Below are 46828 nucleotides of genomic sequence, written 5' to 3' on the forward strand. Positions count from 1 at the left end.
GGGGATGCGCTGATGGAACTCTCCCGCCGCGTGGGGTTCCGCGTGATTCCGGGCCTTTCGGAACGTGTCATCTTCCGCGAGCTGTTTCCTTCGGGCCTCACCCTGCTCGACAAGGGGCATCTGGGCGAACTGGGCGTCAGCCACATCGCGGCCCGGCAGGAACTGCGCGAAATGGTGTCGGGCCTTGCGCTGCCGACCCTTGAGGGGACCGGCGCGTTGGACCTGCTCGGCGCCGCCTGATGGGTGGGCTGACGCTCCTGATCGCCGCGGTTGCGATCTGGCTGATCTGGACGGGAAAGCTGCAACGCATGACGGCAAAGGATGGCATGGCGTTGGGCGCGGCGCTGGTGGGTGCGGTCCTGGCGGCCAAGGGCAAGCCGGTGATCGGCGCCCCGCTGCTGATCGGGGCCGCGCTCTTCTTCGCCAGGCAGGGCAATATCAAGGCCAGGGCGAAAGCCCGCAAAACCGCCGTTCCGCCATCCCCGCCGCGCGCTGATGACGTGGCGAAGGCCCGTGCTTTGCTGGGCCTGTCGCCCGATGCCGATGCAAAGGCGATCCGCGCCGCCCATCGCCGCCTGATCGCGTCGGTCCATCCCGACAAGGGCGGCACCGAAGCGCTGGCGGCGCAGATCAACGCCGCCCGCGACCTGCTGCTCGCAGACCAGAAGCAGCGGTGAGCCACCATTTCCACCCGACCCTGCTGCGCGACTATGATCTGCGCGGCCGGGTCGGGGACACGCTGCATGCGGCCGATGCCTGGGCGCTGGGGCGCAGCTTCGGCACGGTGATCGCGCGCTCGGGCGGCCAGCGAATCGCGGTCGGCTATGATGGCCGGCTGAGTTCGCCAATGCTGGAATCCGCGCTGATCGAGGGGCTGACGCACAGCGGAATCGACGTGCTGCGCATCGGCCTTGGCCCGACGCCGATGCTATATCATGCCGAATCGACGAGCCAGGTGGACGGCGGCGTCCAGATAACCGGCAGCCATAATCCCGGCGACCAGAATGGCTTCAAGCTGGTGAAGGGTCATGCGCCCTTTTTCGGCGCGGATATCCAGGCCCTGGGCGTCATGGCGGCGTCGGGCGACTGGGACTCTGGCGTGGGGCAGGTCGAAACGGTCGCCATCATGGACGCCTATGCCGCGCGGCTGGTGCAGGGATTCGACGGCCCGGCCTGCCGCATCGGCTGGGACGCGGGCAATGGCGCCGCCGGCCCGGTGGTGGAGAGACTGGCGCAATTGCTCCCCGGTGAGCATCATCTGCTCTTCACCGATATAGACGGTCATTTCCCCCACCATCATCCCGATCCTTCCGATGATCGGAATCTGGCCGATCTGCGCGCGCTCGTCCGGGACAAACAGCTCGATTTCGGTGTGGCTTTCGATGGCGATGGCGACCGGATCGGCGTGATCGACAGCCTTGGCCGCACCTTGCCGGGCGACCAGCTTCTCGGCCTGTTCGCGCAAGTCGTGCTGAAAAACCGCCCCGGTGGCAGAATCGTCGGCGATGTGAAGGCCAGCCAGACCGTCTTCGACCGCATCGCCGCGCTGGGTGGCCAGCCCGACATGTGGAAGACCGGGCACAGCCATATCAAATCCAGAATGAAGCAGATTGGCAGCCCGCTCGGCGGGGAGACCAGCGGCCATCTCTTTTTTGCCGACGATTATCCCGGCTATGACGATGGCCTTTACGCCGCCGTCCGCCTGATCCGCGCCGTCGGGTCGCTGGGGCGGAGCGTCACCGCGCTGCATGACGCCATGCCTGCGACCGTCATCACACCGGAATGGCGGTTCCCGATCGCGGACTCCCGCAAGTTCGCCGTGGTCGCGGAGATTCTCGCCCGGCTGGAGCAGGACGGCGCCGATATCTGCACCATAGACGGAGTCAGGGTGCGGTCCGGCGACGGCTGGTGGCTGCTGCGCGCTTCCCATACCGAGGCGGCATTGGTCGCCCGCGCCGAATCCACGAATCAGGCCGATCTCGACCGGCTTGTCGCGCAAATCGACGCCCAACTCGGCGAATCGGGTGTGACAAGACCGGAATCACGCTGATTCGCCTATTTTTATCGCTATACTTTGGTCTGATTTTCACCGGGAGGTCTGACTCATTCCCTTACGGAAAGCGGCACCCGAGATAACGATTGCATAAAACGCAACGATGCTTGTCTGTTTCGCATTTGCGACAATCATCGCTGCACCGCAAAAGGAACTCGCCTTTCAGGCATCCTCTCCTAAAACTTCAAGGCCGTCCTTCCGGGGCGGCTTTTTTTTATTTTTTTTCGCGGCCTGTGATGGCCGCCAAGCCGTAGCGTTCCTTTCCGTAAACGTCAGGCAAGCAGCGCCAAAGCATGTGCCGGTCGCCGCGCGACACTGGAAATTAACGACATCTTTGCTAAGCCCCTCGCCTCATAAGCCGGTTTCGCGCGTTGCAGGGGCGCCGATCGGCAGCAGAAGAGTCGCCACCTAGCAGAGGATTTCTCATGTCCCTTCGCCGCCAACTCAGCCGTGTCCTCCTCGTCACCGGGGTCATGGCTGCTCCCTTTCCCGCCATGGCCGGCGGCTTCTATCTTCAGGAACAATCGCCGATCGAAACCGGCCGGGCCTTGTCCGGCGGCGCGGCGGCGGGCGATGATCCCTCGACCATCTATTTCAATCCGGCCGCGATGACCCAGCTATCGGGTATCCAGACCTCGATCGGCGGTTCCGCGCTGATGGCCTCGGCGCACCAGACCAATCGCGGTTCGCGCCGCAGCATCCCCGGATCGACCGCAACGGTGCCGGTCGGCGGCAATGACGGTGGCAATCCGTTCGAAAGCGTCATCCCCATCCCCAGCTTCTATGCCAGCGCGCAGGTCAGCGACCGGCTCTGGGTCGGCCTGGGCGTCAACGCGCCCTTTGGCCTGAAGCTGGAATATGATGACGGCTTCTTCGGCCGCTATGACTCGCTGTACACCGACCTCAAAACCTACAACATCCAGCCATCGGCCGCCTATAAGCTGACCGACAATCTGTCGATCGGCGGGGGCGTCGACGTGCAATATGTGAAGGCGACGCTGACCAACGCGCTGCCGCAACTCTCGCCGCTCGCCACCACCGACGGCTTTGCCAGCCTGAAGGGCGACGACTGGTCGGTCGGCTGGAATGCGGGCCTCTTCTACACCACCGGCGATACCAATTGGGGCGTCCATTATCGCTCCGGCATCAGCCACACGCTGGCCGGCACCCAGATCGTGTCCGGCCTGCTCGGTCCGGTCGCGGCGGGCAATGGCGAATTTGCCGCCACCGCGCCGCTGAACCTGCCCGACATCGTCACCGTCTCCATGATGCACAAGCTGACGCCGCAATTGCGCGCGATGGTCACCGGCAAATGGTATAATTGGTCGAAGTTCAAGGGCATCGCGGTCACCTCGGCCGCCGGCACGACCAACAAGGAACTGGACTATAAGGACAGCTATTCGGTCAGCGTCGGTGGCGAATATGATGTCAGCCCGGCCTTCACCGTGCGCGCCGGCACGATGTTCGATCGTTCACCCACCAATCCGCAGCATCTGACCACGCGCGTCCCCGATGGCGATCGCGTCTGGCTGACCGGCGGCGCGACCTGGAACATGTCGAAGGCGTTCGCGCTGAATCTCAGCTACGCCCACACTTTCGTGGAAAAGGCGAACATCATCCGGCCGGACAGCTATTTCCCGTCGCCCGCGACCGTCACGGCCACCACTTTGGCGCAGACCAGCGGCAATGCGGACCAGATCGCCGCTTCTGCGACGCTGCGCTTCTAACCGTCACCAAACATCCCTATAGAGGCTCCGTAGCTTACGGAGCCTCTTTTCATGTCCGACCATAATCCCGGCCTGCGCCCCTGGCGCGACATAGCGCGGCGCCAGTCGCGCCAGATCATGGTCGGCAACGTCCCGGTCGGCGGCAATGCCCCCGTCACGGTGCAGACCATGACCAACACGCTGACCCATGACGTCAAGGGCACGATCGACCAGATCCGCCGGTGCGAGGACGCGGGCGTCGACATCATCCGCGTCTCCTGCCCTGACGAAGAATCCACCGCCGCGCTGAAGCAGATCGTCCGCGCCGTGCGGGTGCCGATCGTCGCCGACATCCATTTCCATTATAAGCGCGCGCTCGAAGCCGCCGATGCCGGCGCCGCCTGCCTGCGCATCAATCCCGGCAATATCGGGTCGGAAAAGCGCGTGAAGGAGGTGGTCGACGCGGCCAAGGCCAATGGCTGCTCGATCCGCATCGGCGTCAATGCCGGCTCCCTCGAAAAGGATCTGCTGGAAAAATATGGCGAGCCTTGCCCGGAGGCGCTGGTCGAATCCGCGCTCGATCATATCAAGCTGCTCCAGGATCAGGATTTCCACGAATATAAGGTCGCGGTGAAGGCCAGCGACGTCTTTCTCGCCGTCGCCGCCTATATGCAGCTTGCCGACGCGGTCGATTGTCCGCTGCATCTGGGCATTACCGAGGCCGGCGGCCTGATCGGCGGCACGGTGAAAAGCGCGATCGGCATAGGCAACCTGCTCTGGGCCGGGATCGGCGACACGATCCGCGTCTCGCTCTCCGCCGAACCCGAAGAGGAAGTGCGGGTCGGTTATGAAATCCTCAAGTCGCTGGGCATCCGCACCCGCGGCGTGAAGGTCATCTCCTGTCCGTCCTGCGCGCGGCAGGGTTTCGACGTCATCCGCACGGTGCAGGCGCTGGAAGAACGGCTCCAGCATATCCATACACCCCTGTCGCTCTCCGTGCTTGGCTGCGTCGTCAACGGTCCCGGCGAAGCGCGCGAAACCGACATCGGCCTGACCGGCGGCGGCAATGGCAAGCATATGGTCTATCTGTCGGGCGTCACCGATCACACCATCCAGGACGCCGACATGGTCGATCATATCGTCCGGCTGGTCGAAGCCAAGGCCGCAGCGATCGAGGCGGAAAAGCTGGAAGCGGAATCCACCGACGCCGGCAAGGTGGCAGCGGCGCAATAGGCTGCTGGCCCTGCGCGATGGCACATAAGCCGGGCAGTTTTGCCCTTCCCTTCCTCGTCTGCTGCGCGGGTGTCGCGCTGTTTTCCGTGATGGACGCGGCCATGAAGGGACTGGGGCTGGCGATCGGCCTCTACAACGCCCTGTTCTGGCGCGCGCTGACCGGGACCGTAATGGGCCTCGTTCTGATGCTGCTCACCCGCCATCGCTGGCCGACGCGGGCGGTGCTGCGCATCCACCTGCTGCGCGGGACGGTTGTCGCCTTCATGGCCTTGCTCTTCTTCTGGGCGATCCTGCGCCTGCCGCTGGCCGAAGCGATCGCCCTGTCCTTCATCGCGCCGCTCATCGCGCTCTATCTCGCCGCCCTGCTGCTCAAGGAAGAGGTCGGGCGCCGCGCGATCGGCGCGTCTGTGCTCGGACTGGTCGGCGTCGGCGTGATCCTGTCGGGCAAATTGCAGGGCCGCTATGAAGCCGATGCGCTGCTGGGCGTGCTGGCAGTGCTTGGCTCGGCCATATTGTTCGCCTGGAACCTCATCATCCAGCGACAACAGGCGCAGGTCGCATCCCCGATCGAGGTCGCCTTCTTCCAGCATCTCGTCATGCTCGGCGTCTTCGCGATCGGTGCGCCATGGCTCGCCATCCTCCCGCCGCTCCACGCGATGCCGCTCGTGCTGCTCGCCGCGACGCTGGCCTTCACTTCGCTCGCCGCACTCGCCTGGGCCTATGCGCGGGCAGAGGCGCAGCGGCTGATCCCGGTCGAATATACCGCTTTCGTCTGGGCCATGATCGTCGGCTGGCTGGCCTTTGGCGAGCATGTGACGCTCAGCACCGTGGCCGGCGCCTTGCTCATCGTGGGCGCCTGCCTTATCGCCGCGCGCTCGAAAGGGCCTGATCTGGTCCCAAAAGGCTCTCAATTGGAGGCAGGCGCAGTATGAGCATCACCATTCGCGAGGCTGTGGCCGGCGATATCGGCACCATCCACGCCTTCATCCTCGCGCTGGCCGACTATGAACGGCTCGCCCATGACGTGAAGGGGGATCGCGCCACGCTGGAGCGGCATCTGTTCGGCCCGCGTCCCATGGCCGAAGTGCTGATTGCCGAGCATGCGGGCGCGGCGATCGGCTTCGCCCTCTTCTTCCACAATTTCTCCACCTTCGAGGCGCGGCCCGGCATCTATCTGGAGGATCTGTTCGTCCTGCCCGATGCCCGTGGGCTGGGCGCGGGCAAGGCTTTGCTGGCGCGGCTGGCCCAATTGGCGATCGAGCGTGATTGCGCCCGGCTCGAATGGTCGGTGCTCGACTGGAACGAACCCGCCATCGCCGTCTACCGCGCGATCGGGGCAAAGCCGATGGAGGAATGGACGATCCAGCGGCTCGACGGCGATGCGCTGGCGGCGCTGGCTCGCAGCGCCCGATAATGCTGTTCCCCGGCGAAGGCCGGGGTCAGGTTCCACCGTCCGATCTGGACCCGTCGATCTTGACAGGTGCGGGACGAGCCGAACTGTCGCACCCTTGACGCGGACTCGCGCGACGAGGCATTGTGCCGAAACGGAACATTTGGGGGACAAGCAGGATTATGGCCGTCGGCCGCACCGTGAAACGCTCGCCGGAATGGCGCGAAATGCTCAAGCGCAGCCTCCTTCGCAGCGGCGCGCTGATCGGCGCGATCACGCTCATGCTGGCGACCCTGTTCCTGGCGCTGGCGCTGCTCAGCTACGCCCCCAGCGACCCGTCGATGAACACGGTCGCGGGGGACCATGTCGCCAACATCATGCAGGCGCCCGGCGCATGGGCGGCCGATTTCCTGCTCTGGCTGCTGGGCGTGCCGGTCGCGCTGATCCTGCCGCTGATGGCCGTCACCGCCCGTCGTCTATGGGGCGATCAGGATATGCGCGGGTGGAAGGCGCAGTTCGGCAAATGCCTGTTCGGCATCGCCCTGATCGGCATCGCGCTGGCCCTGTTTCAGGATGCGCCGCTGGTCGGCTTGCCCGCCGGATGGGGCGGCGTCATCGGCCTTGTCGTGGCCAAGGGCATCGCCAGCCTGACGGCGCAGGCGCCCGCCGCTGCGCCGTGGATCAAGGGGGGTCTGGTCGCCGTGTCGCTGATCGCCGGCCTGTTCGCCTGCTATCGCAGCCTGGCGCTGGAAAAGCCGATCATCGCGCTGCGCCGCCCCTCGCTGCCCAAACTCAACCTGCCGCGTCCGACTCTGGGGTTCGGTGGGACTGCTGCTGCGGCGCAAGACGATGATGATGACGACGGCGAACCAGCCGAGCGCGTCATCACCCCGCGCAAGCAGGTGTCGAACGAGCCCAAGCCGCCCATCACCATCCAGTCGCCCAAGCCCGCCCCGGTGCAGCGCGCGATGGCGCCGGTCAGCCAGGACGATCTGTTCGGCCATAGCTCGCTGCCCTCGCCGGACCTGCTGAACCCGATTCCCGCCAATCAGGGCGGCAAGATCGACAAGGCCGCGCTGGAACGCAACGCCCGCCTGCTCGAATCGGTGCTGGACGACTTCCATGTGAAGGGCAACATCACCGAAGTCCGACCCGGCCCGGTCGTCACCATGTACGAACTGGAACCCGCGCCGGGCATCAAGGCCAGCCGCGTCATCGCGCTGGCGGACGATATCGCCCGCAACATGTCGGCGCTGTCCGCCCGTGTCGCGACGATTCCCGGCCGCACCGTCATCGGCATCGAACTGCCCAATGCGAATCGGGAGGGCGTGTCCTTCCGCGAACTCATCATCAGCGAGCAATTCGGGCAGGAAGCGACCCTGCCGATCATATTGGGCAAGAATATTTCGGGCGAACCGATCATCGCCGACCTCGCGCCCATGCCGCACCTGCTGATCGCGGGTACGACCGGATCGGGTAAATCCGTCGGCCTCAACGCGATGATCCTGTCGCTGCTCTACCGCATGACGCCCGATCAGTTGCGCCTCATCATGATCGATCCCAAGATGCTGGAACTGTCGACCTATGACGACATCCCGCATCTCCTCTCCCCGGTCGTCACCGAACCGGCCAAGGCGATCCGCGCATTGAAATGGGCGGTGGAGCAGATGGAGGACCGTTATCGCATGATGGCGTCCATCTCCGTCCGCAACCTCGCCAATTATAATGAGAAGGTCCGCGCGGCGAAGGCCAAGGGCAAGCCGCTCGGCCGCCGCGTCCAGACCGGCTACGATCCCGAAAACGGCAAGCCCATCTATGAAGAGGAGCAGCTCGATTTCCAGCCGCTGCCACAGATCGTGGTGGTGGTCGACGAATTGGCTGACCTCATGATGACGGCAGGCAAGGAAGTCGAATTCCTGATCCAGCGCCTCGCGCAAAAGGCCCGCGCGGCCGGCATCCACCTCATCCTCGCCACCCAGCGTCCCTCGGTCGACGTCATCACCGGCGTCATCAAGGCGAACCTGCCGACCCGCATCAGCTTCTTCGTCACGAGCAAGATCGACAGCCGCACCATCCTGGGCGAACAGGGCGCCGAACAACTGCTGGGCAAGGGCGACATGCTTTATATGCACGGCGGCAAGGGCCTGACCCGCGTCCATGGACCATTCGTCTCGGACGACGAAGTCCGCGTCGTTGCCGACCATTGGCGCGCGCAGGGCCAGCCCGACTATATCCAGGCCGTGACCGAAGAACCGGAAGAGGGGAGCTTCGCCCTCGATGGCGTGGACCTGGGCGACGACAGCCCCGACGCGCAACTGTTCCGCAAGGCGTGCCAGCTTGTGTTCGAAAACCAGAAGGCATCGACCAGCTGGCTCCAACGCCAACTCCGCGTCGGCTACAACTCGGCGGCGCGCCTGATCGAACGAATGGAAGAGGAAGGTCTGGTCGGCCCCCCCAACCATGTCGGCCGCCGCGAAGTGCTGCGCGACGAGAATGGGAATCCGCTCTGACGCCTGCCGGAAGCGCTACGATTGCGCTCCCTGCAATCGCGCTGCTTTCCTTCGCATTTGCGGTCATGAACCGGTTGGACCATAGAGAGTAGGCCTTTCAGGCATCCTCTCCTAAAAACTTTCAGGGCTGATCGTCAGATCGGCCCTTTTTTTTGTGGTCGGGGAAAGCCAGAGCATCGTGCGGAAAAGTGGGAACCGGTTTTTCGCTTAAAACGATGCGAAAACAAAAAACTGGAGCGCGCGACCTGCATCGGATTTAACGCAGCGCGCTCTAGGCGTCTGGCTGTTGCTGCCGCGCCGATACCATGTTTCGAGCGGTGCCGCCGGTCAGACCGGCAGGGCGAGGCGGAAGCATGGGGATCGTGCCGTCCCGGCGCCACGCGGATGCTCTCCCCCATCACTCGTCTCCATATCTTGCTATTTCGGAACAGGCGGGTTCAGAACGGGTTCAAGCCGCATCACCTAGCCCTCTCTCCCCAACAATCGGAGTTGAACGCCATGAAGCGCATCGTTGCGCCCCTCGCACTCGTCCTCGCCGCCGCGCCGCTGGTCGTCCCGACCGCGCCCGTCGCCGCGCAACAACAGGACCAGTCCGACCTTGCCAAGGTGAACGCCTATATCCGCAGCGTCACCACCCTGACCGCCGATTTCAGCCAGACCGACCGCAACGGTCAGACGCTGACCGGCAAGCTGACCTTGAAGCAGCCGGGCAAGATCCGCTTCCAGTATCAGAAGGGCGTGCCACTGCTGATCGTCAGCGATGGCAAGGCGCTGACCATGATCGACTATGAAGTGCGCCAGGTGCAGCGCTGGCCGATCGGCAATTCGCCGCTGGGCGCGCTGCTCGACCCGTCGAAGGATCTGTCCAAATATGGCAAGCTGGTGCCGACCGGCGACCCGACGGTGCTCAGCGTCGAGGCGCGCGATCCCAAGCGGCCCGAATATGGCACCATCACGATGATCTTCAAACGCAATGCGTCCGGCCCGGCGGGGCTTCAGCTCTATGGCTGGGTCATGCTCGATTCGCAGAATAACCGCACGGCGGTCCGCTTCTCCAATCAAGTCTATGGCGCGCCGGTCGCCGATTCCGCCTTCCGCTGGACCGATCCGCGGCCCAGGGGTCGCTCGGCCGGCAGTTAACACGAGTGCCCGGCAAGACGGCCCGAGCCATCGGGCGCAATCTTGCCGGCCCGTTCATCTGACGCTCATATGCGGCCCGCTAATCAGAAACCCACGGCGCGAGACCAAACCGGGATTTCCCCCCTGTTACCCGGTCCCCCCTCGCGTCGCGAAGCGCTTCAAGGGCGCGATCGAGACCCCCGTTCCACGCCCCCGGAGCGGGGGTCTTACTTTGCCCACCACAGGCCTGGCGCTTGCGCAACGCCGTTTGCGCTCCTAGTTGCGAACCATGGCCGACACTCTCTCCATCTGTTCCTGGAACATCAACTCCGTCCGCGCACGCATCGACATCGTCGAACAGCTTCTGCGCATGGAGGCGCCCGACATCCTCTGCTTGCAGGAAACCAAGGTGGTGAACGAGATTTTCCCCACCGAAATGTTCCGCCGCATGGGCTATGTCCATCAGGTGCTGAACGGTCAGCGGATGCACCATGGCGTCGCGATCATGAGCAAGGTGCCGGTGCATGAGGATGACCGGTTCGACTGGCAGGCCAATGGCGAAGCGCGCCATGTCGGCGTCCGGCTCGACAATGGCGTGCGCATCGAAAATGTCTATGTGCCGGCCGGCGGCGACATTCCCGACCGGGACGTGAATCCCAAATTCGGCCAGAAGCTCGATTTCATCGAACGCATGATCCAGTGGTCGTCGGCGCTGGATGACAAGCCGGCCATCCTGACCGGCGATTTCAACATCGCGCCTCTGGAAAGCGACGTCTGGAGCCACAAGCAGTTGCTGAACGTGGTCAGCCATACGCCGATCGAATGCGAGATTCTGGCGCGGTTGCAGGCATCGAACGACTGGGTCGATATCGGCCGTCATTTCCACCCCGCGCCCGCGCGTCTCTACACCTGGTGGAGCTATCGCGCGAAGGACTGGGCGGAATCGGATCGCGGCCGCCGCCTCGACCATATGTGGATGACGAAGGACGTCGCGGACAAGGCGGTCAGCCATCGTGTCGTCGAACCGGCGCGAAGCTGGATCAAGCCGTCCGATCATATCCCGATCATCACCGAGTTCGCCTTCTGATGACCGCCGCGACCGGGCGGGATGCGGCGCGGGCGATCGACGCGCTGCGCCGTGGCTGGGCGATCCGCCTGACCGCCCCCGATGGCGCGATCCGCCTGATGGCGATCGAGGGTGCGGACGCGGTGACGCTGGCGGATTTCGATCCGCAAGGCCGCGCCGACATCCTGATCTCGGCTGCGCGGGCCGAAACGCTCAAGCTCGCCAATCAACTCGCCGCCGCCGATCCCGACCTGCCGGTGCTGGTCGAGCGCGCGCCCTGGATCGACGCCGACGTCGCCACCGCCATTTCCGATCCCGTGCTGGACCTGGCGTCACCGCTCAAGGGGCCGTTCCGCGCGCGCGCCTTGCCGGCACCGCAGGCGGCCAAGGCGGCGCTGCGGCTCGCCCGCCTCGCCGGCATCCTGCCCGCCTATTTCTTGGCTGAGGGCGACGGCCCGGTCGAGGCAGAGGTCAGCGCGGCCGCCATCGCTGCCTATGACGATGCCACCAACCTTGCCATCGCCACCCGCGCGCGCCTGCCCGTATCGGCCAGCGAAAGCGCGGAAATCATCGCCTTCCGCAGCCCGGACGAGCCGCGCGAACATGTTGCGCTGGTCGTCGGCAAGCGGGACGGCTCACCGCCCGTCGTCCGCCTGCACAGCGAATGCCTGACCGGCGACGTGCTGGGCAGCCTGAAATGCGACTGCGGCCCGCAACTGCATGAGGCGCTGCACCGGATCGCCGACGCGCCATGGGGCATCTTGCTCTATCTGCGGCAGGAAGGGCGCGGCATCGGCCTCGTCAACAAGCTGCGCGCATACGCAATGCAGGATCAGGGGTTCGACACGGTCGACGCCAATGTGCGCCTCGGCTTTGCGATCGACGCGCGGGATTTTTCGGTCGCGGCGCGCATGCTCGACCTGCTCGGCGTGGGGCAGGTCCGCCTGCTCACCAACAATCCCAACAAGGTGTCGGGGCTGGAAGCGGCCGGAATCAAGGTCGCGGAGCGCCTGCCGATCATCCTGGCCGCCAATCCGCACAATGAACGCTATCTTGCCACCAAGCGCGACCGCACCGGCCACCAGTTATGACACTGATCCGCGTCGAAAGCGGCGCAGGTCGCCTGACCTTCGGCGATATCGCCATGGCGTGCACCATCGGTCGAAACGGCGCATGCGCAGCCGCAGACAAGCGGGAAGGAGATGGCTGCACGCCTTTGGGCACATGGCCCATTCGCGGCGTCCTGCTGCGCCCCGGCAGGGTCGATTCGACCGGCATAATCCTGCCCTGGCGCTGGATACGTGCCCATGACGGCTGGTCGGACGACATCGCCGACCCGGCCTATAACCGCCCCGTCCGCCTGCCGCGTGCCTATTCCGCCGAAAGCCTGATCCGCACCGACGACGCCTATGACGTCATCGTCGTGCTCGGCCATAATGATGCGCAGCCGGTGCCGGGCATGGGCAGCGCCATCTTCTTCCATCTGTCCGAAGGCCGCCCCACGGCAGGCTGCATTGCGATCGACCGCGACGACATGCTTCAGCTCCTGCCATTGCTGGCACCGGGCGACGGGATGGAGATTACCGCTTAATTCGGTTGGCGCTTCACGCTCGCTCCAGCGCCTCGCCCACTTCACCGCCTGCCGCCTCCAGCAGGCGCCGTTCCAGCGTCTGCAACCGCGCCTTGCTCTCGATCTTTCCGCCCAGCAGGTCGGTGACGTAGAAAGTATCGACCGCCCGTTCGCCATAGGTGGCGACATGGGCGCTGTGCACCGTCACCTTCGACTGGAACAGCGCATTGGCGAGGCTGAACAGCAGCGCCGGCCGGTCGCGCGCATTGACTTCCACGACGGTAAAGCGGTTCGACGCCTTGTTGTCGATCAGCACATTGGGCTCGATGCGGAACGCCTCTGCGCGGGTGCGGGGCAGGGGGCGCGCGGCCAGCTTGGTGATCATCCGGTGCCGGTTGGACAAGGAATCCTCGATCGCGCCGCGAATCCGCCTGAGCTGGTCGTCGCTGTGGAACGCGCCGCCCAGCGGGTCCTGCACCAGGAAATTGTCGATCGCCACGCCGTCGCGGGTCGTGTGGATGCGCGCGTCGATGATGTTGCCGCCGGCCAGATGGATGGCGCCGGCGATGCGATAGAACAGCCCGGGATGGTCGGCGGCATAAACCGTCACCAGCGTCGCGCCGCGCTGCGGATAATATTGCGCCGCGATCGACAACTGCGCGTCGCCCGCCGCCAATATATGCTGGGCGTTGTGGAACAGGATATCGTCCGGCTCGGCGATCCAGTAGCTTTCGGGGAGCCGCTTGCCGAACGCGGCGAAGGTCGCCTCGTCCATGCCCAGCGCCGCGCGCAAAGCCGCCTGCTTCATCGCTACCCGCTCGCTACGCCCCTTCTGCTTGTGGCCCAGCCGCAGCACTTCCTCGGCCGCGTCATACAGGTCGCCCAGCAACTGCCGTTTCCAGCTATTCCATACGCCCGGTCCCACCGCGCGAATATCCACCACGGTCAGGCACAGCAGCAGCCGCAGCCGCTCCGGGCTCTGCACGACATCCACGAAGTCGAGGATCGTCTTGTAATCGGCCAGGTCACGCTTGAAGGCGGTGGCCGACATCAGCAGATGGTATCGCACCAGCCAGGCGACCGTCTCCGTCTCCGCCGGCGTCAGGCCAAGCCGCGGGCACAGATGCTCCGCCACCTCCGCGCCCAACAGGCTATGATCGCCGCCGCGTCCCTTGGCGATATCGTGCAGCAGCACCGCGACATAGAGCGCGCGGCGCGACAGCAATTTGCCCATCAGATCGCTCGCCAGCGGATGGTCCTGCCCCAGCTCGCCCTTCTCGATCCGCGACAGCAGGCCGACGGCGCGGATGGTATGCTCATCGACCGTATAATGATGATACATATCGAACTGCATCTGCGCGACGACGCGGCGGAAATCGGGCACGAACCGGCCGAACACCGTGGATTCGTTCATCCAGCGCAGCACCGTTTCGGGATCGCGCGGGCTGGTCAGCACATCCATGAAGGCGGCGTTGGCGCGGGCATCCTTGCGTATCCTGGCGGTGATCAGGCCCGCATCGCGGCTGGCGGCGCGCATCGCGCTGGGGTGAATCTGCAATTCATGCCGATCCGCCACGGCGAATATTTCCAGCAACCGCACCGGGTCCGCCTGAAAGAAATCGTCGCTCGGCAGCGCGATCCGCCCGCGCTCCAGCACGAACCCGTCCAGCTTCTTGGGCCGGCGGAAGATGGACGGGATATAGCGCCGCCCCTTTTCCGCCATCTGGTCGTCCAGATGGGCCAGGAACACGGCGGTCAAATCGCCCACCGTCTTCGCGTTCAGGAAATAATAGCGCATGAAGCGCTCGACCCCGGACCGTCCCGCGCGCCCGGTAAAGTGCATCCGCGTCGCGGTTTCGAGCTGGAGGTCGAAGGTCAGCCGATCCTCGGCCCGCCCGGTGATGGTGTGCAGGTGGCACCGTACCGCCCACAGGAAATCCTCGGCCTTCTGGAACTGGCGCAACTCGGCGTCCGTCAGCAGGCCGACATCGACCAGTTCGGCGACCGATCGCACCCGGTTCACATATTTGCCGATCCAGAACAGCGTATGCAGGTCGCGCAGCCCGCCCTTGCCTTCCTTCACGTTCGGCTCGACGACATAGCGGCTGTCGCCCATCCGCTTGTGCCGCTCGTCGCGCTCGACCAGCTTTTCGGTCACGAAGGCGCGGGCATTGCCCTGCATCACTTCGGCATCGAAGCGGACCGATGTCTCCTCATAGAGCGCCCGGTCGCCCCAGACATAGCGCGCCTCCAGCAGCGCGGTGCGGATCGTCAGGTCGCTCTTGGCCATCCGCATCGTCTCATCGACGGATCGACTGCTATGTCCGATCTTCAGCCCCAGGTCCCACAGCGAATAGAGCATGGATTCGATCACCTGCTCGGTCCAGCCGGTTGGCTTCCAGGGCGTGATGAAGCCGATATCGACGTCGCTGTGCGGCGCCATCTCGCCCCGGCCATAGCCGCCCACGGCGATCAGCGCGATCCGCTCGCCGGTGCTGCGATTGCCGGCGGGATAAAGGTGGTGCGTCGTCGCATCGTAGAGCAGCCGCAAAATCTGGTCGATCAGGAAGGCGAAGGCCGTCACCGATTCCCGCCCGCGCGTCGGCTTGGCGCTCAGCCGGCGAGCGACTTCGGCCCGGCCCTCGTCCAGCGCCGCCTTCAATTCCTTCACGATTGCGCCGCGCAGGCGCATGGCGTCGCCCCGATGCTCTTGCGCCAGGGCGTTGATCGTGTCGGAAATGGCGCGCCGGTCGATGATCGCACGCCGCGATCCCAGCGCTGGATACTGTATGCCCATATGGTTTCTCTAGTCGGACCGCCGCTCAGCGGCCAGTTGTTTCAGCCGATATATGTGATCGAGCGCCTCACGCGGGGACAGGGCGTCGGCGTCGATCGCCGCGATCGCCGCGAGCAGCGGATCGACTTTCTCCTCCTCGATCGCCGCCACCGCCGCGAACAGCGGCAGGTCGTCCAGCCCCGCCGCGATCCCGCCGGTCTTCGCCTTGCCCGCCTCCAGCCGCGCCAGCACATCCTTCGCGCGCTTCAGCACCGCCGGCGGCAGCCCTGCCAGCCGCGCCACCGCCAGACCATAGCTGCGATCCGCCGGCCCCTGCGCCAGTTCGTGCAGCAGGATGAGGTCGCCCTTCCACTCGCGCGCCCGGACATGGTGCAGCGAGAGCGACGACAGCGTCTCGGCCAGCCGCGTCAGTTCATGATAGTGCGTCGCGAACAGGCAGCGGCAGCGATTGACCTCATGCACCGCCTCGACCACCGCCCATGCCAGCGCCAGCCCGTCATAGGTGGACGTCCCGCGCCCCACTTCGTCCAGGATGACGAAGCTGCGTTCGGTCGCCTGCGCCAGAATCGCCGCCGTCTCGACCATCTCCACCATGAAGGTCGATCGCCCCCTGGCCAGGTTGTCCGAAGCGCCGACCCGGCTGAACAGCCGGTCCACCAGCGTCATCGTCGCCGCCTGTGCCGGCACATAGCCGCCCGCCTGCGCCAATATGACGATCAGCGCATTCTGCCGCAGGAAAGTCGACTTGCCGCCCATGTTCGGACCTGTGACCAGCCACAGCCGGTCGCCCTCGTTCAACCGGCAATCATTGGCGACGAAGGGCTGGCCGTCCTTGCGCAGCGCATCTTCGACCACCGGATGCCGCCCACCGATGATGTCGAGACATTGTCCCGCCCCATCGTCCGCCCCATTCGCACTGACGAAATGCGGCCGTTGCCAGCCGCCCTCGGCCGCGCGTTCGGCCAAAGAAGCCGCCACGTCCAGCCGCGCCAGCGCATCGGCGGCGCGGGCGATGTCGGCCTTGCGGTCCAGCACCGCGCCGATCAGTTCCTCCAGATGCGCGGCTTCCGCCACCAGTGCATGCGCGCCGGCCTGCGCCACGCGCCCCGCTTCCTCATGCAGGTCGATCGAATTGAACCGCACCACCCCGGCCAGCGTCTGGCGATGGGTAAAGCCGCTGTCGGGCTGCATCAACTGGTCGGCGGCGCGGGCCGGCACCTCGACATGATAGCCCAGCACGCCATTATGCCGGATCTTGAGCGCGGCTATGCCGGTCTGCGCGCGATATTTGGCCTCCAGCGACGCGATGGCGCGGCGGCCGTCGCTGCTCAGCCGCCGCAATTCGTCCAGCGCCGGATCATAGCCATCGGCAATATAGCCACCACCAGCCGTCTCGGTCGGCGGCGCCGGCACCAGCGCGCGCGCCAGCGCATCGACCAGTGCGCCATGGCCGTCCAGCGCCGGCAGCAACTGCACCAGCATCTGCGGCGCATCGGCGATCCGACCCAACCGCTCGCGCAATAGTCGCGCCTCGCCCAGCCCATCGCGCAACTGGCCCAGGTCGCGCGGGCTGCCACGCCCCACCGCCACGCGCCCCAATGCCCGCCCGATGTCCGGCAACGCCCGCAGCGCGCCGCGCAACTGGTCGCGCAACGTCGCATCGTCATGAAACAGCGTGACCAGCCCCAGCCGCGCCTCGATCATGGCCAGGTCCATCAGCGGCGCCGACAGATCCTGTCCCAGCAGCCGCGCGCCCGCGCCCGTCACCGTCCGGTCGATCGCGCCCAGCAGGCTGCCCGCGCGTGTACCTGCCGTAGTCGATACGATCTCCAGACTTTCGCGCGTCGCCGCGTCGATCGCGACATGCCCGCCGCTGGTCTTGCGCAGCGGCGGGGCCAGGAAGGGCAGGGTGCCCTTGCCGGCGTGATCCAGATAGGCGATCAACCCACCCATCGCCCCCAGCTCGGCGCGTCCGAACTGGCCAAATCCGTCCAGCGTCGCCACGCCGAACAGGCGTTTGAGCGCATCCTCGGCCCGGCTGCTGGAAAAGGCAGCCTTGTCGAACAAGTGCATGTCCGCCACCTCGATGCCCGATCCTTCGGCCACCACCACTTCGCTCGGCCGCAACCGAGCCAGTTCGGCGGGCAGGTCGCCCATCGCGCAGGTCATCGTCTCGAACCGGCCGGTGGAGATGTCGGCGGCGGCAATGCCGATCTCGCCCGATCCGTCTCCACCCACCTGCGCCAGCGCGACCAGCATATTGTCGCGCCGGCTGTCGAGCAATGTCTCCTCGGTCAGCGTGCCGGCGGTCACGTACCGTACGATCGCCCGCGCCACGAGCGTCTTGCCCCCGCGCGCCTTGGCCTGCGCCGGCGTCTCGGTCTGTTCGGCGATGGCGACGCGATGCCCGCCCTTGATGAGCCGCGCCAGATAGCCTTCGGCGCTATGCACCGGTACGCCGCACATCGGGATCGGCGCGCCGCCATGTTCACCCCGGCTGGTCAGCGCGATATCCAGCGTCGCCGCCGCCATTTTCGCGTCGTCGAAGAACAGCTCGAAAAAGTCGCCCATACGATAGAAGAGCAGACAGTCCTGCGCTTCGGCCTTGAGCGTCAGATATTGCGCCATCATCGGCGTCGGGGCGGCGGCAAAAGCTGGAATGTCGGTCGAAGAAGCCATGGGGCAGGGCGATAGCCTGAACCTTGGGTTGAAACCAGCGCTTCCCGGAAGGGCAGGAAAATTGCGCGTCTCGCACTTGCCCACAGGATAATCTTACCGCTAGGGCCGGCTTATTGTTCCATTATATGGGTGGCCGCTATGTCCGACAGATCGAATGTGGAATTTTCCGAGCGCGAGGCGCTGTTCTTCCACTCGACCGGCCGTCCCGGCAAGATCGAGATCATCGCGTCCAAGCCGATGGCGACGCAGCGCGACCTCAGCCTCGCTTATTCCCCCGGCGTCGCCGTCCCGGTGCGCGCCATCGCCGCCGACCCCGCGACCGCCTATGATTATACGGCCAAGGGCAATCTGGTTGCGGTCATCTCCAACGGCACGGCGATCCTGGGCCTCGGCAATCTCGGCGCGCTCGCGTCCAAGCCGGTGATGGAGGGCAAGGCGGTGCTGTTCAAGCGCTTCGCCGACGTCGACAGCATCGACATCGAACTCAAGACCGAAGATGTCGATCGCTTCATCGACGCGGTCGAACTGATGGAGCCGACCTTCGGCGGCATCAACCTTGAAGATATCAAGGCGCCCGAATGTTTCATCATCGAACAGACGCTGAAGGAACGGATGAACATCCCGGTCTTTCATGACGACCAGCATGGCACGGCGATCATCGCGGCGGCGGGCGTCATCAACGCGGCGCTGCTCACCGGCCGCGACATGAAGGATATGAAGGTGGTGGTGAACGGCGCGGGCGCCGCCTCCATCAGTTGCACCGAACTGATCAAGGCGCTCGGTGTCCCCCATGACCATGTCATCATGTGCGACAGCAAGGGCGTCATCTATCAGGGCCGCACCGAGGGCATGAACCAGTGGAAGTCGGCCCATGCGGTCAGGACCGACGCCCGGACCCTCACCGAAGCGGTCAAGGGCGCCGACGTGTTCCTCGGCCTCTCGGTCGCCGGCGCCATGTCGCAGGACATGGTGAAGTCGATGGCCCCCAATCCCATCATCTTCGCCATGGCCAATCCCGACCCGGAAATCCTGCCGCCCGACGCCCATGCCGTCCGCCCCGACGCCATCGTCGCCACCGGCCGCTCCGACTTCCCCAATCAGGTCAACAATGTCCTGGGCTTCCCCTTCATCTTCCGTGGCGCGCTCGATGTGCGGGCGACCGGCATCAACGACGCGATGAAACTGGCCGCCGCCCATGCCATCGCCGAACTGGCGCGCGAACAGGTACCGGAGGAAGTCGCCAAGGCCTATGGCCGCGCGCACAGCTTCGGCCCCGAATATATCATCCCCGCGCCCTTCGACCCGCGCCTGATGGAAGTCGTGCCCGCCGCCGTCGCGCAGGCCGCGATGGAAACCGGCGTCGCGCAAAAGCCGATCGAGGATATGGCCGCCTATCGCCAGTCTTTGAAAGCCCGCCTCAACCCGACCACGTCGGTCCTCACCAGCGCCTATGAAATCGCCAAGGCCAATCCCAAGCGCGTCGTCTTCGCCGAAGCGGAGGAGGAAGTGGTGCTGCGCGCCGCCATCCAGTTCCGCGAGCTGGGCTATGGCATCCCGGTGCTGGTCGGCCGCGACGATGTCATGGAAAAGCTCAAGGCACTGGGCGTGCGCGATCCTGAAAGTTTCGAACTGCACAACAGCGTCAACTCGCCGCTGGTGCCCGACATGGTCGACCTGCTCTATGCCCGCCTGCAACGGCGCGGTTACCTGCGCCGTGATTGCGAGCGCATGGTCAATCGCGATCGCCACATCTTCGGTACGCTGCTGGTCAAGATGGGCGTGGCCGATGCGATGATCACCGGCATGACCCGTCCCTATGGCCAGACGCTGCGCGAAGTGAAGCGGGTGATGGACCCGGCGCCGGGCCGCACCCCCTTCGGCATCCATGTCATGGTGACCAAGGACAAGACCGTGTTCCTGGCCGACACCACCGTGCATGAACGCCCCTCGGCCATCGAACTGGCCGATATTGCGGAGGGCACCGTCGCCGTCGCCCGCCGCATGGGCCATGACCCGCGCGTCGCCTTCCTCTCCTACTCCAATTTCGGCAACCCGCCCGGCGCCTTCCTGGACAATGTCCGCGACGCCGTGAAGTTGCTCGACGAACGGGCCGTCGATTTCGAATATGAAGGCGAAATGACGCCGGACGCCGCGCTCAACCCCACCGTCATGAAAAGCTACCCGTTCAGCCGCCTGTCCGGCCCGGCCAATGTGCTGGTCATGCCCGGCCTGCAATCGGCCAATATCTCGGCCAAGCTGCTGCGCGAACTGGGCGGCACGACGACGATCGGCCCGCTGCTGGTCGGCATGGAAAAATCGGTCCAGATCGCCACCATGTCCTCCAACGCCTCCGAACTGCTCACGCTGGCGGTTCTGGCGGCCGGCGGCGTCGCGCTCTGATCGGTTCCGGGCCATCGACTGAGATTTTCTCGTCGGTGGCCCGCGCTTTATCATTTGCTTGGGGGCCATTCTGCGCGAGAGGGGGAGGCATGAACCGTCTCGGGAGCAAGGCATGAGCGTGGCCAGTTTCGACAATGCGACCTTTCGCCGGGTGCTGGGCCATTACCCCACCGGCGTCTGCATCGTGACCGCGGTGGAGGCGGACGGCATGCCGGTCGGCATGGTCGTCGGCTCCTTCACCTCGGTCTCGCTCGATCCGCCGCTGGTCGCTTTCTTCCCGGCCAAAAGTTCGGGAAGCTGGCCGCGCATCCAGGCGGTCGGCAAATTCTGCGTCAATGTGCTCGCCAGCGACCAGTTGCCGCTCTGCCGCCAGGTCGCCGGTCCCGGCCCGGACAAGTTCGCCGGCCTGTCCCACCGCGTGTCGGCCAATGGCTCGCCGATCCTGGACGATGTCGTCGCCTGGATCGACTGCACGCTCGACGCCGTGCATGAAGCGGGCGACCATTATATCGCGCTCGGCCGCGTGATCGCGCTGGAAGTCGATCGTCCGGGCAGCCCCCTGCTGTTCTTCCAGGGCAATTACGGGGAATTTGCGCTGTTGCAATGAAGGGTTCGCGGCGGGGGCGTCGTCTTCAGGAGATAGCAAGGTTCAGGGGCGCATATTTCGGTAGAAATTCCTATCGGACATGCGGGGGAAACATTACCCCTCCTTAACGCAGACCATCTATCGCCTGATCGTTGCCCCCGGACCGGACCCCTGCATGACCGCGTTGCTGATCACCGTCGATACCGAACTCTCCGCTTCGCTGCACCAGCGGGGGATGAGTCTCGTCGACAATGTCGACCGGTCGATCTGGGCGCGCACGCGGGCCGGCGCCTTCGGCATCGGCTGGCAGATGGACCTGCTCGACCGCCACGGTCTCAAGGGTGTCTTCTTTCTCGATCCCATGCCGGCGCTGGTCCACGGCGCGGATTTCCTGGCCCCCATCGTCGGCGCCATCGTCGCGCGCGGGCATGAAGTGCAGATGCACATCCACACCGAATGGCTCGCCTGGGCGAAGGATTCGCCGGTCGGCGACCGGCAGGGGCATAGTATCGGCGATTTCTCGCTGGACGATCAGATCATCCTGCTCGGCCATGCCAGGCGCCTGCTGGAACAGGCCGGCGCCCCCGCCATCACCGCCTTTCGCGCCGGCAATTTCGGCGCCAATGACGATACGCTGCGCGCGCTCGCGACCCTGGGCGTCATATGGGACAGCAGCGTCAATCCCGCCTATCTCGGCCATGGATGCGGCATATCTGCCGATCGGGCGCAGATCGGCGCGACCCGTGCGCATGGCGTCGCCGAACTGCCGGTATCGGGCATAGAGGACCGGCCCGGCGGTTTCCGCCCGGCCCAGATCTGCGCCATGTCCGCCGCCGAAATGCGCGCGGGCCTGCGCCATGCGGTGCGCGATGGCCATGACGCCTTCAATGTCGTCACCCATAGTTTCGAAATGCTCTCGCGCGATCGTCAGCGGCCCAATAGCGCCGTCATCGCCCGGTTCGAAGCCTTGTGCCGGGAAGCGGCCCGCCTGCCCGGTGTCCGGGGCGCGGGCTTCAACGATCTGTCCACCGACCTTGCCGACCGACCGGCCCGTCCGCTCAGTCGCGCCGCGCCCAGCCGCCTGCGCACCGGGATGCGCCTCGCTGCACAGGCTTGGGCGACCTGGCGTTACGAACATCGGCTGGTGCCTGCGTGACGGCGCTGCCCGGCGCGATCGTCCTGGGTCTGGAAAACGCCATCGGCCTTGCGGTCGTGCGCGATCTGGGCCGGCATGGCGTGTCCGTGCACGGCATCGCGCGCGATTCGCACTCGATCGTCACCGCCTCGCGCTATTGCACGGGCTGGACCCAGCGCCCGGCCGGCCCGATCGCCGACTGGCTGCCCGGTCTGATCGTCCGCACCGGCGCCCGCGCCGTGCTGGCCATTTCCGAAACCGACCTGCTGCAACTGGCCGCGTTGCCGCCGATGATCGGCCCCTGCCACATCCTTGTCCCCCGACCCGATCGGCTCGACCGGGTGCTGGACAAGATGCAGACGATCGAGGCGGCTTCGGCGGCCGGCCTGCGCGTGCCCCAGACATGGCAGCCGCTGGGTCATGAGGATTTCGCCGCCCGCGCCGCGCAGATGCGCTATCCGCTGGTCGCCAAATGGGCCAATCCGCCCGAAATCATGGCCTTGCTCGAACAGGCGGGCCTCGAATGGATCAAGACCGACTATATTCGTGACGCGGACCAGTTGCTCGCCCTGCTGGCCCGCTACGCGCCGATCGGCCGCTGGCCGCTGATCCAGCAATATTGTCGCGGCGTGGGCCTGGGCCAGATGCTCTACATGGCCGATGGGCAGGCCACCCTGCGCTTCCAGCATCGTCGCCTGCACGAATGGCCGCCCGAAGGCGGGGTTTCCACCCTTTGCCGCGCCGAGCCTGTCGACGCCCATGGCCCGCAAATGGCGCTGTCGGAAAAGCTGCTGCGCGCGCTCGACTGGGAAGGCCAGGCGATGGTCGAATATCGCTATGACCCCGCCAGTGGCCATTATTGGCTGATGGAGGTGAACGGCCGTTTCTGGGGCAGCCTGCCGCTGGCGCTCCATTGCGGCGCGACCTTCGCGTGGGAGGCCTATCGCCGCGCCGTGCTGGGCCAGACCGATCCCGCCCCCACGCCGCGCGACGATCTGCGCGCCCGCTATATGGTGCCGGAAACCAAGCGGCTGGCCCGCATCCTCTTCGCCTCCCGCCGGATCGGCGATCCCTTCTTCCGCCGTCGCCCGCTCCGCGATCTGGCCGGCTATCTGCTGGCCTTTTTCGATCCGCGCGCGCGCTATTATGTGTTCAGCCGCTCGGACCTGAAACCCTGGCTGCGCGATCTGGCGCAGATGGTCAGGAAAGCCGTGCGCCGGGAAAAGCCCTGACCAGAGCCGGGACTGCGCGGTCGATTCGCGTCAGGCAGGTCGCCATATAGCGATCGTCCAGGCGATATGGGTCATGCAGATGCGGCAGCATCGGTCGGGTCCAGCGCCCCAGCAGCATGCGCGGCAGGTCTTTCAGGCGCGGATCGGCGGCCAGCCGGTGCAGCTGCCGCACCTCCATCGCCAGCAGCAGGTCGCCCTCCTGCGGCTCATAATCCTGCATGTCGATCGCCCGGTGCGCCGACAGGTCATGGCCCAGCGCCTGCGCCGCCAATATCGCGGGCGGATGCGCGCCGCGCCCGCTGGTGGTGGACAGGCCGAAGGACGCGACGTTCAGCCCCGCCCGCCGCGCCGCCACATCGGCAAAGGCACTGCGGCAGATATTGCCCTGACACACAAACACCAGTCGCCGCACCTGCGCCGCATCGGGCGCCGGCGCAGCCGATCGGCCCAGCAGCATTTGGGGATAGGATAGAGCGAGCCGAACCAGCCCACGAAAGGTACCGAAGCGGGACTTGATCATCGCACGGAACCTGAAGGAAAAAATGGCGGAGACGGAGGACTTAGAAAGTTCACACCTAAGAATTTGATATTAAAATCAATTCATTATGCCAAATGGTTGCTTCCCACACTCTATACCACAATCATCCAGTTTCCATAAGTGTCCACCGATGTCCGGGCACATTGACGGGATATATTTTGGTTGTCCAGTCCAGAAAATTGGGCATCCTAGTTATCTCCAAGCCTCACATTGAAATCACAGCTTCGGTTGGAACTGTCAGCTTTGGCTTGCGGGTTCGCAGTTATCGCATTGGTGCGAAAAAAGGCCTTGGTCAGATCACATTTCGCTAACTACGGAATGTGAGGTTTGGAGCATAGGTTCTGGGATAGCTGCTAGTTCGCAAGGTCGCCTGTCGACCAAAAGCTGCCGCAGGATTTGCCTGAGATGGAGTCTAATCTCGCCGTGTAGCAAACGCTGCCACCATTTCTCTTGCTGCGGTCGATCCGGCGTCCGCCAGGATGGCGAGGACCGCGCGCCCACTGGCGCGTACATCATTACTCGCATCGGAAAGAGGCTTGAGCAGGACGGCCGCCTTGTTTCCTAACCCGTTATACGACCAAAAGCTCTCATCGGGGCCGTGGAGCTGGGTCCAGTGCGCCAGCCACGGCAGGAACCAGCGTGCGCGCTGGTCAGGATTCATGCGCTCGACGATCTGGATAACGGAATAGGCGCCGGCCGGCAGATGCGCCGTCGCGCGCACCCAGCGGTCGACCGCGCCGAGCACATCCTCCAGATGGGGCCAGTCCGGTGGCAATGGCGTATAATAGGGCCCGACGAAGCCCGCCGCCCCGGCCCCACGCGACAGCTGATCGTACCGGCCGCGACGCTTTGGAATTGCGTGCTCTAGCATCCAGTCCGCGGCAGGCTGCCAGCTCGACCAGAAGCCGGGGTCAGGCCGCTCGCTGCTTTCCACCAGCGACGTCGTCGCACCGTCGAGATACTCGCCCACCAGATCCTCGGGCCGATCGCGTCGGGAAAATCCAAGCAGCGCCTTCCATTCATCCCCGCCGCCATGGGAAACCGCGAACCGGCCCAGTTCCTTGGCGAGCCCATGACCCCATTCATATGGAAATTGGCGATCGTGCCGATCGGTGTCCTCTGAATAGGCCCGCGTCCAATCGACAAGCTTAGTCAGATAGGCCGAAAACAGCGCATGGTGCTTGCCGCCATCGGTGAGGCGGACCCAATCGAGACCCTTGGTCAGAGCCAGCGCCCTACGCCAACTGAGGACGCGTTTCGCCGGCATGTGGAGCCGTTGCAGCGGGCGCGGCCATTTGCCGGTCCAGACCCACCTCCAGCTATCGGGAGCGGGAGGCAGCAGCGGCGCGCGAACCGGGTAAGAACCGAGCGCCCAGCGCATTACACGTCTGCGTTTCCGGGTATTTTGGCGCTTGGCCTCGCCGCGCTGCCGGTCGCCGCGCCACCACCAGCCGATGTTGACGACGCAGGTATCGAGCGCCGCGATGTACAGTGCCCGGACGAAATCGGGTCGCAATGACCATTGCAGCCCTTTAAGCGCGCCTTGGGCAATCGCGTTCACGCGGTGTAGCGCGAGGACGGTGACCTGAGCGTCGAGGGTGGCGCTGGCAGGTCCTCGGCTCGCTAGGCTCGCCAGGCCCCAGGCGGCTAGAACCTGGAAGTCGTCGAACAATAGCGCGTAGTCGTCGACATCTTCGCGCTCGCCACCCGATGCTCCGAGCATAAGCCAGTGCTCGATCCATGCGCGATGGGTGGCCAGTTCTGCTTCGCTCAAATGCCTCGCGGCGACCGCCGCCGTGCCGACGATGGCGGCGCCGCCAAGCCTCCGCGCTAGGTCCAGATGAGAATTGCCAGTATCATCGAGCGCTGCTGCGAGTTGGGTCGCGCGCTCGATCGCTTCGGCAATGGTTATAGTTTGCGAGAGACTTCGCTGTTCGCGGGTAGCGCGGATCCAGTTCGCAAGCGCCGCGGCTTCGCCGAGTAAGCGGTTGGCCATGCCCATCGCTTCCATCTCGGGCAGCGCTTCCTCAGGCGGCGAGATGCTGACCTTCACACCTTGCTCGGCCTCTTCGAAGACGAGCTGCGCGGGATCCCCGTCCGATCGGTATCGTTCGATTTGCGCGGTCCGTTTCGCGACAAGCGCCTGGTTATCCAACTCGTCCTCGAAGCTGGCGAGATCATCGGCGGTCCACGCGAGCCGCGCGCCATCGAAGCGCTGCCGCACCTCGCCGCCGGCCATTAGTCGGAATGGCAGGAGTAGCGCATGGTGGAGCGGACTCCGCTTCATGTGGCGCTGATGATTGCGCTCGTTCGCCTGAAAATGAATGTTCTCCGCCGAGAATACCCCGATCCGGTGCGCTCCGCCTTGATCGTCGATGTGCCGGTGGACGTCATATTCCCAAAGGCGAGGCACCGCGAGGAAGGGGCCTGCGGAATCGATCGCGGCCGCTGTGTTTACCTGCTCACCTATGATCGCAATCAAGGGCGCCGCGGTGGCGACAAGACCCTGGTCTTGCAGCACCAGATCGATCAGTTCGGCAACGGGGCGGCCAGCCTCGGTTTCGCGACCAAGCCAATCGTCGAGCGCGAGATAGACTGATCCCAATATGTTCGATCCGAGAATCCCGCGTGACCAGCGATAGACCGGATCATCGCCCCACAGCGTGACCTTGCGATGGCTAAAGTCGATGACAAGGGGCTGTGGTCGCCTCCTGTCGTAGCATTTGGAACGCCAGCGCCAATGCACGCTCGCGCGCCGCTCGAGCGCATGAAACAGGCGAAGCGCCTGTGCCGAATCCGCTTCGAACAATTGATCAAGGCCGGCCCGCAAAGCCGAGGAGGGGGACATTCCCTGGTCGCTGCCTAGACCGGCTCGATCATAATCATGCCATTGGAACAGCTCCCTACCGAACGGGCCATCGCGGCGCGCGCGGCGCCGGCGGGGGAGAAACTGGCGCAGGCAAAGGTCGGTCCATATCTGCGGGAGCTTTGCCGGTACCCTGCCGTGCGACTCGATGATGTCCGTTCGCGGGCGTCCGAGACCCTTTCCGGTCGTGAGGCGCTGCAGATATGCCCCGACCGTCGAGGGCGAGGATTCCACGCATGCGACGAGCACCTCGCGGAGGCGGTCTTCGACCTTCTCCCAGCCGCGATAGTGTTCAAGTTTTACCCCGAACGGCTCCCGGCGATCGTCAAACTTCTCAACGTAGCAGGCGTCCTCGATCTCGATCAGCCACTCGCGTACGATCTTGGCGAGGCTTTCGGAGAAGCTATTGGGGATGTTTGCCGTGGCCCTCGCGAATACCACCGCGACCTCGGAGAGCCGCGGCACCAGCTTTCCTGGCCATTCCCGCCAATGCGGCAGCGACCACCTTAGGAACGAAACCCAGCTCGGGTAGTGAGGCTGCCGCCAATAGGCCGCCATGGTGTAGCGCGTCTCTTCATCGCGGTCCGCGAGCAGAGCAAACATCCGTTCGTCGAGGCGCGTTTCGAAGACGATCAGTGTGTCGAGCACGCGCAACAACAGGCTGGCCTGGTCGGAGAGGAGGTTTACGGACAAGCGTGCCAATATCTCGTCAGAGCGTTCCGAATAGAGTGGCGCGGCGAGCACCGCGCGAGCCCAAGCCGGGTCCAGCCCTTCTGCGGCGTCGAGTTTGGCGAGCAATTCCCTCCATCCCGCGACGTCGCCCTGCTCCAGCAGCAGCTGGGCGCTCAACCTGACGGCGCGGAGCCACCAGAGCGGTTGATCGGCGGCGGCAAGGATTGCCGGGAGTTCGCTGCGCCGGGCGTTGAGGTGCCGGGCGAGCAGCCAGTCCTCGTGCACGTCATAGACCAGGCGAAACGCGTCGCGGTTCGGGAGCTGAAGGACCGTGCCTTCGTCGATTAGCGCCTGCAGCCCGTCCGGATCGATTTCGGATCGGCCGGGGGGCCGGGCTGGTGCCGAAACGATCGCCGCTCCGATCTCGGCCAGCGCCCTGCTTCGCCGCGCCTCTCCAGACGCCCAAGCGTCGGCGATGTCGAGCTCGGTCCAGGTCTCAACCGGCGGTGTACCCCGTTTAAGCAGCTCCCGGATCAGGAACAGCGAACGGTTCTGGCGGCCCAGGTCGCGACGGGCAAGGAGCGATGTAAAGCTCGGAAACGCTTTGGCCAACAGCGCCGTGTCTTCGTCGGTGATGCCCTCGACGGCGACCGAGATTCCGGCCTCGTTGATGCCGGCCTCCCGGAGCGCGTCCGCCACAAGGTCCCGGTCCTGGTAGGACCGGGCGCTGGTGACGATCCGCCAACGGCTCGGGTCGGCAGATCCGGCAATTGCACGGAAGAGATCCAGAACGACTCCGCGGCCAGCTGACATGAGCAAGCGGTCGGCGCCATCGACCACACACAGTGCCTCGCCTCCGCTGCTGGCCAGACCGAGTAGTTCCGCCGGGTCGCTATCGATGCCAAGTTGCGAAAGGTGCTGGACGAGGCTTGTTGCGGAGACGCGATTGTCCTTGAGCACGATGCGCGGCCCGTCGAATGTCTGCGCGAGACGTTTCAAGATTGCGGACTTGCCTGTCCCCCCGTCCCCCGTCAGCCGGATCACGCGGTCCTTGGCAAAGGCGTCGCTCGCTCTTCTCCAGCTTTCGGGCCGCTCGATGGTGATTTGGGTCGGGCCATGGCGTAGCGTGTCGTCAATGCTGGCCAGCGCCGCGTCGCCAGCCGCGGCGACCCGCGACATGTCATTTTGTGCCGTCGGGGCGTGCTCGGGGTAGAATTGCCGAGTGACGGCTTCGTGCTGCGCGATCAGCGCCAGCAGCGATCCCCATCCCAGGACTTCCACCGGGAACCGCCCGACCGCCACCCGCGCCGTGCTTGTCTTTCGCGCGTGTTCCTGAAGTTTGGCGTCGTCAGGCGCGGTGGTGACGAAAATCCAACGGGACAGATCCGGCTGAAATTCGCCAGCCTTAACAAGCTCCGCATCGAACTCAGCCTTGGTGGCTTTGGATCCGTATCCGAGATCCTTGCCCTTGCACTGAACTCCAACCCAACTGCCGGGCTGATCCAAAAGTTCGACAAACACGTCAACACCATGCTGAGGCTGCCCCCGGCGACCGTTTTTCGAAGCTAGAGGGTTTTTGAAGACCGCTGCAAATAGGGCGCGGCAGAGGTCTTCGAACGTCTCCCAATTGCGCGGGGGGGCGATTTGCTTGTCTAGAAAATCCACCACATCGCCCACCCGTTAAGGCTAACTTCCTCACATCGGCGCACAGCTTAGTCCAGTATATTTTCTGCGAGCCACGATTTGCGAACAGTGACCGCGTTAGGCCAAATCGAGGGCTCTAAAGGGCGCTTCGGTCTCCTGTCCGATTGCGGGCCCTATACGATATCCGCCCGCGCGGGCGTGAAAAGCCGCCGCAGGCGGTCGAAGGACCAGTTTGGATGCCTGCTATCTGCCCAAACGGGCGTAGAATGTTGGCAGCACTGCCGCTGGCCGCAAAATCACTGCACTTCGCAATGGTTTTCTGGTTAGAGGGGTGAAGCAGGAGAGTTCGAGATGAGCGTGCCAATCGATCAACCAGACTCGCTCCATTTCCTTGCTTTGGAGCTGGAGAACGTACGGGCTTTCGCGGGAAGGCAGCGACTCGACTTGGCGGACGAGTCCGGCAAGCCCAACCGCTGGTGTCTGATCTTGGGCGAGAACGGCGTTGGCAAGACGACGCTACTCCAGGCGCTTGCGGTGCTACGCCCGGTTCCAGCGATGGCGTCGGGTCATGGGGGTGAAGGTACAGACGACGGAGTACCGACAATGTCGGAGCCAGAACTCGCCGGCAGGCAGAACGCCGAGGTGGAGCGCTTCGTGCGACGTTACGCTTCCGGCGCAGCCATGGCCGCCACACTCCAAGACCCTGCTGGCAAGAGTTTCGCCATGTCTGTACGGATGAGCATTGAGGCTGGGGTCTTAAAGGATTTTTCTTTCCCAAAGGCGCGTTACGCGCTTCACTCCGAAGGCCCCCTCGTGCTCAGCTACGGAGCGGCGCGGCACATCGGCCACGGAAACAAAGGAACCGTGTCGGAACGCGAGATGTCTTCAGCACTCTTCGCCGATGCCGTAGATCTCTATGACGCGGAGGAGTTGCTCGAGGAGTTGGAGCACGCGGCCGCGAAGGGTCCGAGTGAGCTCCGCACGCGCGATAGGGCAAGGCTCCGGGCGGTCTACAAGGCGATCGCCAGCCTTCTCGAAGGCTTAAAGCCGAGCGACATCGAGTTCCGGGGACCTCGCGTGCCGGGTCGTACGCCTGCGCAGTGCGGAGTGCATGTCAAAACACCGTCGGGTGTCGTGCCGCTCGCGGACTTGAGCCTTGGATACCAAGCGATGTTCGCCTGGACGGTCGACTTGGCCTACCGCCTGCTGGAGGCCTACCCTGCCAGCACGGCCCCCATGAAGGAGGCGGCCATCGTGCTTGTGGATGAGATCGATCTCCATCTTCATCCCAGATGGCAGCGGGATCTCAGGCGTCACATGCTCCAGCACTTCCCCAAGATTCAGTTCATTGCCACAACGCATAGCCCGATAACGGCTCAGGACGCGATTGCGGAGGGGGGGACGGTAGCAGTGGTTCGCTGGTGTGATGGTGCCGCCGAGGTACTCAACAATCCCCTTCCGCGGGAGCAGTGGCGGATCGATCAGCTGGTTACGAGCGAACTCTTCGGCTTCAGTGCCCCTCGTCCTCGCGGTGCGGAGGCAAAGCTCGAACGACGGGTGGAAATCATCCGCAAGAAGCGCATGACAAGACGTGAAAAGGAGGAGCTCGCGGAACTTGACGAGTTCGTGGCTGGACTGCCGACGGAGCGCAGCGCGGGCGAAGCGAATTTCGAGCGCCTTATGATGGATTATGCCCGCGACTTCCCCGGGGGGGCCGCTTGATCCGGGTAGAGAAGGGAGCGCCGCCGCGCAATCTGGCGAAGCGTGCTTCTGCCGGGCATGCGATACACGCGGCGCAGTATCTGGCCGACGGGGCCGACTATCGGAGCGGAAAGAAGTCGTTCAAGCCTGACAGCACTATATACGGCGCGAAGGCAGTGAAGACGAAGTTGAGGCAAGCACATAGCGGCAAGTGTGTGTATTGCGAAGAGAAGTTGGACAAGAGAACCACACATGGTCATGTCGAACATTTCAGACCCATCGCCTTCTCAAAGGCGAGCGCCGGGACGGTGGAGATTCGGCCCGGATACTACTGGCTAGCCTACGCATGGGAGAACTTCCTGTGGAGCTGCCACTATTGTAACTCGACTCGGAAGGGTAATCTCTTCCCGCTAGCGGACGAGATGGTGCGGGCGCGCCTTCCAAGTGACGATCTTGCGCTGGAGGAACCAATGCTGGTTAAGCCCGACAAGGAGGATCCGTCCCTCCATATCGGTTGGTATAAAGAGGTACCGATGGGCCTCACCGAGAGAGGTCGCATCACTATCGAGGTGCTCGGTCTGGATCTTCCGGTGCACGAGACTCGACTCAGCCACTATAGACGCCTGGAGCAGGCGCATGCGATCGTGTCCGATCTGACGGGTAGCCCTGATGCGAACGCCCATAGGCATGTCGTGAGCTTTCGGGCGTTCCTCCTAGGCTGCTGCACGGCGGACCAACCGTTCAGCGCGATGGCGACGGCCTTCCTCCGAGACAACCCGCTGCCCTGAATCGGCGTGAACCCTCCCGACCGCTGGTTTCGTCCTACTCTGCGGCGAAGCGTCGAAATCCGCAGCGGCGCTAGTCGGACAGGGCCTTGGCAAGGGTGCGGCCATCGTCCGTCAGATCGGTGCTCGACCACAGAAGGGCAAGTTCTGCGCATTCCTCATCGATTTCCGTGATCCGACGTCGCGCATGAGCTTCGTCGGATTGGTGCAGCCCTTCGGCCATGCAGGTGCGAAGCCAATCCTGAATGACGCGAAAGACGTAAAGGCCGTGGAGCAGGCCCTGCGTCGGTCGCGGACGCCGCTGCCAAGGTGAGTGAGCCTGATGGTGGGCACCGCGTACGAGCTGGACCTCGTTCTCAATGAGGCTGAGTTGCAGGTGCATGGTCTCGTGCAGGAGGCTTTCGGCGAGACGGAAGGCGGGCGTTGATCCGATGGGATGGTGCAGGCCCAAGAACACGGAGAAGGGCACGGCGGGATCGCTGTGGCTCACGTCGTACGCGATGTCGTCCACGGCGAGGACGGAGATCGACCAGACTAGCGCGCGGACCGCTTCACCTGCCTGCGGTGCTTGATCTACGTACGCCATGGCCTCGGCGAGGAGCGACGCTGCCGCATGGGGCGGGGGCGGTGGACCTTCCTGCAGGTCCACCATCCGGTATCGCTCGCGGGCTTGGGCGTCGAAGCGCTCCAGTAGAAGGGGGCGACGCCAGCTCCCTACGTGCAGTATAACCCCGTCGCGCGGCGCGTCGGCTCGGCCCTGCAGCACTCGGCACGTCCCGTAGCTGCTTCGATCGATGCCGATGGAGGCGAGGTCAGCCCAGCTGGCATTGGCCAACTGCTGCGCAAGACCGGCGTGCCAACGGTCGTGCGGCATGTGGAGAACCGCGCGTATGCGCTCGGGGAGATTGGTCAACCGGTCTTCCGGAAAGTATAGACGATGGTGTCGCGCGCGCCCGTCCGCACCGTTGAAACGGCATGATACGACTGCTGGGAAATCTCGAAGGCGAAGGCGCTGCGGTGGGACGGCATGACGACGTCGGTGAGGGAAGCGCTATCGTCGCCGGCGAAGAGCATCAGCAGGCCTCCCTGCTCCGCCCGCCATCCCCTGTTCACCTGCAGGAGGAGCCGGTGCGTCTCTTCTTCACCGATTTCGTCGTTGTGTACCTTGATTGTCTGTCCTTCGACCAAGCGATGGACGGTTACGTCGACCAGCGCTAAGCTGGGTGCGGCGAACCGCCGGGAGAGTTCGGACCCGACCGCCTTCACGAAGGGCCCCGAGGTGAAGGCGCCGAGAATACCCGGCCCCGGCCGGTCGGACAGCGAGAACTCGTGCTGTTCGTAGAAATCGGCGATGCGCAGCTTCCAGGGAGCTTCTTCGTCCAGCCAGTCCAGCATGGCGTCCGCAAGTTCCCGATCGATCACGTCCTGGGAGCGGAAGTTGGGGAAGGGATCGCTCCGGTTCACCGTGCGTGAGAAGTCGGGCAGGATCATGCGACCGCCCTCATCGACAGCGTCTGCCGCATGTGGTCGATCAGACGTCGCTGATCCGCGCAGAATACGCTGGGGTTATCCAAGCCGTTCCTAGCACTCCAGCGGTGCGTAGGCATCCCACCACCACAGACACGTAGGTCCGGACAGGATAGGCAAACGGGCGACGAAGGCTTCTGGGACCTGTGATATTTCTTGAACGCTTCCGAAGCGACGATCTCGAGCAGGTCGTCGTGGACGGTCCAGATCTCCTTGAAGCGATCGCCCCCACCGGCCGACTTCAGAGTGTCGTTCTTGGTTATTGTGCCGTCTGTCTCCACCACCAGGATCCCGTAGTCCTCGTCGCCCACTCCCTCCTTCACGGACCTGCCGCCAAGCAGCAGTCTGAGCATGTCGTCGAGCAGTCGGATTCGTATCGGCGAAGGATCGGCGAGATACTCGTCGAGCAGTGCAGTCATCCAGTCCCCGTACTCCGTGGAAAGGAGGCTCGTCTTGCCCACCGGCAGCAGGTCGTGGTTACCGTCCCGGTATAGGAAATCGACGCTTCTGGCACCGACGGCCTTGAAAAATGCGTAGACCTCGGCTGGGTTGGCTTCGAGATCGACAACCGAAAGAAGACCGGAGAGCAGCGCGTTTCCCTGAGGATGCTCCAGCACGCGCGCGATCGACGCGACTACCTTGTCATGGGACCTTCTGCCTCGCAGATCAGGTCTGTGACGATCATGGACGTCGGCGGGGCCGTCTATGCTTATGCTGATGCCGACGTCGTACTTCGCGCAGACGTCGATCACCTCGTGGGAGAGCAGCAGGCCGTTCGTCTGAACGTGCAGTCCGTGGGGCGGCGGCAGTTGGCTGCGAATCGCTGAGCACGCCGCCTCAAACCGTTGGGCTCCGACGAGCAAAGGTTCTCCGCCATGGAAGACCACACTCAGCGGGTCGGACTGGGCTCCGCCGAGACGTGCCAGGCCACGGGCCAGTGCGTCGAGCGTTTCCGACGACATCAGCTTGGGCTGCGCGCGCCAGGCTTGGTCGCCCATGCGGTAGACGTAGCAGTAGTCGCAGTCGAGATTGCACCGGCTCGCCAATTTGACGAGGACAGTGTCGATGGGGATCAAGCTGTCCACCTCGTGCGGAATGTCAGCGATTGTGCCGGTTGTGAGTGCGGTTGTAGGCGGTGGGCGAACTCACCGCGTCGTTGCGGACCTCCTCCATCAACCGTGCGAGAGCCGCGCTGTCGAGGCTCAGAAAGGTAGTCTCGGCATGCTGTATAGGTTCGGGTATTGGAGAGGCCTTCATACGGTCCTGCCTTCTATGATGCGGATTACGAGCTCTTAGCATAAGTGAAACTGTCTGCGAAATCCCCTTTCGGGACTGCGGGGTGCAAGCCTGCGTCGCCGTCCGGCAATGGCGAGTCGATCATTTCTGCATGGAACATAGTTATCCTGAAGTAGTCGATGATAAATTTAGGTTAATTATATGGCTCGTTATCAGCTTTGTTGAGAATGTATGATATTCGCAAGGCTAGATTGGGCTATTCCCGTGCGAATTCCAATGTGAATCTGTACGATAACTGTCGATGTTTCGCGTGACCGCTTCCCTATGCGTGGGAAATGGCATAGTCATGACGCTTAGCTCGTCGCTTATGGTGCTGCGGGCGGGAGCGCGGCGTGCCTGTCAGGTTTCGGTAATGGGGCCGCGTATGGTCATACTTGGCATTACGGGCACAAAGCCGGAGATTTTCCGGATTTCAGAATAGCGCTCGCGATCGGTGATAATCACTTCAGGAATATAGCGCAGCGGCGGATTGTGGGCATTGTAGCCAAGTATCGTCGCCCCCTCGGCCAGCGCCGACCAACGCAGCTGGACTTCGGTCGCCGACGATCCGCGCACCGAAACGTAGAAGGCGTTAGTCCCAGCTTCAAGGTCTTCGGCCGCGATATCATTCCAGACGTCTAGGCCGCCTCGCCCTGGGCCAAAGGGCGCGCCCATCTCAACGCCGGTACGAGATTGTTAGGTATCGGAACCGCAAAGTGACGCCCGGATTACGGGTCGCATGCCCCCAGAAATGGGTGATCGCATCGATTACGGACCCGGTGCGAAGCGTGACGTTGCCCGAACCGGCGGTATCCTTGACCTGCTCGGTCAGCACCGCCTCACCATCGATCCGGTCGAAATCTTTGGCCCCTTCAAGATAAAGCTCTTCCGTGTCGCCGAGATCTAGCCAGACTAAGGCGCTGCGCAGCACTTGGTAAATATATCCGCGCAGGGCATCGTTGGCTTGACGCTCCGGTTTCCCGAAAGGCCGCTCACATTGCGCTCCCGGGCGAGGCCAGCGGCATAAACTGGCAGGTCATGGGTGGTAGAGCGAGGCAAGCCGCGCTGGCATGGTGCCGTCTCCGAAGAAGAAACGCTCGCCGCGAAGCGCTTCCGACGCGAGCGGACCCGCCGAAGCATCGACATCCAGCCAAGCGCGCGCCTGCCAAGACCCAAACTCGACCATCCGGTCGAGCTCAGGGCGAAAATAAGCGAGGATATGGGCCTTCCATTTGGGAAAGCGGTCGATGACGCAAAGCGCGCCGTGCCCAAGATTATCGTATTGGACATTGGCAGATTCAGTCGGATGGAGTTCGCCAAGGTCGCGTTCGCGCAGCAATTTCGGATAATAGGGCACTGCTTCCAGCACGCGGATCTCCTCTTGCCAGGTCACCCGCAGCGCATGGCGGGCGGACTCAACTCGCAGGCTGCCCTGCTCGTCGCGGTGGTCGTCGATAAAGCGCTGCGATGCCAATCGCACGATATTGTCGAGCGCATGCAGCGCATGGCCGCCGGGCGAGGATGTTTGCTGCGAGAAACAAAGTTCATCACCGAAGTAGCGCTGCCGCAAATGGCTGAGACGCGCTGCTTGGTCGGCATCGGGCGACAGAATCGTTACAATCTTGGCAAGGCGGCGCACGGCGGCGGCGTGGAGCAGTACGACCTGCCAGTCGGGGGCGCTGGCGAAGCTGGTCAGGCAATGGCGGATCAGACACTCGATCGCGACCGTAGCGCGATTGCCGGCCTTGCTCTGGCCAAGCCAGGCGGGCGTCCAGTTGAGCGTGATGCTCTGCGCCTCGAGCCGCATCAGAAAATGCAGGCTGTTAGACATGTAGGCGTCGGTCACGACGCGCGGGTGGTCCGGAAAGATCTGATACAGGATGCGGAACGGGTCGGGCGTGCAATGCGCGATCAGATTGGCGGTCATCGCCTCCATTACCAGCCAGCTTGTCTCGAGCGGCAGATAGACTTCGATCACCGATGCCGGATCGAGCGCGCGAATCTCGGCTGCCATGGCGTCGGGTGCGTGCGACTTGGCGACCGCGCGCATATTCTCAACCACGCGCTGCGTCTTGCTGCCGAGGCGGCGGCGCAGCAGACCTTCGAATTCGTTGATCCGCGCGATGTTGAACTCGCGATCGAAGACCTTGTCGGTTAGGCGCAGGATGCGGCGCTTCTGGAAGAACCAGACCTGGAACGGCGACAACAAGGCGCGCAGCTGGTCGAAGTCGCGGACTAGATTGGCGCGCTCGACGCGCAGGATCGGCAGTTCGAGATCATGTTCGCGATCGAACACCTCGATCGCATGCCCATCGCACAGCACAAGCAACGCCGCGTTGATCTCGGGATGGACGGCATATTCGAATGCCTGGCGCAATTCGGCATAGCCGAACTTGCCCTTGGTCGCGCTCGGACGCTTAGCCTCGACGATCCAGAAATCCTCCTCCCACAACGTCAGGCTGTAGTCGGGTTTCAACAATTTGCCGGCGATCCGCAGCGGCACTTCGCGCTCGACCGAGAACATGCTTTCCTTGCGATAGCCGAGGGCGCGCAGGATCGGCGTGATGATCTCCTCGCGGACGTCCAATTCGACATAGTCGTCGAGCCCGGACAATCGCTCGATCTCGGCTAGCGTGGCCAGCGTCGCGGCCGGCAACGGCTCGAGCGCCTTGCCGAGCGAGAGCAAGGTATCACGGTCAAGCCGGGCGACGGTCCAATCGGTCATATGCTGGCTGTTCAGTATCTGGCCGCGACCGACACGCACGCGACGTCAAGCCGCGCCAGCGTGGCAGAGAAAGCAGTCACGCGCGCGCCTCCGCGCCTTCCGCCCCTGGCGCTAAAGCCGCCTTAGGCGTGACGGCGGCAACGGCGACAGGCGCCGGCGTTTGAAGGGAGCGGCGATGGGCGTGCTTGAGTCCGGCGAGGGCGGTGTGGAACGCCGCATAGGGTTCCACGGCATCGTCGGCATCGCCGTCGAGCGCATAGTCGCGGCGCAGCGAGAGAATGTCGTTGCGGATCGCGTCCGCTTCGACCGAAAGATCGAGATTGGCCTCTATGTCGTCGAGCACGATCCGCGCCTGTTCGCGCGTGGCGTGATGGGGATTGTCCATGACGAACAGCCGTGCACGCTGGTCGACCAAGGTTTCAAGGCGCTGGGTTCCGGCGTCGCGCTCGGCGATGCGCCGCGCCTGGTTGATCGCACGGAACAGGACGCGCATGCGATCGAGGAACAGCGCCATGTCCGTAGCGAGTTCGGGTTCAACCGGCTGCGCGCAAAACTGGGCGACCGCCTTAGCAAAACCAACCTTCTCGATGCGCCCGTTGGTCTGCTTTGCCACCTTATTGACTGCGTCAAGCAGCGGCCCGCCTTCGGCAATCGCCTTGGTGATCGCGGCAAGCGTGATCTTCGGCTTGACGCCCTCGCGGTACTTCATGACCTCGTCGATGAAGACGCAAACCGCCGCATGGGCCAGGCCGGGTGGGACCAGATCCTCCAGCTCAAGGGTGGTCGGCCAATCGGGTATGGAAGCGCCGATTGTCGCCAGGTCAAGCACCAGCGCGGGTGAGATGTTGCGCTTGAGCATTTTGTCGGTGATGAGCAACTTCTTGGCGTTGAGGCCGGACGTATCAGAATCGAGCAGGATCACAGTCGGCGGCTTGTCTGCGCCTTGGCCGCGAATGCGGAACAGGGTGTGGGGAACCTCCCCGGCCGAGCCACACGGCACGATGACGAGGCGGTTGAGATCAAGCGAGTCGTCCTCGATGTGGGGCGAGGCCTTACGGATCGCGGTTGCGGCGGCGGCCAAAATGATCTGATCGGCCGGGCCCTCGACCAGCAAGTTGACCGCGCCGACAAAGGCTGTCTCGCCGACGAAGGCGCCAAAGGCGGAGCGCAGCGGCTCGTAGTGATTACGCGTGACATTGGGCACGATGCGCGTGCCGTCGCTGATGGTCCCCTTTTCGAGGACGCGGATACGTTCGCCGTGATTCTTGTCGAGCAGGAATGGCGAGTGGGTGACGTAGACGATTTGGATGGGGTCGCGGTCCGATTTCGGGTCGGCGAGATCGTGAAACACGCGCATGAGATCCTGCTGCGCTTCGGCCGACAGATAGGTGTCGGGCTCGTCCATCAGCAGGATCGACTCGCGCGAGGAGGCCGGCCGGTGGACTTGCGCTTGGATCAGATAGGACAGGAAATAGCGCAGGCCGCTGCTGCGCTCGGAGAACGTATATTCGGTGCCGGTCCGATCGCAGATCGTGAATGCGAGCTCACGGTGGCGGAGCACGGTGCGCAGGCTGAAGTCGCGGTCCTGAACCCAATAGCGCCGGAAATTGAGCTTCCGCTCGAGCTGCTGGTTGACGCTGCGCAGTAGCCCGTTGGCATAGCCTTCATCGCTCTTGTCGATGGCGCGCGCGAGATCCTCAAGGCCATCAGGATCGATCTCGCCGAGTTCGACTAACAGACGGCGGCCCAACTCGTAGGACGCGAGTTCGTTTGGTGACAGCACGTCCTCGGCAGGTTGTACCAAAGGGTGCAACAGCGAGAATATCTGGCTGGCATGGCCCTGTGCATGCACAGGGTCGTTGCCGAGCAAAGATTGGAGCGAGGCCGCGGCATCGAGGATCGCACGCGCGGCCGATCGGCTAACCTCGGCGCGGGGCGCCGCCGCGCCGTCCAAAATATAGGCGAAGGGGATGGCGTTCGGGAGAGCTACGTCGGGCTTAATCACAAATGGCTGCGGCAGCAGCGCCTCGATAGCTTGGCTTGCAGCTGAATTGAGTTGCGCGCTGATCCAGTTGCCGTCGCTCCCGGGGATCCACAGATGTGTGTCTTCGGGCGATTCACGAATCAACACAAAGCGATCGAAGCCGCTATCGGCCTGCGCGATAGCGCCAATCGCCTGCGCCTCCTCAGCCGAGACATTGTCCCACGCGACGCCGACATGCGGCCAGCAGCGTTGCCCTTGGGCGACACCGAAATAGGGCGAGTAGCGGCAGAGATCGCGGCGTTCGATGTCGCGGCCGGTGATCGCGCTGTTGATCGCGCCGAGGAGATGGCTCTTGCCCGATTCATTAGCGCCGACCACGGTGGTGATCCGCAGGTCGATCGGCACCCGGACGAAGGGATAGCATTGGCCTCGGAAATAGTCCCATGGCATATGATCCTTGGCTTCGAGCTTACGCACGTGATCGAAGTTGAACGACTTGTAGAAGCGCGCAAATGCTTGGCTCAGCTTCATCCGGGTCTCCTGTCCACGCCATCGCGCGTTAGTGTCGCGCGGGCTGCCCTGTGTTCAAGGCGCCGTCGGATATGCGTTAGGCCCCTCTGGCCCACACTCTTCCACCAAAACTGTTGGAGGGCCAGCGCCGGATACATCAAAAACTCCAGTCCGCAGTCCGCCCTAATTCGGCTTTTCGCCGATGCAAGGCTGAACTTCTGATTTGGCTTGGCTTTGATCGACAACCTGCAGGTCCGCTTCCTGCTCGGCTTCAGCCGTAACGCGACGCCGCTCGAACAAGCGCTGAACTTCAACTTCTGACAAGAGCAGACGTTCAACCTGTGGCATGTGAACGACGGGTTTGTCCCAATTGCTGCGTACCGATGGCGACCCTTCCCAGACGCTCAACCGCAGATACCGAATTGACCCACAGCACCTTGTCCATATCGCCGATCGGGCAAGAGCGCTCAGCCGAAAACTATTGAAAGGATTGGCGTCAACGCCCTATCATCTAACGATGAACGCGCAAGTCGTGCTCACCTGAAGTCTGCGAGATGGCAAGTCCCCAAGTGTCGACAGTAAGAGCTACAGGTCAAGGCGCGGCAAACTGCGGGATCTCCTCCTATTTCACACGGCGGCTCAGGCTGCTGAGCAGCGAATCGAACGGGTCAATCGACGAAAACGGATTGCTCGGGCTTGCTGGTTCTCATGTCGTGCTGGGCGAACCGGGCATGGGGAAAAGCGAACTGCTGCGCGAGCTCGGCCGCCAGCTCGATGTCCAACCTGTCACCGCTGTCCGATTTTTGCTTTCCAAAAATCCCGCAGGACTTGTTACCTCCGGCAAGCCTCTTCTGATCGATGGCCTCGATGAGGCCATGGCACGTCGGGAGGGCGACGCCGTGGACGCTGTTCTTGAACAATTGGCTGATGCAGGGGCTCCTACGTTCATCATCTCCTGTCGATCGCGAGAATGGCAGGCGCGCACGATGGCGAACCTGCTTCAAATCTATGGCCTTGAACCAAATTTGGTCACTATCGAGCCGCTCGATCGGGATGAGGCAAGCGCTTTCCTCGCGACATATCATCCGACCGTGGACGCCCAGAGTATACTTGGCCATCTGGACGCGCATAGGATCAGCGACCTCTATAGAAACCCGCTGACGCTCGACCTGATGGGGCGTGTCGCCGATTCCGATATCGCCCTCCCTTCGTCGAGAGGTGTCCTTTTCGACAGGGTGTGCAAGCTGATCTGGCCGGAGCATAACCCCAACCGTCAGGATGCGGGCCTGGCTCAACTTTGCGAGGCTGACGCTTTGTCGGCGGCAGGCGCGATGTGCGCGGCTATGCTGCTGGGCGGCGCGGAGGCGTTGACGATGGCTGGCGCAGCCGAGACGTCCTCTGGCGACATAAGGATAGTGGAGGTTACCAACCTCCCGAACGGAATTGCGGCTCCCGCGCTCTTCCATTCGAAGCTTTTTCGGAGTTGCGGGCACGCCAGGGTCGAACCCATCCATCGTGTCGTTGCGGAGTATCTTGGCGCACACTGGCTCGCGAACCAATCGACCACGCCAAGATTGCAGCGCCGGCTACTTGCGCAGTTTCATGGCAGCGGAGCAGTCCCAGCCAGCCTTAGAGGCCTTCATGCTTGGCTGGCCTATCACAGTCCGGCACTTGCCGAGCGTATCATAGCTGCCGATCCTTATGGCGTGCTGCGCTATGGCGAAGCCGACTTTCTGACGCCCAAGCAGGCTCTTAGCCTGTTCGAAGCGCTTATCGCCCTTTCCCGCGATGATCCTTGGTTCCGATCGCGCGACTGGGACAGTCACGCGGCGAAATGCTTGATGGTAGCTGGCCTCAAAGAGCAGATCGACAATGCAATCGGCGATGCCTCGAGCAGCGTGCATCTGCGCTCGCTCCTGATCGAAGGTCTGAACGGCACAGCGCTCGCTGGCGACCTCGCTGATACCCTGGAGGGGATAGTTCGCTCGCCACAACGCTTCTACCGCGAACGGGCAGATGCAGCCGAGGCGCTGCTCCCCTATCGCGACCGAATCTGGTGGCAGACCCTCATCCATAGCCTGATCGAGATGCCTGGCGAGGAAAATGGACGTCTCGCCCGCACTCTGATGGAACTGATCGAGGCTGACGCCGAGGATGATCTGGTGATTCGCTCTATACTGGCGGAGCTGGAACTACTGGTTTGCCCTTGGCCGCGAGAGAACAGGCACAGGGTCCACACTCTGCGCAGAATGGGCCGATTGGCCGAACTGGTAAAATCCGATCGCATTTGTGGCATACTGGACCTGCTTATCCAATATGGGGCTCTGCTGACGGGTAATGACCGGTGGAGCACCGAGGATGTCGCAGATTTTGCTGCACGCCTCGTCGTTCGGGCCATCGACGAATCCCTCGTAGGCGTGGGTGACGGTGCCCGGCTATGGCAATGGCTCAAACTCATCGAGAAAGGCCGTCAGTCTCAACGCAAGGGCAAGCTCGCGGTTCGGGAACGCCTGCGGGCCGATCCGGAATTGCGGCATGCAGTGCAGGAATATGGCCTCTATGGCAGCGGCCGGACGGAGAGTTTATGGGCTTTTCAGTCTGATCTTCATGAATCCTCTATTGGCCTTGGAAGTTTCGATGGCGATGTCGCTTGGTTCCTGACACGACTGAGCGGCTTCGACAACAAGGATGAGGCTCTGCGGGAAGACTGGCAGGATCTGCTTCGGCTGGGCCGCTCGCCGGAAGGCGGATTTGCGGCGATCGTTCGACAAGCCAGCGAAGGCTTTTCGCGCGGAGACCGGGCTCTGGAGGCTGCCAGACAGTATATCGAACATCCTAAGGTGCCTGCCTGGGAGAAGCGCGAGCAACGCGAAAAGGCGAAGCGAGAACGCAAGGAACGCATTGCGCTGGCCGTTCAGCGCCAACGATATCAGCGTGGACAGATCGGACTTCGTGCCGGTGAACTCAATTGGATATATGATCCATCTCGCGCCTATTTTGGTCATTTCTCCGACATTCCCGAGGCGGAGGCTGGAGCCGGGCGGATAGAGGCCTGGATCGGAGCGCAACTCGCGGCGGACGTTTTCGTTGGTTTCGAGGCTTGCCTCCACCGTTCCGATATTCCCACGGTGGCCGATATCGTGCAGGGTTTTGCCGAGAATGTCAGCTACAGTTACAGTTATGCGATCATCGCGGGTCTGGCCGAACGAAGCAGGACAGGCACAGGCTTTGCGGGCCTACACCAGGACGTACTGACGACTGGCCTCCTCCTGCTGCACGAGGATGATGGTTGGTATGAGAAGGAAGATCTGGCACTTCTGACCGCTCAGCTCGAAGCGATCGTGATCCCGAATGGGGCGGCCCGGCAGGCTTATGCCCGCTTGATGATCGAGCCCTCCCTTGCGGCGGGTACGGATCATATCGGATTTTTATACAGGCTTGGTCATAACGAGGACTGGATTGCGACAGGTGGTGCGCTCGCGAAAGAATGGCTCGTACGCTATCCAGGCCTCTCCCTGGGCGTCGAGAATGCTCTTCTGGAATGCCTGACCCATGCCAATGATCTTCATGGGCTCAAGGAGGTTGCCCAGCAACGGGCAAGCTGGGTCCTGCGCGATTATGATCATCTGCTGAGCTGGCTCGCGATCGATGTGCTCGTACGCTTCGACGAGGTGAGATCGATCCTGGAGGAGATAGGCAGCGAAGATCGAGACTTTCTCTGGTTTCTCCGCGATCGCATCGTGCTTAAGCGACGCGGAGCCATGGTCCATCTGGATGTCGAACAATCGGCCTGGATCATCGCCCAATTTCGAACCCGATGGCCTTATGCCGAACTTCGCGGCAGCAGCACCGGGAATGGGATTCCGCATGACGCAACCGACTTTCTGCGAGGACTTATAAACCGTCTCGCCAATGACGTCTCGCAAGACGCAGGCTCAGCACTCGTCGCGTTGATCGGGGAACCTGAAGATAGCTATACCGATACCCTGCGCCATATGGCCGCGGAGCAACGCCAGAAGATGGCAGAGAAGCGATTCGCGCCCACGCGTCCGGCCGAGCTGGGCGCATTGCTGCAGGACCGGAACCCCGCCAATATCGATGACTTGAGAACACTTGCCCTTCAGGAGCTGGAGATCGCGAACAAACGCCTTGGGGGATCGGACATCGATGAGGTGCGAGACTTCTGGACCGATGATGGAAAACCACGCGATGAGAACCGATGCCGCGACCGATTGGCGGGAATGATCGGCCCGGAGCTGCTTCGCTATGATATCCAGCGGATACTGGAAGCCGACATGCCGGCAACGAAGCGGGTCGACCTGGCTTTTGCGCATGGGCCCATGCAGCTGCCGATGGAGGTGAAAGGCCAATGGCATCCAGAGGTCTGGAATGCTGCGACGGACCAGCTCGACGCCCAATATCTTATCGACTGGCGTTCGGATCAACGCGGCATCTATTGCATATTTTGGTTCGGCGAATTGCCAGAGCGGACAGGCCGCAGATTGAAGGCGCCGCCAGAAGGCGTAGGGCGGCCGACGAGCGCCGCTCAAATGCGTGAAGCTGTCATGGCGCTAATTCCCGAGAACAGGCGAGCATCTATCGATGTGGTGGTCATGGACTGCAGCCCGGGAAGAAACCTGTAGAGAGCAAAGCATCTTGCCCCCCTTGGGCATAGTGTCAGGTGTTTAAATCCGACCTCGTTCTGTCATTCGGCAATGCCGGCGGCATAGATACTAGAGCAGAATCAGATCATTCTGGCTCATATCCTGTGACCGTGAAATAATTGGCGCATTATTCTGGAGTGAAACGCGGTAAAGCGTCGCGGATAGCGTCCCATATCTGTGGAACGGTCCGTGCTGCTGCTTTTCGGAGGATGGCCTTAAGCTTGGAAAAGGCATTTTCGATCGGATTGAAATCGGGACTATATGGCGGAAGGAACAGCATGCGTGCGCCCGTTGCTTCGATCGCCTCGCGCGCGGCCATGCTTTTGTGCGCTGGCAGATTGTCGAGAATGACGATGTCGCCCGGTCGCAGCGTTGGCACCAGAACCTGCTGGGCATAGGCCGCAAACCATTCGCCCGTCATTGGGCCGTCCAAGACCACGGGCGCGGTCATGCCGGTCAAACGGAGCGCGCCGGTGAAGGTGGTGGTTTTCCAATGATCATGTGGGATTGGAGACCGGCAACGCATACCGCGCCTTGCCCGTCCCCGCAGGCGGGCCATCTTCGTTGAAGCGCCAGTCTCGTCGATGAACACCAATCGTTCGGGGTCAAGGTCAGGCTGCGCCTTGAACCATGCGCGTCGCCGCGCGAGAACGTCGGGTCGTTCCTGCTCGCGGGCGTGCGCCGTTTTTTTTTGACGGTCATCGAGTGACGGTCGAGGAAGCGCCAGATGGTGCTCGGCGCAAACACCGCTCCATGCTCCGATCGATGCATCTCGACCAATTCAACCAATGTGATGTCCACCTGCTGCTCGATCGCGCCGAGTATGACGTCGCGATAGGCGGCAATCCGCTGCGATCGCATGTCACCGCCCTGGGGCTTTGCCCGCGTCGATCCGGTCTCTCGCCGGTCGCGAACCCAGCGGACCGCGCTCGCCGCCGCAACGCCAAAACGCGCCGCTGCAGCGCGTCGAGACAGACTGCCATCAGCCCATGAGCTGCGAGCGGCAGTTATACTCAAGCGCGTCTTCCAAAGCCGATCGTCGCGAATGTTGTCTAATTGATATTCGCATCGCGGTTCCTTTTTACCCGTGCCCGATTGCCAAAGGTTGTCTTCGAGGTCGTCGGACAGCTGGGAGAGCTTAACNAATGTTGTCTAATTGATATTCGCATCGCGGTTCCTTTTTACCCGTGCCCGATTGCCAAAGGTTGTCTTCGAGGTCGTCGGACAGCTGGGAGAGCTTAACGTCCGGGCCTCATGATCGCGGCCGAGCGGTAGTGGGTGGACGTCTCTGGGTCCCAAACGAGGTTTAACCCTCCACATTTCAGACGAGATCGTCCGGGCATGGCTGATCGGGATCGGGAGCGCCGGGTCAGGCCCAGCGGAACTCGGTCTCGTTCAACCAAACGGAATGCAGTAGTGCAGCTAGCTTGCGAGCAACCGCGACCTTGGCCCGCCGTGGACCTTTGGCCTCAGCTATTTTCCTGCCCCAACTCTGAAGGGCACAGGGCCTTTTTACCCGGGTTAGGATGATGTTGGCTGCCTCGTACAACGATCGCCGGAGCATCGGATCGCCGGCTTTGGAGATATGCCCTTGCGTATCGCGTTCGCCCGACTGGCTTCGGCGCGGAACCAGGCCAGCATAGGCACCAACGTCTTCGCCTCTGGCAAAGCGACGGGGATCTTCGATGCTCATGGTGTAGGTGAGCGCGGTAATCGGCCCAACGCCGGGAACCGTCATTAGACGTGCGCAGACCGGATCTGATGCAGCGCGCTGCTCCAATATGCGACTCGACGTCCGCAGCTGCGCCTCGATCGCTTCGATGGATGCCAGGAGAGGCGCGAACAACGCTTCCAGATCAGGGCGCTGGGCATACAGAGCAACCAAGCGCTCGGTGCGCTTGCCTGGCGCCCTGGTCGAACCGAGCCGGAGACCGAACAGCTTCAGCAGCCCTCGCAACTGGTTTAGCATGGCAGTGCGCGCCATGATCAACTGCGCCCGAATGCGCACAGCTGCGCGGTCGAAGTGCGTGGCCGAGGCCTTCATATGGATGCGCTTAAACCAGCCCGTGCGGGCCATCTGCGCAATGCCCTCCGCATCATGAACATCGCTCTTATTGACCCGCGCTGACAGCACGCCCTTGGCATGGCGCGCACAGATACACTCGACCGGCACATCACGGGCCACCATGCCATGATATAGAAACGCCGACAGCGGCCCCGTCTCAAGCACCACTCGCACCAGATCCGGGCAATAGCGGCCGAGCCATTTCGCGATGACGTCGGGATCGCTGGCCAGAACCTCGCGCCGCAACACAGCGCCTTCACCATCCACCACACACACATGCGTGGTCTTGTCACTCACATCCAGTCCTGCGTAGATCGACATGGTCACCCTCCTGCATTGAAGCGTTCATGCGACTTCGTACCATACAGGAGGGTGGCTACATCAATTACGCGGTGT

At 63.4% G+C, this 46828-nt stretch carries 33 protein-coding genes (1 of these 33 cut by a window edge); 19 read left to right on the forward strand and 14 right to left on the reverse strand.

All coding sequences use genetic code 11. The annotated features are described in order from the left end of the window. The 12 genes from ASE85_RS06470 to ASE85_RS06525 all read left to right on the forward strand — a co-directional run. Nucleotides 1-240, forward strand: the final stretch of a protein-coding gene (locus tag ASE85_RS06470; RefSeq protein WP_056685454.1) for a division plane positioning ATPase MipZ. It extends 567 nt beyond the left edge of the window; only the last 240 of its 807 coding nucleotides appear in the window; its start codon lies off the left edge, out of view; its stop codon occupies nucleotides 238-240. Continuing rightward, nucleotides 240-677, forward strand: coding sequence for a J domain-containing protein (locus ASE85_RS06475; protein ID WP_056685456.1), 438 nt, complete (start codon nucleotides 240-242; stop codon nucleotides 675-677). The genes ASE85_RS06470 and ASE85_RS06475 overlap by 1 nt, the downstream gene beginning before the upstream one ends. Further along, nucleotides 674-2050 (forward strand): phosphoglucomutase/phosphomannomutase PgmG, encoded by a 1377-nt coding sequence (gene pgmG, locus ASE85_RS06480; protein WP_056685459.1) that lies wholly within the window; start codon nucleotides 674-676, stop codon nucleotides 2048-2050. Before ASE85_RS06475 ends, pgmG begins: the two co-directional genes overlap by 4 nt. Nucleotides 2051-2478: 428 nt before the next feature. After that, nucleotides 2479-3780 (forward strand): OmpP1/FadL family transporter, encoded by a 1302-nt coding sequence (locus tag ASE85_RS06485; protein ID WP_056685462.1) that lies wholly within the window; start codon nucleotides 2479-2481, stop codon nucleotides 3778-3780. Between the two features lie 51 nt (nucleotides 3781-3831). Continuing rightward, complete coding sequence (ispG, locus tag ASE85_RS06490) at nucleotides 3832-4992, forward strand: flavodoxin-dependent (E)-4-hydroxy-3-methylbut-2-enyl-diphosphate synthase (protein WP_056685466.1); 1161 nt, start codon at nucleotides 3832-3834, stop codon at nucleotides 4990-4992. A 17-nt stretch (nucleotides 4993-5009) separates the two neighbouring features. Further along, nucleotides 5010-5924, forward strand: coding sequence for a DMT family transporter (locus tag ASE85_RS06495; RefSeq protein ID WP_056685469.1), 915 nt, complete (start codon nucleotides 5010-5012; stop codon nucleotides 5922-5924). Beyond that, nucleotides 5921-6406 carry a GNAT family N-acetyltransferase gene (locus tag ASE85_RS06500; protein WP_056685472.1) on the forward strand — a complete coding sequence of 162 codons (486 nt, stop codon included), beginning with the start codon at nucleotides 5921-5923 and terminating at the stop codon, nucleotides 6404-6406. Before ASE85_RS06495 ends, ASE85_RS06500 begins: the two co-directional genes overlap by 4 nt. Before the next feature lie 158 nt (nucleotides 6407-6564). Then, nucleotides 6565-8892 carry an FtsK/SpoIIIE family DNA translocase gene (locus tag ASE85_RS06505; RefSeq protein WP_056685475.1) on the forward strand — a complete coding sequence of 776 codons (2328 nt, stop codon included), beginning with the start codon at nucleotides 6565-6567 and terminating at the stop codon, nucleotides 8890-8892. A gap of 498 nt (nucleotides 8893-9390) precedes the next feature. Then, nucleotides 9391-10032: a LolA family protein gene (locus ASE85_RS06510; RefSeq protein WP_056685478.1), complete on the forward strand. Its 642-nt coding sequence runs from the start codon at nucleotides 9391-9393 to the stop codon at nucleotides 10030-10032. Between the two features lie 268 nt (nucleotides 10033-10300). Further along, on the forward strand, nucleotides 10301-11098 hold the full coding sequence (gene xth, locus ASE85_RS06515) for an exodeoxyribonuclease III (protein ID WP_056685481.1): 798 nt from the start codon (nucleotides 10301-10303) through the stop codon (nucleotides 11096-11098). Next, nucleotides 11098-12168 (forward strand): GTP cyclohydrolase II, encoded by a 1071-nt coding sequence (ribA, locus tag ASE85_RS06520; RefSeq protein ID WP_056685483.1) that lies wholly within the window; start codon nucleotides 11098-11100, stop codon nucleotides 12166-12168. The genes xth and ribA overlap by 1 nt, the downstream gene beginning before the upstream one ends. Beyond that, nucleotides 12165-12668, forward strand: coding sequence for a L,D-transpeptidase family protein (locus tag ASE85_RS06525; RefSeq protein WP_056685485.1), 504 nt, complete (start codon nucleotides 12165-12167; stop codon nucleotides 12666-12668). The genes ribA and ASE85_RS06525 overlap by 4 nt, the downstream gene beginning before the upstream one ends. Before the next feature lie 13 nt (nucleotides 12669-12681). Here the strand turns inward: ASE85_RS06525 and ASE85_RS06530 are convergent, their stop codons facing one another. Both ASE85_RS06530 and mutS read right to left on the reverse strand, forming a co-directional pair. After that, nucleotides 12682-15444: a [protein-PII] uridylyltransferase gene (locus ASE85_RS06530; RefSeq protein ID WP_056685488.1), complete on the reverse strand. Its 2763-nt coding sequence runs from the start codon at nucleotides 15442-15444 to the stop codon at nucleotides 12682-12684. Nucleotides 15445-15453: 9 nt separating this feature from the next. After that, nucleotides 15454-18123 (reverse strand): DNA mismatch repair protein MutS, encoded by a 2670-nt coding sequence (gene mutS, locus ASE85_RS06535; protein ID WP_056685491.1) that lies wholly within the window; start codon nucleotides 18121-18123, stop codon nucleotides 15454-15456. Nucleotides 18124-18261: 138 nt separating this feature from the next. Here mutS and ASE85_RS06540 point away from each other — a divergent pair, with 138 nt between their 5' ends. The 4 genes from ASE85_RS06540 (at nucleotide 18262) to ASE85_RS06555 (ending at nucleotide 23476) form a co-directional block, all read left to right on the forward strand. Further along, nucleotides 18262-20523: an NADP-dependent malic enzyme gene (locus ASE85_RS06540; protein WP_056685494.1), complete on the forward strand. Its 2262-nt coding sequence runs from the start codon at nucleotides 18262-18264 to the stop codon at nucleotides 20521-20523. A gap of 112 nt (nucleotides 20524-20635) precedes the next feature. Beyond that, nucleotides 20636-21130 carry a flavin reductase family protein gene (locus ASE85_RS06545; protein ID WP_056685497.1) on the forward strand — a complete coding sequence of 165 codons (495 nt, stop codon included), beginning with the start codon at nucleotides 20636-20638 and terminating at the stop codon, nucleotides 21128-21130. Between the two features lie 154 nt (nucleotides 21131-21284). Then, nucleotides 21285-22265 (forward strand): polysaccharide deacetylase family protein, encoded by a 981-nt coding sequence (locus ASE85_RS06550; protein ID WP_056685501.1) that lies wholly within the window; start codon nucleotides 21285-21287, stop codon nucleotides 22263-22265. Further along, a complete protein-coding gene (locus ASE85_RS06555) occupies nucleotides 22262-23476 on the forward strand; it encodes a carboxylate--amine ligase (RefSeq protein ID WP_056685504.1) in 1215 nt (404 codons plus the stop codon). Before ASE85_RS06550 ends, ASE85_RS06555 begins: the two co-directional genes overlap by 4 nt. On the opposite strand, the gene ASE85_RS06560 is transcribed toward ASE85_RS06555, so the two are convergent. Then, the gene (locus ASE85_RS06560) at nucleotides 23445-23996 is read right to left on the reverse strand and encodes an arsenate reductase/protein-tyrosine-phosphatase family protein (RefSeq protein ID WP_056685507.1); all 552 of its coding nucleotides are present in this window, start codon (nucleotides 23994-23996) and stop codon (nucleotides 23445-23447) included. The genes ASE85_RS06555 and ASE85_RS06560 overlap by 32 nt on opposite strands. A gap of 430 nt (nucleotides 23997-24426) precedes the next feature. Continuing rightward, entirely contained in the window at nucleotides 24427-29229 is a 4803-nt protein-coding gene (locus tag ASE85_RS06565) for a hypothetical protein (RefSeq protein ID WP_056685510.1), read from the reverse strand. Between the two features lie 318 nt (nucleotides 29230-29547). On the opposite strand from ASE85_RS06565, the gene ASE85_RS06570 reads away from it, so the two are divergent. Both ASE85_RS06570 and ASE85_RS06575 read left to right on the forward strand, forming a co-directional pair. Beyond that, the gene (locus tag ASE85_RS06570) at nucleotides 29548-30918 is read left to right on the forward strand and encodes an AAA family ATPase (RefSeq protein WP_056685513.1); all 1371 of its coding nucleotides are present in this window, start codon (nucleotides 29548-29550) and stop codon (nucleotides 30916-30918) included. Further along, nucleotides 30915-31685 carry a hypothetical protein gene (locus tag ASE85_RS06575; RefSeq protein WP_056685515.1) on the forward strand — a complete coding sequence of 257 codons (771 nt, stop codon included), beginning with the start codon at nucleotides 30915-30917 and terminating at the stop codon, nucleotides 31683-31685. Before ASE85_RS06570 ends, ASE85_RS06575 begins: the two co-directional genes overlap by 4 nt. Nucleotides 31686-31755: 70 nt before the next feature. Here the strand turns inward: ASE85_RS06575 and ASE85_RS06580 are convergent, their stop codons facing one another. The 8 genes from ASE85_RS06580 to ASE85_RS06605 all read right to left on the reverse strand — a co-directional run bounded on the left by ASE85_RS06580 (nucleotide 31756) and on the right by ASE85_RS06605 (nucleotide 39724). Next, the gene (locus ASE85_RS06580) at nucleotides 31756-32595 is read right to left on the reverse strand and encodes an aKG-HExxH-type peptide beta-hydroxylase (RefSeq protein ID WP_056685518.1); all 840 of its coding nucleotides are present in this window, start codon (nucleotides 32593-32595) and stop codon (nucleotides 31756-31758) included. Next, a complete protein-coding gene (gene yhhC / locus ASE85_RS06585) occupies nucleotides 32592-33173 on the reverse strand; it encodes a cyclophane-containing peptide 2OG-Fe(II) oxygenase YhhC (RefSeq protein ID WP_056685521.1) in 582 nt (193 codons plus the stop codon). The genes ASE85_RS06580 and yhhC overlap by 4 nt, the downstream gene beginning before the upstream one ends. Beyond that, a complete protein-coding gene (gene yhhB, locus ASE85_RS06590; protein ID WP_443018481.1) occupies nucleotides 33170-34294 on the reverse strand; it encodes a cyclophane-forming radical SAM/SPASM peptide maturase YhhB in 1125 nt (374 codons plus the stop codon). The genes yhhC and yhhB overlap by 4 nt, the downstream gene beginning before the upstream one ends. A 13-nt stretch (nucleotides 34295-34307) precedes the next feature. Then, complete coding sequence (gene yhhA / locus ASE85_RS24270) at nucleotides 34308-34508, reverse strand: YhhA family cyclophane-containing RiPP (RefSeq protein ID WP_327196609.1); 201 nt, start codon at nucleotides 34506-34508, stop codon at nucleotides 34308-34310. 336 nt (nucleotides 34509-34844) lie between these two features. Next, a complete protein-coding gene (locus ASE85_RS06595) occupies nucleotides 34845-35159 on the reverse strand; it encodes a hypothetical protein (RefSeq protein WP_056685528.1) in 315 nt (104 codons plus the stop codon). Between the two features lies 1 nt (nucleotide 35160). Next, a complete protein-coding gene (locus ASE85_RS22875; RefSeq protein WP_156358229.1) occupies nucleotides 35161-35415 on the reverse strand; it encodes a hypothetical protein in 255 nt (84 codons plus the stop codon). A gap of 105 nt (nucleotides 35416-35520) precedes the next feature. Next, nucleotides 35521-37209, reverse strand: coding sequence for a type I restriction enzyme HsdR N-terminal domain-containing protein (locus ASE85_RS06600; RefSeq protein ID WP_156358230.1), 1689 nt, complete (start codon nucleotides 37207-37209; stop codon nucleotides 35521-35523). 76 nt (nucleotides 37210-37285) lie between these two features. Beyond that, nucleotides 37286-39724 carry an ATP-dependent nuclease gene (locus ASE85_RS06605; RefSeq protein WP_056685534.1) on the reverse strand — a complete coding sequence of 813 codons (2439 nt, stop codon included), beginning with the start codon at nucleotides 39722-39724 and terminating at the stop codon, nucleotides 37286-37288. A gap of 533 nt (nucleotides 39725-40257) precedes the next feature. Between ASE85_RS06605 and ASE85_RS06610 the strand changes: the two genes are divergently transcribed. Next, nucleotides 40258-44346 (forward strand): NACHT domain-containing protein, encoded by a 4089-nt coding sequence (locus ASE85_RS06610; protein ID WP_156358231.1) that lies wholly within the window; start codon nucleotides 40258-40260, stop codon nucleotides 44344-44346. A 148-nt stretch (nucleotides 44347-44494) separates the two neighbouring features. On the opposite strand, the gene ASE85_RS22280 is transcribed toward ASE85_RS06610, so the two are convergent. Next, nucleotides 44495-45384 (reverse strand): IS630 family transposase gene (locus ASE85_RS22280; protein WP_235523318.1). Its coding sequence is split into 2 segments (ribosomal slippage): nucleotides 44495-45051 and nucleotides 45051-45384, totalling 891 coding nucleotides; the frame shifts between segments, so codons are not numbered across the junction. Nucleotides 45385-45736: 352 nt separating this feature from the next. Continuing rightward, the gene (locus ASE85_RS06625) at nucleotides 45737-46753 is read right to left on the reverse strand and encodes an IS110 family transposase (protein ID WP_056685542.1); all 1017 of its coding nucleotides are present in this window, start codon (nucleotides 46751-46753) and stop codon (nucleotides 45737-45739) included. Nucleotides 46754-46828: the final 75 nt, after the last annotated feature.

The organism is Sphingobium sp. Leaf26, from assembly GCF_001421665.1.
Lineage (GTDB): Bacteria > Pseudomonadota > Alphaproteobacteria > Sphingomonadales > Sphingomonadaceae > Sphingobium.

Coding starts and splice junctions, on each gene's coding strand:
- yhhA (WP_327196609.1), bottom strand. CDS start 34,508: ATGCTAAGAGCTCGTAATCCGCATCATAGAAGGCAGGACCGTATGAAG.
- ASE85_RS06595 (WP_056685528.1), bottom strand. CDS start 35,159: ATGGGCGCGCCCTTTGGCCCAGGGCGAGGCGGCCTAGACGTCTGGAAT.
- ASE85_RS06475 (WP_056685456.1), top strand. CDS start 240: ATGGGTGGGCTGACGCTCCTGATCGCCGCGGTTGCGATCTGGCTGATC.
- ribA (WP_056685483.1), top strand. CDS start 11,098: ATGACCGCCGCGACCGGGCGGGATGCGGCGCGGGCGATCGACGCGCTG.
- ASE85_RS06545 (WP_056685497.1), top strand. CDS start 20,636: ATGAGCGTGGCCAGTTTCGACAATGCGACCTTTCGCCGGGTGCTGGGC.
- ASE85_RS06610 (WP_156358231.1), top strand. CDS start 40,258: ATGGCAAGTCCCCAAGTGTCGACAGTAAGAGCTACAGGTCAAGGCGCG.
- ASE85_RS06560 (WP_056685507.1), bottom strand. CDS start 23,996: ATGATCAAGTCCCGCTTCGGTACCTTTCGTGGGCTGGTTCGGCTCGCT.
- ASE85_RS06485 (WP_056685462.1), top strand. CDS start 2,479: ATGTCCCTTCGCCGCCAACTCAGCCGTGTCCTCCTCGTCACCGGGGTC.
- ASE85_RS06570 (WP_056685513.1), top strand. CDS start 29,548: ATGAGCGTGCCAATCGATCAACCAGACTCGCTCCATTTCCTTGCTTTG.
- ASE85_RS06495 (WP_056685469.1), top strand. CDS start 5,010: ATGGCACATAAGCCGGGCAGTTTTGCCCTTCCCTTCCTCGTCTGCTGC.
- ispG (WP_056685466.1), top strand. CDS start 3,832: ATGTCCGACCATAATCCCGGCCTGCGCCCCTGGCGCGACATAGCGCGG.
- ASE85_RS06540 (WP_056685494.1), top strand. CDS start 18,262: ATGTCCGACAGATCGAATGTGGAATTTTCCGAGCGCGAGGCGCTGTTC.
- xth (WP_056685481.1), top strand. CDS start 10,301: ATGGCCGACACTCTCTCCATCTGTTCCTGGAACATCAACTCCGTCCGC.
- ASE85_RS06525 (WP_056685485.1), top strand. CDS start 12,165: ATGACACTGATCCGCGTCGAAAGCGGCGCAGGTCGCCTGACCTTCGGC.
- ASE85_RS06600 (WP_156358230.1), bottom strand. CDS start 37,209: ATGACCGATTGGACCGTCGCCCGGCTTGACCGTGATACCTTGCTCTCG.
- mutS (WP_056685491.1), bottom strand. CDS start 18,123: ATGGCTTCTTCGACCGACATTCCAGCTTTTGCCGCCGCCCCGACGCCG.
- ASE85_RS06530 (WP_056685488.1), bottom strand. CDS start 15,444: ATGGGCATACAGTATCCAGCGCTGGGATCGCGGCGTGCGATCATCGAC.
- yhhC (WP_056685521.1), bottom strand. CDS start 33,173: ATGATCCTGCCCGACTTCTCACGCACGGTGAACCGGAGCGATCCCTTC.
- ASE85_RS06510 (WP_056685478.1), top strand. CDS start 9,391: ATGAAGCGCATCGTTGCGCCCCTCGCACTCGTCCTCGCCGCCGCGCCG.
- ASE85_RS06505 (WP_056685475.1), top strand. CDS start 6,565: ATGGCCGTCGGCCGCACCGTGAAACGCTCGCCGGAATGGCGCGAAATG.
- ASE85_RS06625 (WP_056685542.1), bottom strand. CDS start 46,753: ATGTCGATCTACGCAGGACTGGATGTGAGTGACAAGACCACGCATGTG.
- ASE85_RS06500 (WP_056685472.1), top strand. CDS start 5,921: ATGAGCATCACCATTCGCGAGGCTGTGGCCGGCGATATCGGCACCATC.
- ASE85_RS06550 (WP_056685501.1), top strand. CDS start 21,285: ATGACCGCGTTGCTGATCACCGTCGATACCGAACTCTCCGCTTCGCTG.
- ASE85_RS06605 (WP_056685534.1), bottom strand. CDS start 39,724: ATGAAGCTGAGCCAAGCATTTGCGCGCTTCTACAAGTCGTTCAACTTC.